This is a genomic window from Pseudomonas sp. BAY1663 (assembly GCF_000582595.1).
In the GTDB taxonomy this organism is placed as follows: Bacteria; Pseudomonadota; Gammaproteobacteria; order Pseudomonadales; family Pseudomonadaceae; genus Stutzerimonas; species Stutzerimonas stutzeri_AF.
The window spans coordinates 57,672-115,342 of sequence record NZ_AZSV01000004.1; the positions used below are offsets into that span (position 1 = coordinate 57,672).

The 57,671-nt window shown below is 65.2% G+C and carries 43 protein-coding genes and 11 pseudogenes (2 of these 54 cut by a window edge); 36 read left to right on the forward strand and 18 right to left on the reverse strand.

Annotation, left to right across the window (positions count from 1 at the left end; all coding sequences use genetic code 11):
- On the reverse strand, positions 1-660 hold the 5' portion of the coding sequence (locus tag BAY1663_RS02355) for a DMT family transporter (RefSeq protein WP_037037686.1). The gene continues 249 nt to the left of window position 1, outside the view; the window shows 660 of its 909 coding nt (coding positions 1-660); it begins with the start codon at positions 658-660; its stop codon lies beyond the left edge, outside the window.
- 239 nt (positions 661-899) lie between these two features.
- On the opposite strand from BAY1663_RS02355, the gene erdR reads away from it, so the two are divergent.
- On the forward strand, positions 900-1,550 hold the full coding sequence (erdR, locus tag BAY1663_RS02360; protein ID WP_037037687.1) for a response regulator transcription factor ErdR: 651 nt from the start codon (positions 900-902) through the stop codon (positions 1,548-1,550).
- A gap of 9 nt (positions 1,551-1,559) precedes the next feature.
- Here erdR and BAY1663_RS02365 read toward each other — a convergent pair whose 3' ends face one another.
- Complete coding sequence (locus BAY1663_RS02365) at positions 1,560-2,486, reverse strand: LysR family transcriptional regulator (protein ID WP_037037689.1); 927 nt, start codon at positions 2,484-2,486, stop codon at positions 1,560-1,562.
- A gap of 110 nt (positions 2,487-2,596) precedes the next feature.
- Here BAY1663_RS02365 and fpr point away from each other — a divergent pair, with 110 nt between their 5' ends.
- Entirely contained in the window at positions 2,597-3,373 is a 777-nt protein-coding gene (fpr, locus tag BAY1663_RS02370) for a ferredoxin-NADP reductase (RefSeq protein ID WP_037037691.1), read from the forward strand.
- 55 nt (positions 3,374-3,428) lie between these two features.
- Here fpr and BAY1663_RS02375 read toward each other — a convergent pair whose 3' ends face one another.
- Together BAY1663_RS02375 and BAY1663_RS02380 are read right to left on the reverse strand one after the other, a co-directional pair.
- A complete protein-coding gene (locus tag BAY1663_RS02375; RefSeq protein WP_037037693.1) occupies positions 3,429-3,914 on the reverse strand; it encodes a YchJ family protein in 486 nt (161 codons plus the stop codon).
- 2 nt (positions 3,915-3,916) lie between these two features.
- Positions 3,917-4,414 carry a DUF6231 family protein gene (locus BAY1663_RS02380; protein WP_037037694.1) on the reverse strand — a complete coding sequence of 166 codons (498 nt, stop codon included), beginning with the start codon at positions 4,412-4,414 and terminating at the stop codon, positions 3,917-3,919.
- A 404-nt stretch (positions 4,415-4,818) separates the two neighbouring features.
- Between BAY1663_RS02380 and BAY1663_RS24930 the strand changes: the two are divergent.
- A pseudogene (locus tag BAY1663_RS24930) lies at positions 4,819-5,178 on the forward strand (OmpA family protein); the annotation flags it as partial.
- 61 nt (positions 5,179-5,239) lie between these two features.
- On the opposite strand, the gene BAY1663_RS02390 reads toward BAY1663_RS24930, so the two are convergent.
- Positions 5,240-5,704, reverse strand: coding sequence for a CopD family protein (locus BAY1663_RS02390; RefSeq protein ID WP_037037698.1), 465 nt, complete (start codon positions 5,702-5,704; stop codon positions 5,240-5,242).
- An 86-nt stretch (positions 5,705-5,790) separates the two neighbouring features.
- On the opposite strand from BAY1663_RS02390, the gene dinG reads away from it, so the two are divergent.
- The 4 genes and pseudogenes from dinG (at position 5,791) to pdxH (ending at position 10,793) form a co-directional block, all read left to right on the forward strand.
- On the forward strand, positions 5,791-7,935 hold the full coding sequence (dinG, locus tag BAY1663_RS02395) for an ATP-dependent DNA helicase DinG (protein ID WP_037037700.1): 2,145 nt from the start codon (positions 5,791-5,793) through the stop codon (positions 7,933-7,935).
- Positions 7,936-8,039: 104 nt separating this feature from the next.
- A pseudogene (locus BAY1663_RS02400) lies at positions 8,040-9,187 on the forward strand (serine hydrolase domain-containing protein).
- Positions 9,188-9,324: 137 nt separating this feature from the next.
- A complete protein-coding gene (locus BAY1663_RS02405; protein WP_037037702.1) occupies positions 9,325-9,945 on the forward strand; it encodes an OmpA family protein in 621 nt (206 codons plus the stop codon).
- Positions 9,946-10,145: 200 nt separating this feature from the next.
- Complete coding sequence (pdxH, locus tag BAY1663_RS02410; RefSeq protein WP_037037703.1) at positions 10,146-10,793, forward strand: pyridoxamine 5'-phosphate oxidase; 648 nt, start codon at positions 10,146-10,148, stop codon at positions 10,791-10,793.
- A 115-nt stretch (positions 10,794-10,908) separates the two neighbouring features.
- On the opposite strand, the gene BAY1663_RS02415 is transcribed toward pdxH, so the two are convergent.
- A complete protein-coding gene (locus BAY1663_RS02415; protein ID WP_037037705.1) occupies positions 10,909-11,145 on the reverse strand; it encodes a hypothetical protein in 237 nt (78 codons plus the stop codon).
- Between the two features lie 174 nt (positions 11,146-11,319).
- Here BAY1663_RS02415 and BAY1663_RS02420 point away from each other — a divergent pair.
- The 7 genes and pseudogenes from BAY1663_RS02420 (at position 11,320) to BAY1663_RS02450 (ending at position 17,707) form a co-directional block, all read left to right on the forward strand.
- A pseudogene (locus BAY1663_RS02420) lies at positions 11,320-11,782 on the forward strand (glycine zipper domain-containing protein).
- 217 nt (positions 11,783-11,999) lie between these two features.
- Positions 12,000-14,791 (forward strand): annotated as a pseudogene (locus tag BAY1663_RS02425) (monovalent cation/H+ antiporter subunit A).
- On the forward strand, positions 14,791-15,120 hold the full coding sequence (locus tag BAY1663_RS02430) for a Na+/H+ antiporter subunit C (RefSeq protein WP_037037706.1): 330 nt from the start codon (positions 14,791-14,793) through the stop codon (positions 15,118-15,120). The pseudogene BAY1663_RS02425 and the gene BAY1663_RS02430 overlap by 1 nt, the downstream one beginning before the upstream one ends.
- Positions 15,117-16,616, forward strand: a complete 1,500-nt coding sequence (locus BAY1663_RS02435; protein ID WP_037037708.1) for a monovalent cation/H+ antiporter subunit D — start codon at positions 15,117-15,119, stop codon at positions 16,614-16,616. The genes BAY1663_RS02430 and BAY1663_RS02435 overlap by 4 nt, the downstream gene beginning before the upstream one ends.
- Entirely contained in the window at positions 16,613-17,113 is a 501-nt protein-coding gene (locus BAY1663_RS02440) for a Na+/H+ antiporter subunit E (protein WP_013982323.1), read from the forward strand. Before BAY1663_RS02435 ends, BAY1663_RS02440 begins: the two co-directional genes overlap by 4 nt.
- Positions 17,098-17,367, forward strand: a complete 270-nt coding sequence (locus tag BAY1663_RS02445; RefSeq protein ID WP_013982324.1) for a K+/H+ antiporter subunit F — start codon at positions 17,098-17,100, stop codon at positions 17,365-17,367. The genes BAY1663_RS02440 and BAY1663_RS02445 overlap by 16 nt, the downstream gene beginning before the upstream one ends.
- A 10-nt stretch (positions 17,368-17,377) precedes the next feature.
- Entirely contained in the window at positions 17,378-17,707 is a 330-nt protein-coding gene (locus tag BAY1663_RS02450) for a Na+/H+ antiporter subunit G (RefSeq protein ID WP_037037710.1), read from the forward strand.
- 57 nt (positions 17,708-17,764) lie between these two features.
- Here the strand turns inward: BAY1663_RS02450 and BAY1663_RS02455 are convergent, their stop codons facing one another.
- Positions 17,765-20,467, reverse strand: a complete 2,703-nt coding sequence (locus tag BAY1663_RS02455) for a [protein-PII] uridylyltransferase (RefSeq protein ID WP_037037712.1) — start codon at positions 20,465-20,467, stop codon at positions 17,765-17,767.
- 41 nt (positions 20,468-20,508) lie between these two features.
- Positions 20,509-21,290: pseudogene (gene map / locus BAY1663_RS02460) on the reverse strand (type I methionyl aminopeptidase).
- 395 nt (positions 21,291-21,685) lie between these two features.
- Between map and rpsB the strand changes: the two are divergent.
- The 17 genes and pseudogenes from rpsB (at position 21,686) to BAY1663_RS02545 (ending at position 41,134) form a co-directional block, all read left to right on the forward strand.
- Positions 21,686-22,426 (forward strand): 30S ribosomal protein S2, encoded by a 741-nt coding sequence (gene rpsB, locus BAY1663_RS02465; RefSeq protein ID WP_037037714.1) that lies wholly within the window; start codon positions 21,686-21,688, stop codon positions 22,424-22,426.
- Positions 22,427-22,552: 126 nt separating this feature from the next.
- Positions 22,553-23,416, forward strand: coding sequence for a translation elongation factor Ts (tsf, locus tag BAY1663_RS02470; RefSeq protein ID WP_037037716.1), 864 nt, complete (start codon positions 22,553-22,555; stop codon positions 23,414-23,416).
- A 200-nt stretch (positions 23,417-23,616) separates the two neighbouring features.
- Complete coding sequence (pyrH, locus tag BAY1663_RS02475; protein WP_037037717.1) at positions 23,617-24,360, forward strand: UMP kinase; 744 nt, start codon at positions 23,617-23,619, stop codon at positions 24,358-24,360.
- Complete coding sequence (gene frr / locus BAY1663_RS02480) at positions 24,357-24,914, forward strand: ribosome recycling factor (protein WP_037037719.1); 558 nt, start codon at positions 24,357-24,359, stop codon at positions 24,912-24,914. The genes pyrH and frr overlap by 4 nt, the downstream gene beginning before the upstream one ends.
- A 145-nt stretch (positions 24,915-25,059) precedes the next feature.
- On the forward strand, positions 25,060-25,821 hold the full coding sequence (gene uppS, locus BAY1663_RS02485; protein WP_037037721.1) for a polyprenyl diphosphate synthase: 762 nt from the start codon (positions 25,060-25,062) through the stop codon (positions 25,819-25,821).
- A complete protein-coding gene (locus BAY1663_RS02490; RefSeq protein WP_037037722.1) occupies positions 25,815-26,630 on the forward strand; it encodes a phosphatidate cytidylyltransferase in 816 nt (271 codons plus the stop codon). Before uppS ends, BAY1663_RS02490 begins: the two co-directional genes overlap by 7 nt.
- Positions 26,627-27,817, forward strand: coding sequence for a 1-deoxy-D-xylulose-5-phosphate reductoisomerase (gene ispC / locus BAY1663_RS02495; RefSeq protein WP_164838422.1), 1,191 nt, complete (start codon positions 26,627-26,629; stop codon positions 27,815-27,817). The genes BAY1663_RS02490 and ispC overlap by 4 nt, the downstream gene beginning before the upstream one ends.
- 63 nt (positions 27,818-27,880) lie before the next feature.
- Positions 27,881-29,232 (forward strand): annotated as a pseudogene (gene rseP, locus BAY1663_RS02500) (RIP metalloprotease RseP).
- 68 nt (positions 29,233-29,300) lie between these two features.
- A pseudogene (gene bamA / locus BAY1663_RS02505) lies at positions 29,301-31,650 on the forward strand (outer membrane protein assembly factor BamA).
- Between the two features lie 48 nt (positions 31,651-31,698).
- On the forward strand, positions 31,699-32,202 hold the full coding sequence (locus BAY1663_RS02510) for an OmpH family outer membrane protein (RefSeq protein WP_037037767.1): 504 nt from the start codon (positions 31,699-31,701) through the stop codon (positions 32,200-32,202).
- A gap of 1 nt (position 32,203) precedes the next feature.
- Complete coding sequence (lpxD, locus tag BAY1663_RS02515; protein ID WP_037037724.1) at positions 32,204-33,262, forward strand: UDP-3-O-(3-hydroxymyristoyl)glucosamine N-acyltransferase; 1,059 nt, start codon at positions 32,204-32,206, stop codon at positions 33,260-33,262.
- Between the two features lie 100 nt (positions 33,263-33,362).
- Positions 33,363-33,803, forward strand: a complete 441-nt coding sequence (fabZ, locus tag BAY1663_RS02520) for a 3-hydroxyacyl-ACP dehydratase FabZ (RefSeq protein ID WP_037037726.1) — start codon at positions 33,363-33,365, stop codon at positions 33,801-33,803.
- Positions 33,800-34,576, forward strand: a complete 777-nt coding sequence (gene lpxA / locus BAY1663_RS02525; RefSeq protein WP_037037728.1) for an acyl-ACP--UDP-N-acetylglucosamine O-acyltransferase — start codon at positions 33,800-33,802, stop codon at positions 34,574-34,576. The genes fabZ and lpxA overlap by 4 nt, the downstream gene beginning before the upstream one ends.
- 1 nt (position 34,577) lies before the next feature.
- Positions 34,578-35,711 carry a lipid-A-disaccharide synthase gene (gene lpxB / locus BAY1663_RS02530; RefSeq protein WP_037037730.1) on the forward strand — a complete coding sequence of 378 codons (1,134 nt, stop codon included), beginning with the start codon at positions 34,578-34,580 and terminating at the stop codon, positions 35,709-35,711.
- A pseudogene (gene rnhB, locus BAY1663_RS02535) lies at positions 35,711-36,366 on the forward strand (ribonuclease HII). The gene lpxB and the pseudogene rnhB overlap by 1 nt, the downstream one beginning before the upstream one ends.
- A 107-nt stretch (positions 36,367-36,473) precedes the next feature.
- Positions 36,474-40,001: a DNA polymerase III subunit alpha gene (gene dnaE / locus BAY1663_RS02540; RefSeq protein WP_037037732.1), complete on the forward strand. Its 3,528-nt coding sequence runs from the start codon at positions 36,474-36,476 to the stop codon at positions 39,999-40,001.
- A gap of 184 nt (positions 40,002-40,185) precedes the next feature.
- A pseudogene (locus tag BAY1663_RS02545) lies at positions 40,186-41,134 on the forward strand (acetyl-CoA carboxylase carboxyltransferase subunit alpha).
- Positions 41,135-41,263: 129 nt separating this feature from the next.
- Here BAY1663_RS02545 and BAY1663_RS02550 read toward each other — a convergent pair.
- The 9 genes and pseudogenes from BAY1663_RS02550 to BAY1663_RS25775 form a co-directional block, all read right to left on the reverse strand.
- On the reverse strand, positions 41,264-41,710 hold the full coding sequence (locus BAY1663_RS02550) for a GNAT family N-acetyltransferase (RefSeq protein ID WP_037037734.1): 447 nt from the start codon (positions 41,708-41,710) through the stop codon (positions 41,264-41,266).
- A gap of 17 nt (positions 41,711-41,727) precedes the next feature.
- Positions 41,728-42,513: an IclR family transcriptional regulator gene (locus BAY1663_RS02555; protein WP_037037736.1), complete on the reverse strand. Its 786-nt coding sequence runs from the start codon at positions 42,511-42,513 to the stop codon at positions 41,728-41,730.
- A gap of 213 nt (positions 42,514-42,726) precedes the next feature.
- Positions 42,727-43,407, reverse strand: coding sequence for a sarcosine oxidase subunit gamma (locus tag BAY1663_RS02560; protein WP_128576046.1), 681 nt, complete (start codon positions 43,405-43,407; stop codon positions 42,727-42,729).
- Positions 43,408-43,409: 2 nt separating this feature from the next.
- Positions 43,410-46,312: pseudogene (locus BAY1663_RS02565) on the reverse strand (FAD-dependent oxidoreductase).
- A complete protein-coding gene (locus BAY1663_RS02570) occupies positions 46,309-46,617 on the reverse strand; it encodes a sarcosine oxidase subunit delta (RefSeq protein WP_037037738.1) in 309 nt (102 codons plus the stop codon). Before BAY1663_RS02570 ends, BAY1663_RS02565 begins: the two are co-directional and overlap by 4 nt.
- Before the next feature lie 151 nt (positions 46,618-46,768).
- The gene (locus BAY1663_RS02575; RefSeq protein WP_037037740.1) at positions 46,769-48,010 is read right to left on the reverse strand and encodes an FAD-dependent oxidoreductase; all 1,242 of its coding nucleotides are present in this window, start codon (positions 48,008-48,010) and stop codon (positions 46,769-46,771) included.
- On the reverse strand, positions 47,992-48,915 hold the full coding sequence (folD, locus tag BAY1663_RS02580; RefSeq protein ID WP_037037741.1) for a bifunctional methylenetetrahydrofolate dehydrogenase/methenyltetrahydrofolate cyclohydrolase FolD: 924 nt from the start codon (positions 48,913-48,915) through the stop codon (positions 47,992-47,994). The genes BAY1663_RS02575 and folD overlap by 19 nt, the downstream gene beginning before the upstream one ends.
- A complete protein-coding gene (gene purU, locus BAY1663_RS02585) occupies positions 48,912-49,778 on the reverse strand; it encodes a formyltetrahydrofolate deformylase (protein WP_037037743.1) in 867 nt (288 codons plus the stop codon). Before purU ends, folD begins: the two co-directional genes overlap by 4 nt.
- Positions 49,779-49,957: 179 nt before the next feature.
- A pseudogene (locus tag BAY1663_RS25775) lies at positions 49,958-51,267 on the reverse strand (NAD(P)/FAD-dependent oxidoreductase).
- A 167-nt stretch (positions 51,268-51,434) separates the two neighbouring features.
- Here BAY1663_RS25775 and BAY1663_RS02595 point away from each other — a divergent pair.
- Entirely contained in the window at positions 51,435-52,217 is a 783-nt protein-coding gene (locus BAY1663_RS02595; RefSeq protein WP_051497055.1) for an IclR family transcriptional regulator, read from the forward strand.
- Between the two features lie 166 nt (positions 52,218-52,383).
- Here the strand turns inward: BAY1663_RS02595 and BAY1663_RS02600 are convergent, their stop codons facing one another.
- Positions 52,384-52,983 (reverse strand): helix-turn-helix domain-containing protein, encoded by a 600-nt coding sequence (locus BAY1663_RS02600; protein ID WP_037037745.1) that lies wholly within the window; start codon positions 52,981-52,983, stop codon positions 52,384-52,386.
- Positions 52,984-53,235: 252 nt separating this feature from the next.
- Between BAY1663_RS02600 and glnT the strand changes: the two genes are divergently transcribed.
- From glnT to BAY1663_RS02620, 4 genes are all read left to right on the forward strand, one after another.
- Complete coding sequence (gene glnT / locus BAY1663_RS02605; protein WP_037037746.1) at positions 53,236-54,570, forward strand: type III glutamate--ammonia ligase; 1,335 nt, start codon at positions 53,236-53,238, stop codon at positions 54,568-54,570.
- Between the two features lie 104 nt (positions 54,571-54,674).
- Complete coding sequence (locus tag BAY1663_RS02610) at positions 54,675-55,580, forward strand: glutamine amidotransferase family protein (RefSeq protein WP_037037747.1); 906 nt, start codon at positions 54,675-54,677, stop codon at positions 55,578-55,580.
- Between the two features lie 161 nt (positions 55,581-55,741).
- Positions 55,742-56,425 (forward strand): protein glxC, encoded by a 684-nt coding sequence (locus BAY1663_RS02615; protein WP_037037748.1) that lies wholly within the window; start codon positions 55,742-55,744, stop codon positions 56,423-56,425.
- A gap of 93 nt (positions 56,426-56,518) precedes the next feature.
- Positions 56,519-57,671, forward strand: the 5' portion of a protein-coding gene (locus BAY1663_RS02620) for an FMN-binding glutamate synthase family protein (protein WP_037037749.1). Its footprint extends 170 nt past the window's final position; 1,153 of the gene's 1,323 nt are visible here — the first part of the coding sequence; the start codon lies at positions 56,519-56,521; its stop codon lies beyond the right edge, outside the window.

A 57,671-nucleotide genomic window follows, 5' to 3' on the forward strand; every position in this document is an offset into this window, starting at 1 on the left:
GCCGTAGATCAGTGCCGGTCCGGCGAGCCAGATGCTGGCCGGATCGGTTTCCTCGAAGACCAGCGCGAGCAGCAGGCTCACCAGCGCACAGGTGGCGAACTGCAGGAAGGCCAGGCGGATCGCGTCGTGGCGGCTGACGAAGAAGCTCACCAGCAGCACGTGCAGGCCCCAGACGAAGGCGCCGGCCAACTGGATCCAATCCCCGGACGCCACCTGGAAGTCCTCGCCGATGCTCAGCAGGGCCATGCCGGCGACCGCGAGAAAGGCCCCGAGCCAGGTGCCCAGGCCGGTCCGGTGGCCGATGACGAGCCCCAGCAACGGCACCACGATCACGTACAGGCCGGTGATGAAGCCGGAATTGGTCACGCTGGTGAACAGCAGGCCGACCTGCTGCAGGTTGATACCCAGGGTCAGTGCCAGGCCCATGGACAGGCCGCCGAACAGCAATCCGCGCTGCAGGAAGGGTTCGTGACGCGCGGCGGTCCGGCCGCGGTAGATCACCAGCGGCAGCAGGGCCAGGGCGCCGAGGGCGAAGCGCAGGCCAGTGAAGAGAAAGGGGCCGATGTTGTCCATGCCGATGCGCTGGGCGACGAAGGCGGTGCCCCAGATCATGGCGGTAATCAGCATCAGGAAGTCGGCGCGGAGGGCTTGGCTACGCATCTTTCGGCTCGTCGGAGGAAAAGGCGCAGACTTTGCTACAAAGCATCGCGCTTGACCACTTATTCGTGGGTGGGCATGCTTGCGCCGCTTGATTTGTTGTGGCCGGCAGTCGATATTCCCATTTGCCGACCGAATGTCATATCGGGAATTCCCGACGGAATTTGTCGGGTTTTGCCGTCATCTTGTCGGCATCGGCTATTAGCCGATGAAAAGCGCCAATAAAAACTACAGGTCTGCCAATGGCTGCTTACGAAATAATCATTGCCGATGATCATCCGCTGTTTCGCAGCGCGTTGCAGCAGGCGCTCACCATGGGGCTGGGGGACAACGTCCGGCTGGTGGAGGCGGCCAGCATCGCCGAGTTGGAAAGCTTTCTCAATCAGGGTGCGGCCTGGGATCTGGTTCTGCTGGATCTGAACATGCCGGGCGCCTATGGCTTTTCAGGCCTGGTGCTGCTGCGCGGCCAGTATCCCCAGTTGCCGGTGGTGATGATTTCGGCGCAGGAGGATGCGGCGGTCGTCGCGCGTTCGCGCGAGTTCGGCGCCAGCGGCTTCATTCCGAAATCGAGTTCGCTGGAAACCATCCAGGAAGCGGTGCGGGCAGTGCTCGACGGCGACGTCTGGTGGCCGAGCAATATCCAGGACGTGGCCAATGTCAGCGACGAAGCCAAGGCGGCCAGTGCCGGGCTCGCCAGCCTGACACCGCAGCAGTTCCGGGTGCTGACGATGGTCTGCGACGGCCTGCTGAACAAGCAGATCGCCTACGAGCTGAACGTCTCCGAGGCGACCATCAAGGCGCATGTCACCGCCATCTTCCGCAAGCTCGGCGTGCGTACCCGGACCCAGGCGGCGTTGCTGCTGCAGCAGATGGGCTCCATCCCCACCAGTTGACGACGCACCTCAGGCGATCGGCGGCAGCATGATTTCATCGCTACGCCGCACGCCGGACGTCATGGCCTGGCACTGCTCGACGAATTCGCGCATGGCCGCCGTCTGGTATTTGTGCGAATGCCAGATGAAATAGAACTGCCGGCGCAGATCCAGCTCCGGCGTCACCACCGGTACCAGGCTGCCGCGGCGGAAGGCGTCACGCAGCGCCAGTCGCGAGATGCAGCCGATTCCCAGCCCCGACTCCACGGCACGTTTGATCGCTTCGGTGTGTTCCAGCTCCAGGCGCACGTTCAGCTTGCCTGGTCGATGACGCATGGCCTGCTCGAAGGTCATGCGGGTGCCTGAGCCCCGTTCACGCAGGATCCAGGCCTCGCCCGAAAGTTCGTCCAGGTCCAGGGCCTCGCGCCGGGCCAGCGGGTGCTGTGGCGCACAGAACACCACCAGCTCGTCCTCGATCCAGGGCTGGACCTCCAGGTCGGGATGCTGGCACTCGCCCTCGATTAGACCCAAATCAAGTTCATGTTGCGCAACCTGCTGCACGATATGCGCGGTGTTCTGCACATGCAGCGTTACCCGGCATTCCGGATGGCGTTGCATGAAGCTGCCGATCAGCAGGGTGGCGAGGTAGTTGCCGATGGTCAGTGTCGCGCCTACCGCCAGCGAACCGAAGCCGCTCTTGCCGTTGAGCAGATCCTCGATGGCTCGTGCCTGATCGAGCAGGGCAACCGCCTGTGGCAACAGCTGGCGGCCCAGGGCGTTCAGGCACAGACGTTTACCGGCGCGGTCGAACAACTGGCAGCCGGACTGGCGCTCCAGTTCGGCCAGTGACGTGCTGGTGGCCGACTGCGACAGCGAAAGGCTTTCGGCCGCGCGCGAGACGCTCTCCTGGCGGGCAACCGCGGCGAACACTTCGAGCTGGCGAAGAGTGAAATGCATATCTATATAACCGATAACCTATATCTTTATTATTCGATTAACGAATAAGGCTGGCGCCGATAAACTGCCAACTACATAACGCCGCCGCGACTCAATGAGGAATCCGCAGCATGAGTAACCTGAACGTTGAGCGTGTCCTCAGTGTGCACCATTGGAACGATACGCTGTTCAGCTTCAAGACTACCCGTAATCCCGGCTTGCGCTTCGAGAATGGCCAGTTCGTCATGATCGGCCTGGAAGTCGAAGGCCGTCCGCTGATGCGCGCCTACAGTATCGCCAGCCCGAACTATGAAGAACACCTCGAGTTCTTCAGCATCAAGGTGCCGGACGGTCCGCTCACCTCGCGCCTGCAGCACCTGCAGGAAGGCGACCAGCTCATGATCAGCCGCAAGCCGACCGGCACCCTGGTGCTCGACGACCTGCTGCCGGGCAAGCATCTCTACCTGCTCAGCACCGGCACCGGGCTGGCGCCGTTCATGAGCGTGATCCAGGATCCGGAGACCTACGAACGGTTCGAGAAGGTCGTGCTGGTGCACGGCGTTCGTTACGTCAACGAGGTCGCCTACCGCGAATTCATCACCGAGCATCTGCCGCAGAACGAGTTCTTCGGCGAGGCGGTGAAGGAAAAGCTGATCTACTACCCGACGGTGACCCGCGAACCCTTCGAGCACCAGGGACGCCTGACCGACCTGATGCGCAGCGGCAAGCTGTTCAGCGACATCGGCCTGCCGCCGATCAACCCGCAGGACGACCGCGCGATGATCTGCGGCAGCCCGAGCATGCTCGATGAAACCAGCCAGGTGCTGGACAGTTTCGGGCTGAAGGTGTCGCCGCGCATGGGCGATCCGGGGCATTACCTGATCGAGCGGGCCTTCGTCGAGAAGTAAGGGCGATGCCCGTGCCGTCCCTTGGGCTGCCGCGCTGCAAGCCAAGGGGCGGAGATCAGGTGTAGGCGGCGCAGCATTTCTTGAATTTCTCCCCGCTGCCGCAAGGGCAGGGGTCGTTGCGCCCGGCCTTCAGGGGAACCGTGGGGTCGATGAAGTACCAGTGCCCGTTGCGCTGGACGAAGGCCGAGCGCTCCTGGTGGGCGTGTTCGCCGTTCTGGTCGTGCCAGCGGGCGGTGAAGGTCACCAGCGCATGCTCGGGCTTGCCCCCCAGCACCGCGCTTTCTTCCACTTCCAGTCCCAGCCAGGTGCTGTCCAGGCTCCAGCGGCGCATCGCCTCGAGGTCCAGGGCAGCCTGCTGCGCCGGTAGCGTGGTGGCCTGCAGATAGTCGATCAGCCCCAGCACATAGGCGCTGTAGCGCGAGCGCATCAGTCGTTCGGCGCTGGGAGCCGCCGTCCCGGCGTGATAGCGACCGCAGCACTGGTCGAGGGAGTCGCCGCTGCCGCAAGGGCAGTTGGTTTCGTGCGCGTGCCGATCGCTCATGTTCACCACCAGTATTTGCCGAACATCTCGGGATTGGCCCAGAACCGGGCGTTCAGCCAGTCCGGAACCTGCTTGTATTGGAGCAGGTCGTAGGTGAATAGCGTCAAGGTCTGTCCGTCGCGCTGGAAGCGTTCGCCGATCTGCAGGGCCAGGGCATAAAAGTCGGTGGCCTGCCAGTCGCAGGCATCCAGGTCGACGAGCACGGCCATGCGGCTGGCGTTCAGATTGCGAATCCCGCCGAGCAGCTCCAGGCCTCTGCGCTTGGGCAGGTATTCGAGGCAATCGACGAGCAATGCCAGGTCGTAGCGCTGTTGGGCCAGCTCTTGCGGTAGTGGCGCCGTTTGTGCGCGATCGACATGGCTGCCCGGATGGCTTTGGGCGTAAGCGGCGAGTGCCGGTTGGTCGCTGTGTCCCACATGCAGGAGGCGTGATGGTGCGTGATGTTCGAGCAGGGCCGCCAAGGCTTGCTGGGGCGTGCGCGCTACAGGGTTTTCAGTCAATCGAGAATCCTCGTTTTAAGCGTACAGACTAGCGTGGTGCCGTTTGTCGGCCTAGTCTCAAAGTAACCGGAGCCGCCCGGAGTCTCGTGCGTGGCGATTCTGGCTGAATTCCACACTGGAGGTTTTAACCGATGAGTACTTTACGGACAGCAGTACCCGTTATTGTCATGACCACGTTCCTGGCGGGTTGTGCAGGCGTGCAGAAACAGGATTGGCCCACCTGTGCAGCCGTCGGTGGCGTGACCGGTGCCGCGCTGGGGGCCATTGAAAGCAGCACCTATGCCGGTTGGGGCGCTCTGATCGGCGGTGGTGTCGGTGCCGCCTATTGTTGGGCAAACGGCATGGAAGAGGAAACCGTCGCGGTTGTGGAGACGGTGCAGCCGATGCCTGAGCCCGAGCCGGAACCTGCTGCCGCGCCGGTGCGGGTCGAGCTGGACGTCAAGTTCGACTTCGATCGCGCCGTGGTCAAGCCCGACAGTTTCGCCGATATCCAGAACCTCGCCGACTTCATGAAAGAGTACGGGCAGACCTCGACCGTGCTGGAAGGTCATACCGACTCGATCGGTACCGATGCCTATAACCAGCGCCTGTCCGAGCGGCGTGCCAATGCGGTGCGTGAAGTGCTGGTCAACCAGTACGGCGTGGAAGGCGGCCGGGTGAATGCGGTCGGTTACGGCGAGTCCCGCCCCGTCGCCGATAACGCGACTCCGGAAGGTCGGGCGATCAACCGTCGGGTAGAAGCCGAAGTCGAAGCCCGTCCCTGATTCGGACTGGTGATTGGCTTCCAGCCGGGCCATGGGCCCGGCTTTTTATTGTCCGCTTGGCTCAGAGCGGGGGGCGGGCGCTGGCGAGTGCGACGACGGCCAGGCCCAGCGCCAGGTTGATCCCCACCAACCGGCGGATCCTGCCGAGTACCGCGCCGCCCGCGGGCCAATCCTCGGTGCTGATCGCCCGCTTGAGCGCCGGCAGCTGCAGCAGCTGGATGCGCAGGAACAACGCCAGCATCACCAGGTACAGGCCAGCCATGATGTGCACGTAGCGTGGCGCGCTTTCCAGGGTGCCGAAGCGCATGTGCCACATGCCGATGCCGCCGATGGGCAGTACCAGCACGGCCACCCAGACCCAGAGGAAGAAGCGGCGGAACACGTCGGCCCAGAGCTTCAGCCGCTCCGGGGCTTGCAGCATGGCGCCGGCCGCCGGGCGCAGCACCATCCAGGCGAAGAACATGCCGCCCACCCAGATCGTCGCGGCGAGTACGTGGAGTGCGTAGAGCAGGGCGAAAGGCGTCATGGGCAAATCTCCGGTGGCGGTTGGGCGATCGCGCGCTATCATAGCCGCCCCATCGAGACACTGAAAATATATACAGCTCCGCGCCCATGCTCAGTACCGAACTCAAGTCCCAGATCCAGGGCGCCTATTCCCGCTTTCTCGAGGCCAAGGGGCTCAAGCCCCGCTATGGCCAGCGCCTGATGATCGCCGAGGTGGCCAAGGTGCTCGGTGCGATCAAGGTCGACGACGAGGGCCGCCGCGACGGCGAGCCGGCGGTGGTCGCGGTCGAGGCCGGCACCGGCACCGGCAAGACGGTTGCCTACAGCCTGGCGGCCATCCCCACCGCCAGGGCCGCCGGCAAGCGGCTGGTCATCGCCACGGCCACCGTGGCGCTGCAGGAACAGATCGTGCACAAGGACCTGCCGGACCTGATGCGCAACAGCGGGCTCAGCTTCAGCTTCGCCCTGGCCAAGGGCCGTGGTCGCTACCTGTGCCTGTCCAAGCTGGACATGCTGCTGCAGGAAGGCCAGGCGCAAAGCGCCACCGCCCAGCTGTTCGAGGAGGAGGGCTTTCGCCTCGAGGTCGACGAGCGCAGCCAGAAGCTGTTCAGCGGCATGATCGAGAAGCTGGCCGGCAACCGCTGGGATGGTGACCGCGACAGCTGGCCGGAAGAGCTTGGCGATGCCGACTGGGCGCAGCTGACCACCGACCACAGCCAGTGCACCGGCCGGCACTGCCCCAACTTCCAGCAGTGCGCCTTCTACAAGGCGCGCGAGGGCATGACCAAGGTCGATGTGATCGTCACCAACCACGACATGGTCCTGGCCGACCTGGCGCTCGGCGGCGGCGCGGTGCTGCCCGATCCGCGCGAGACGATCTACGTCTTCGACGAAGGGCACCACCTGCCGGACAAGGCCATCGGCCACTTCGCCCACTTCACCCGCCTACGCTCGACGGCCGACTGGTTGGGCCAGGTGGAAAAGAACCTGACCAAGCTGCTCGCCCAGCACCCTTTGCCCGGCGAACTCGGCCGGCTGATCGAGGGCATTCCGGAACTCGCCCGCGAACTGCGCAGCCAGCAGCAGTTCATGTTCAGCGCCTGCGAGCAACTGGCCGACTTCAAGGCCGGCGAGGACATGGAAGGTCGCGAGCGACCACGCCACCGCTTCGTCGGTGGCGTGGTGCCGGAGCACCTGATCGAGCTCGGCAGCGAGTTGAAGAAGGGCTTTTCCAGGTTGACCGACCTGTTCAGCCGTATCGCCGAGCTGCTCAAGGAGGCGATGGATGGCGAAACGGGTGCCGGCATCGCCAGCCACCAGGCCGAGGAGTGGTATCCGCTGTTCGGCAGCCTGCTGACGCGCGCGCAGGGCAACTGGGAGCTGTGGACCGCCTTCACCGTCGAGGACCCCGAGGACAGCCCGCCGATGGCGCGTTGGCTGACCCTGGCCGACAGCGGCGCGCTGTTCGATATCGAGGTCAACGCCAGCCCGATCCTCGCCGCCGAGACGCTGCGGCGCAACCTCTGGAACGTGGCCTACGGCGCACTGGTGACCTCGGCGACGCTCACCGCGCTGAACAGTTTCGATCGCTACCGCATGCGCGCCGGGCTACCGAAGGCGGCGGTCACCGCCGTGGTGCCGAGCCCTTTCCATCATGCCGATGCCGGCGTGCTGCGGGTCCCGGACCTGCAGGCCGACCCGCGCGATGCCGCGGCGCACACCGCGGCCATCGTGCGCGAACTGCCGCAACTGGTGGAGGGCTCGCGCGGCACTCTGGTGCTGTTCTCCTCGCGCAGACAGATGCAGGACGTGTTCGACGGCCTCGAGCGCGACTGGCGCCGGCGGGTGCTGATCCAGGGCAACCTGTCCAAGCAGGAGACGCTGAACAAGCACAAGGCGCGGGTCGACGATGGCGAGCCCAGCGTGCTGTTCGGCCTGGCCAGCTTCGCCGAGGGCGTCGACCTGCCGGGAGCCTATTGCGAGCATGTGGTCATCGCCAAGATTCCCTTCGCCGTGCCGGACGATCCGGTGGAGGCGGCGCTGGCGGAGTGGATCGAAGCGCGCGGCGGCAATCCGTTCATGGAGATCGCCGTGCCGGACGCCTCGCTACGGCTGGTCCAGGCCTGCGGCCGATTGCTGCGCACCGAGGCGGACCGCGGCACCATCACGCTGCTCGACCGGCGGGTGGTGACCCAGCGCTACGGCAAGGCGATCCTCAACGCGCTGCCGCCGTTCCGCCGCGAGATCGGTTAGCCGGGCGGCCATCACCGGTTCCGATGGGGACCCATCAATGGGCTGTGCGCGAGCGCTCGCGCTTGCCAGAATGAGCCCGCAGTGAATTCGATACGAGGTGTGGCGTGCAGATTCAGGGATATTTCGATCTTCACTTCGAGGCGGTCAGGGATGCGTTCGGCGCGCTGTTCGAGCGTGCCGGGCAACGCGGCGCCGCCCTCTGCGTGCAGATCGGCGGCGAGACGGTGGTCGACCTCTGGGCCGGCGTCGCCGACAATTCGGGCGAGCAGGCCTGGCACAGCGATACCTTGGTGAACCTGTTTTCCTGCACCAAGGCGTTCACTGCCGTGGCGGCCTTGCAGCTGGTCGCGCAGGGCAAGCTGGAACTCGACGAGCCAGTCGCGCGGATCTGGCCGGAGTTCGCCGTGAACGGCAAGCAGGCGATCACCCTGCGCCAGTTGCTCTGCCATCGGGCCGGACTGCCGGCGATACGCCAGCTGCTGCCGGCCGAGGCGCTGTACGACTGGGCGAGCATGACCGCGGCGCTGGTGGCCGAGCAACCCTGGTGGACGCCGGGCGAAGGCCAGGGCTATGCCGCCATGACCTATGGCTGGCTGGTCGGCGAGTTGCTGCGGCGTGTCGATGGTTGCGGGCCCGGCGAGTCGATCGTGGCGCGCACCGCCACGCCGCTCGGCCTGGACCTTCACGTGGGGCTGGCCGACAGCGAGTTCCACCGCGTCGCCCATCTGACCCGTGGCCGCAACGACTTCGGCGATGCCGCGGCGCAGCGCCTGCTGCAGGCCATGGTCGGCGAGCCGGCTTCGCTCAGCGCCCGGGCGTTCAACAACCCGCCATCGATCATGAACAGCGGCAACAAGCCCGAATGGCGGCGCATGGCGCAACCGGCCGCCAATGGTCACGGTAATGCCCGTGCGCTGGCCGGCTTCTACATGGGGCTACTGCAAGGGCGCCTGCTCGACGATGCGCTGCTGGCCGAGATGACACGCGAGCACAGTGTCGGCGAGGATCGTACGCTGCTGGCGCAGACGCGTTTCGGCCTGGGCTGCTGGCTCGACCAGCCCCAGGTCACCAATGCCACCTTCGCCATGGGGCCTCAGGCGTTCGGCCATCCCGGCGCCGGAGGCAGCATCGGTTTTGCCGATCCCGAGCGGGAACTGGCGTTCGGCTTCGTGACCAACACGCTGGCCCTTACGTGCTGATGGACCCGCGCGCGCAGTCGCTGGCGCGCTGCGTCGCCGAATGCCTGGGTTGAACCACTCGTCAGTTCTGAATCCAGAGGCTTTCCAGAAGAAGGACTTGCGTCCACAATTTCAGCCCATACTTCACTAGCCGCCCGCTTGGATGGGGCGTGCCTCTCCCTGAACGCTTCTGGTCGACGGAACCTTGCACATGAACCTGCTGAAGAGCGCCTCCCTGATTCTTTGCATGATCGTTACCGGCTGTAGCTCCAATAGTGAAAAACCTGCCGAGGTCGCGGCAGTCGCACCGAAGATCGATGCGGCCTGGCTCGACGATTACGAGACGCGCCTTCGCGAGGCCCTCAAGGACAGTCGTTTCGAACTGGAGCGTCGTGACAGCGTGCTGGTGGTCACTGCACCGGTGGACTCCTCCTTCAACCCGGATCGCCCGGGCATGTTGCTGCCGGTCACCCTTGCACCGATAACCCGCGTGGCGAAGCTGGTCGAGCAGGATGACAAGACGGCGGTGATCGTGCTCGGCCATGCCGACAGCACCGGTTCCGACGAAATCAATCGCACCATCAGCCGCGAGCGTGCCGGCGCGGTCGCGGCCATCTTCCGCCTGAGCGGCCTCAAGCATGATCGGCTGCGCATTCGGGGCCTGGGCTCCGACATGCCGCGTGCGGCCAACGACAGTAAGGAAGGCCGTGCGCTGAATCGCCGGGTCGAGATGGTGCTGGCGCCGCAGACCACGCTGCTGGCCTTGCTCGCCGAGTACAACCAGCCGGCCCCGGCGGCGACCCAGGTGGCGACGGCCGAGGCGGTCAAATAAGGCGCCACGCAGATGGCGTGAATCCGAACAGGCCCGCATGCGGGCCTGTTTTCGTTGGGCGGGCTTGCTTGAATCAAGCGGATCGCAGGTGAAAACGGATAAGCTTGTCCTCCGCAGGTCGACCCGGTTCATTGCCCTCTGCCAGCTGTGAATCCCCCGCTACGCCGAGGCCTGCCTACTCGATAACTAGGAGCCACGCGATGATCCAGACCCTGGCCGATATGCGCCGCGACTATACCCGTGACGGACTCAGCGAGGCCACTGCGCCGGCCGAGCCCTTCGGTCTGTTCCGTCAGTGGTTCACCGAGGCGATGCAAACCGAGCAGGCCCCGGTGGAGCCCAACGCGATGACCCTGGCGACGGTCGATGCCGAGGGGCGACCGCATTGCCGGGTCCTGCTGCTCAAGGCGTTGGACGAGCGCGGCTTCACCTTCTTCACCAACTACGACAGTGCCAAGGGGCAGGAGCTGCAGGCGACGCCGTATGCGGCGATGACCTTCTTCTGGCCGACCCTCGAGCGCCAGGTGCGTATCGAAGGGCGCGTGGAGAAGGTGACTCAAGAGGAGTCGGATGCCTATTACCATGTGCGGCCGCTGGGCAGCCGGCTGGGAGCCTGGGCGTCGCCGCAGAGCCAGGTGATCCGCGATCGGGCAGAGTTGGAACGGCTGCTGGCCGAGACCGAACAACGCTTCCTCGACAAGGCGCCGCACTGTCCGCCGCACTGGGGCGGTTATCGTCTCTTGCCGGAGCGCATCGAGTTCTGGCAGGGACGCCCGAGCCGTCTGCACGACCGGCTCGATTACCGTCTGGTTGCCAACGGCTGGCAGCGTGAGCGCCTGGCGCCCTGAGCCTGCTGTTTCCGGAAAGGCGCGGATCGGATGGCGAGGGCTGGTATCGGGCGGAGGCTGTAGCAGTGTCGAAGATTAACCCGGATCAGTACCAGCCTTCCGGGGATGCGTTGTCTCAGGCTTCCGGGTAGCGTTGCGCCTGCTGCTCGAGCCATGCCTGCAGTTCCCGCCGCCTGACCTTCTGCAGCTTGGCCTCGGCGAGCCGTTGCAGCATCCAGGCGCGCCTGTCCGGATCGCTGCCGGCGATCGACAATGCCAGGTCGCGGTCGGCCCAGCGACGAAAGCGGATGATCAACCAGGCATGAAAAGCCAAGCCGGCCACGGTTGTGATGGCTATGATGAAGTAATCCATGGGCAGTCTCGTTGGAAGGAACCCGGCGAGCCAGGTTCGACTCGCATAAGGCATAAGTATGCTCGACGGGGGCGAATGCTGAGTCAGGATGGTGAAGTTGCCAAGCGCTTTTTCATCGTGGCCGCCCATTGCAGTCCATCGGAGTGAAACAGCTGTTTCTCAGGAGAATTTCCAATGCGCAAGTCCATTTGTGTCGCTTCCTTCACTGCTCTGGCGCTGGCCATGGGGGGATGCGCGTCCAGCCTGACCGGGGATACCTATTCCCGGGACGAGGCACGTGCCGTTCAGACTGTGCGCTATGGCACCATCGAGTCCCTGCCGCCCGGTCCAGATCGAGGGCACCAAGACGCCCATCGGCGCTGGCGCCGGCGCGGTCGTCGGCGGGGTTGCCGGCAGTGGTGTCGGCGGTGGGCGGGGCAGCGCGGTGGCCGCGGTCATCGGTGCGGTGGCCGGCGGCATGCTGGGTGCGGCGGCCGAGGAGGGGATCACGCGAACCCAGGGTGTGGAAATCACCGTGCGTGAAGATGATGGCAACGTTCGCGCCTACGTTCAGGAGGTCGAGCCCAACCAGGTATTCCGCGTCGGCCAGCGGGTGCGCATCATGACCGTCAGTGGTACCAGCCGCGTTGCGCCATGACGCCATGAGCTGACACCGGGCCCCATCCCGCAAGGCGCTGCCATCCGCTCCGAAAGGAGCGGGGGTAGCGCCTTTCGTTTTTCGAAATACATGAATTCATGACGCCAGCATCATCCGTATGGATAATCGGGCGCACATTTGTGTGCTGCTTCAGGCAGTTGCTTTGCCTGCCAAGGATAAGAATGCCTCCGAATCGGTGGCTTAAGGGGTCTCGTTCATGGCGCTTGCGCTGATTATCGCTTTGCCATTTCTGGGCATCTTCCTGCCCCTGCTGCTGGAGCGCTTCGGGCGCTCGGCCTGTGCATTCGGCGCGGCCATGGCGCCATTGGCGGCGCTGGTTCTTTTGCTGTCCAAGCGGGCCGAGGTATTCGCCGGCCAGACCGAAATCGCCCATTCCGACTGGTTGCCGGAGTTGGGTCTGAACCTCAGCCTGCGGCTCGATGGCCTGGGTTTCCTCTTCGCCCTGCTGATCCTCGGGATCGGCCTGCTGGTGATTCTCTACGCCCGCTACTACCTGTCGAAGAAGGACCCGATGGGGCGCTTCTATGGCTTCTTCCTGCTGTTCATGGGCGCCATGCTCGGCGTGGTGCTGTCCGAGAACCTGCTGCTGATGCTGATGTTCTGGGAGCTGACGAGCCTGTCGTCGTTCCTGCTGATCGGCTACTGGAACCACCGTGCCGATGCCCGGCAGGGCGCACGCATGGCACTGGCGGTCACCGGCGGCGGTGGCTTGGCGCTGCTGGCCGGGATTCTCTTGATCGGTCATATCGTCGGCAGCTTCGAGTTGAGCGCGGTGCTGGCCGCGGGCGATCTGATCCGGGGCAACGCGTTGTACCCGCTGACCCTGATTCTGGTGCTGCTCGGCGTCTTCACCAAGTCGGCGCAGTTTCCGTTTCATTTCTGGCTGCCGCAGGCGATGGCGGCTCCGACGCCGGTCTCGGCATTCCTGCATTCGGCGACGATGGTCAAGGCCGGGGTATTCCTGCTCGCGCGGCTCTATCCGGCGCTGGCGGAATCGGAGTGGTGGTTCTACCTGGTCAGCATGACCGGCCTGGCCACGTTGCTGCTGGGCGCGGTGATGGCGCTGTTCCAGCACGATCTCAAGGGTTTGTTGGCGTACTCGACCATCAGCCACCTGGGGCTGATCACCCTGCTGCTCGGCCTGGACTCGCGCCTCGGGGCCGTGGCGGCGATCTTCCACATCATCAACCACGCGACCTTCAAGGCCTCGTTGTTCATGGCGGCTGGGATCATCGACCATGAAACCGGCACCCGTGACATGCGCCGCATCAATGGCATGTGGAAGTACATGCCGCACACCGCGGCGCTTGCCATGGTGGCTTCGCTGGCGATGGCCGGGGTGCCCTTGCTCAATGGCTTCCTGAGCAAGGAGATGTTCTTCGCCGAAACGCTCGAACAGCATCTGCTCGGCAGCTTCTACTGGGCCATCCCGGCGGTGGCGACCTTGGCCAGCGCCTTCTCGGTGGCCTATTCGCTGCGCTTCGTGCACGACGTGTTCTTCAATGGCGAGCCCATCGACCTGCCGAAATACCCACCGCACGAGCCGGCGCGCTACATGAAGATTCCGGTGGAGATTCTCGTGCTGCTCTGCCTGCTGGTGGGCATGTTGCCTGCCTTCACGGTGGGGCCGCTGCTGGCCGCCGCCGTGTCGGGCACCTTGAACGGCAACGTGCCCGAGTACAGCCTGAAGATCTGGCACGGCATCAACCTGCCGCTGGCCATGAGCTTCGTCGCGCTGATCGGCGGCATTGTCATCTACTCGCTGCGCAAGTGGGCATTCCGTTGGTATGACGGGCTGCCTTCGGTCGACTCCCTGGAGGTCTTCGAACGGTTCATCGGTGGGCTGACGCTGGCCGCCCGTTACATCAATTGCCTGCTGGACAACGGTTCGCTGCAGCGCTACATCGCGCTCATGCTGATCAGCAGCCTGGTGCTGGTGGTGTTCGCACTGACGCCGCTGGCGTCGCTGCACGGCACGGTGGCCCTGACACCGCTGGACGCTATCACGGTGCTGGGCATGGCTATCCTTGTTCTCACCTCGTTGCTCACCGTGCTGTTCCACCGCCGCCGGCTGGTGGCGCTGATGGTGCTGAGTGTCGCCGGGCTCATGGTGCACTGCTCTTCGCCCGCTACTCGGCGCCGGATCTGGCCTTGACCCAGCTGTCCGTGGAAGTGGTGACGATCATCCTGCTGATCCTGGCGCTGTTCTTCATGCCGGATCGCACCCCGGCCGAGTCCAGCAGCTTGCGCAGTTTCAGGGATCTGCTGCTGGCCGGCGGTTGCGGCACCATGGTCGCCTTGCTGGCGTACACGGTGCTGACCCGCCCGTACGACAGCATCGCCGCCTATTTCCTGGAGAACAGCGTGTCCGGCGGTGGCGGGGCCAACGTGGTCAACGTGATTCTGGTCGACTTCCGTGGCTTCGATACGCTGGGCGAGATCAGTGTCCTGGCCATCGCCGGCGTGGCGATCTACGGCCTGTTGCACGGGTTGCACCTGCCGCACCCGGTTCGCGACTACGCCGGGCGGCTCTGGTCCACCGATAAGCATCCCATGGTGCTGGATACGCTGGCCCGGACGCTGCTGCCAATGGCATTGCTGATCTCGGTGTTCATCTTTCTGCGTGGGCACAATCTACCGGGAGGTGGCTTCATCGCCGGCCTGATCACCGCCGTGGCGCTGATTCTCCAGTACGTTTCGCACGGGGTGGCCTGGGCCCAGGAGCGCCAACCGCTCAGCTATCACACCCTGAGCGGGGCTGGTTTGCTGATTGCCGGGCTGACCGGCCTGGGCAGCTGGCTCTTCGGTTATCCGTTCCTGACGTCGGCGTTCGATCATTTCCATCTGCCGCTGATCGGCGAGTTCGAGCTGGCGACGGCGATGCTTTTCGACCTGGGGGTATATCTGGTGGTGGTGGGCGCGACCCTGTTGATTCTTTCCAATATCGGTCACGTCAGTCAGGACGAGTCCAGCAAGGAGGTGGTGTGATGGAGGCGCTATTCGCGATCACCCTGGGGGTCATGACGGCGAGTGGGGTCTATCTGTTGCTGCGCGCACGGATCTTTCCGGTGGTCATGGGGCTGACGCTGATCTCCTATGCGGTCAACCTGTTCATTTTCTCCATGGGCCGGCTCGCGACCGGGGTGCCGGCGGTGATCGGCAAGAGCGGCAGTTACGGTGACCCGCTGCCGCAGGCGCTGGTGCTGACCGCCATCGTCATTGGCTTCGCCATGACCGCCTTCGTGGTGGTGCTGGCGCTGCGCAGCATCGGCGAGCTACGCACCGACCATGTGGATGGGCAGGAGCCGAGCAAATGAAGCATGCCTTGATCCTGCCGATCCTCCTGCCGTTGTTCACGGGCGCGGCGTTGCTGCTGTTCCACCGCCTGGGCAAGCCGGCCAAGCGCCTGCTTTCGCTGGCGGCCACCTGGGCGCTGGTGCCGGTTGCCCTCTGGCTGCTGCTGCTCGCGGGTGACGGCCAGTTACGCACCTATGCGCTGGGCAACTGGCAACCGCCATTCGGCATCATCCTGATGCTCGATCGCCTGAGCGCGCTGATGCTGCTGGTCACCACCGTGCTGGCCGGTTTCGCCGCGCTCTACGCCTGCCGCGGCGATGACGAGCGCGGGCCGAACTTCCATGCGCTGTACCAGTTCCAGTTGCTGGGCATCAATGGTGCGTTCCTCACCGGCGATCTGTTCAATCTCTTCGTGTTCTTCGAGATTCTGCTGATCTCCTCCTATGCGCTGCTGCTGCACGGCCATGGCCCGCGGCGGGTGCGTTCGGGCATGCATTACGTGGTGTTGAACCTGCTGGGCTCTTCGCTGTTCCTGATCGGGGTGAGCATGCTCTACGGCCTGCTCGGCACGCTCAACATGGCCGATCTGGCGCTGCGCGTAAGTCAGGTCGGTCCAAGCGAGGCGCCGCTGGTGGCGGCCGCGGGGTATCTGTTGCTGGTGGTCTTCTCCCTCAAGGGGGCAGTCATACCGTTGTATTTCTGGCTGCCGCGGGCCTATGCCTCGGCCACTGCGCCGGTTGCCGCGCTGTTCGCGATCATGACCAAGATCGGGTTGTATGCCATCGTGCGGGTATTCACGCTGATCTTCGGCGGCGAGGCCGGCGAGCTGAGCAACCTGGTCATGGTCTGGCTCTGGCCGCTGGCGCTGCTCACCCTGGGGGCGGCAGTGATCGGGGCGCTGGCCGCACGCAATCTGCAGGTGCTGCTGGCTTACCTGGTGGTGGCCTCGGTCGGCACGTTGCTGGCGGGGGTCGCCATCGGCAGCGAACAGAGTCTGGCCGCGGCCCTGTATTACCTGATCCACAGCACCCTCATCGCGGGGGCGCTGTTCCTGCTGGCCGATCTCATCGCCCGCCAGCGCGGCGAGTACGGCACCGACCTGGTCACCGCGCCGGCCCTGCGCCAGCCGCTGCTGCTGGGGGCGATGTTCTTCGTCGGCGCGATCTCGGTGGCCGGTCTGCCGCCTTTCTCGGGCTTCCTCGGCAAGCTGATGCTGCTGCGCGCCGTCGCCCCGGGGCCGGAAGCGGTGGCGCTCTGGGCCGTGGTGTTGGTCGGCGGGCTGGGCATGCTGATCGCCCTGAGCCGCTCCGGCAGCCTGGTGTTCTGGCGTCCCAGCGAAGCGGCCAGCGGCCTGGCTGCCGATCCGGTCCGGGTACTGGCCACCCTCGGGCTGCTGCTCGGCAGCCTGGTGCTGGTGGTCGCGGCGCAGCCGCTGCAGGCCTATGTGCAGGCCACCGCCGCGCAACTGCTCGATCTGGCGCCCTATCTGGACATCATCCGCGGAGGTGAGGCATGAAGGCCCGCTGGTTACCCAATCCAGCCTTGACGCTGCTGCTCACGCTGATCTGGCTGCTGCTGAACAATACGCTGAGCTTCGCCCATCTGCTGCTGGGGCTGTTCCTCGGCTGGGCCATCCCGCTGCTGGTGCGGGGCTTCCTGATCGAGGTGCCGCGGGTACGCAAGCCGTTCAAGCTGTGTCTGTTCATGCTCAAGGTGTTCTACGACATCGTGGTCGCCAATGTGCACGTGGCCAAGCTGGTGCTCGGGCCGAAAAGCCGCCTGAAGCCGGCGTTCATCGTGGTTCCGATGGCGATCGAGAACGAGTTCGTCCTCGCCACGCTGACCAGCATCGTTTCGCTGACCCCCGGGACCGTGTCCGCCGGGCTCAGCGCGGACCACAAGCTGCTGATCCTGCATGCGCTGGATGCGCCGGATGCCGACGAGGTCGCGGCCGATGTGAAACGCAACTACGAAGCGCCGCTACTGGAGATTTTCGAATGCTCGCGTACGTGATCCCTTTCTGCCTGGCGCTGCTGGGCCTGGCCGCGGTGCTCAACGTCGTGCGCCTGGTCAAGGGCCCGGACATGCCCGACCGGGTGCTGGCGCTGGATACGCTGTACATCAATGCCCTGGCGCTGATCGTGCTGTTCGGCATCTGGCTCGCATCCGATCTGTTCTTCGAGGCGGCGCTGCTGATCGCGGTGATGGGCTTCGTCAGTACCGTGGCGGTGGGCAAGCACCTGCTGCACGGCGATATCATCGATTGAGGAAAACGCCATGCCCTTCTGGATCGAACTGCTGGTCTGCGTGTTCCTGGTCATCGGCAGCGTCTTCGCGCTGATCGGTGCGATCGGGCTGTATCGCCTGCCGGACTTCTACACCCGCCTGCATGGGCCGACCAAGGCCACCACGCTGGGCGTCGGCGGGATCGTCATCGCCTCGATGATCTTCTTCAGCAGCCGGGACGCGGGCCTGAGCCTGCATGAACTGCTGATCACCCTGTTCCTGTTCATTACCGCCCCGGTCAGCGCGCACATGCTGTCCAAGGCGGCGATGCAGCAGAAACTGCCCACCGTCGAACAGACCCGCGGCAAGCCCTGGGACTGACGGCCGGCGCTCCGCTTCGACGAGCGACTCCTTTGCGAAAAGCGCTGCCGGCGGGTATCAGATCGCGAAACTGCTCGGCGAGGGCTGCTGCTCGTTCTCCTGCTGCAACTCCTTGATCAGCGCCTGCTGTAGGCGCTCGCAGAGCTGCGGGTCGGATAGCGGCTGGTTGTCGGCGTTGGTGACGAAGAACACGTCCTCCACGCGCTCGCCCAGGGTGGCGATCTTGGCGTTCTGCACCGACAGGTCGAAGGCCAGGAACAGCTGGCCCACCCGCGCCAGCAGGCCGGGGCGGTCCGGCGCGACGATCTCGATGATGGTCTGCGGCCGCTGCGTGTCGTTGTGGATGGTGACCTGCGGTGGGAAGGCGAAATGCTTGAGCTGGCGCGGCACGCGGCGCTGGATGATGGCCGGGTATTCGTCCGGGTTGCGCAGGGTGTCGATCAGGCCCTGGCGAATCTCCTCGATGCGCTCGGGATTGTTGCCGATCGGACTGCCGTCGGCCTCCAGCACGATATAGGTATCGAGGGTGAACTGGCTGCTCGAGGTCAGGATGCGCGCGTCATGGATGTTCAGGTTCAACTGGCCCATGGCGGCCACGGTCACGGCGAAGAAGTCGTGCTGGTCGGGCGCGTAGATGAAGATCTGGGTGCCGCCCTCGAACTCGCGCTGAGTGGTCTCCTTGATCAGCACCAGCGGCCCGCCATCGTCCGGATGCTCGATGATCGCCTCGGTATGCCAGGCGACGTCCGTCGCGGTATGGCGCAGGAAATAGTCGTCGCCCAACTGCGTCCAGAGCTGTTCGGCGTCGTCCGGGTCGGTGCCGTTGCGCACCAGGTGGTCGAGCGCCGCCCGCTGGGTCTGGCGAATCTGTTCCTCACGCTCCAGCGGGTTCTCCAGGCCGCGCTTCAAGGCGCGCTTGGTCTCGGTGTAGAGCTGGCGCAGCAGGCTGGCGCGCCAGGAGTTCCACAGCGTCGGATTGGTGGCGTTGATGTCGGCCACGGTCAGCACGTAGAGGTAGTCCAGGTGCGTCTCGTCGCCCACCCGCTGGGCGAAGTCGTTGATGACCTGCGGGTCGGAGAGGTCCTTGCGCTGCGCGGTGGTCGACATCACCAGATGGTTCTCGACCAGCCAGACCACCAGGCGGGTATCCCAGGCCGGCAGCTTGTGGCGGTTGCAGAACTGTTCGGCATCCACCGCGCCCAGTTCCGAATGGTCGCCGCCGCGGCCCTTGGCGATGTCGTGATACAGCCCGGCGATATAGATCAGTTCCGGCTTGGGCAGCCGCTCGACCAGCTTGGCGGCCAGCGGGTATTTCTCGGCGACGCCCGGTTTGGTCAGCTTGCGCAGGTACTTGATGACGTTCAGCGTGTGCGCGTCGACCGTGTAGATGTGGAACAGGTCGTGCTGCATCTGCCCGACGATGTGGCCGAACTCCGGCAGGTAGCGCCCGAGAATGCCGTAGCGGTTCATCCGGCGCAGGTTGCGGTGGATGCCTTCCTTGCACTTGAACAGCTCGATGAACAGGCTGGTGTTGCGCAGGTCCTGGCGGAAGGCATCGTCGATCAGGTAGCGATGGTCGCGCAGCAGGCGGATGGTGTCGGAGCGCACGCCCTGGATGTCGGGGTGCTGGGCGAGCAGCACGAAGGTTTCCAGGATGGCGAACGGCGTGCGCTTGAAGATCGTCGGGCTGCTCGCTTCGAGGTAGCCGTCGCGTACCTGGAAGCGGCTGTTGAGCGGCTGCGCCGGGCTCGAGTCGCCTTCCCAGAGAATCACTTCGGCGAAATGCTGGCCGACCAGGTCGCCGAGTTCGGCGATGCTCATGACCACCCGGTAGTACTTCTGCATGAAGCGCTCGATGGCCAGCTTGGCGTCGCTGTCCTCGTAGCCGAGCAGGGCCGCGAGGGCGCGCTGGTGATCGAACAGCAGGCGGTCCTCGGCACGCCCGGCGAGCATGTGCAGACCGTAGCGGACCTTCCAGAGGAATTCCTGGGCGGCCGTCAGCAGGCTGTGCTCGCCCTCGGTGAGAAAGCCCTGGTCGACCATGGCCTGCAGGTTCAGCGTGCCGAACTCGCGGCGGGCGATCCAGAGGATGGTCTGGATGTCGCGCAGCCCGCCGGGCGAGCCCTTCACGTTGGGCTCGAGATTGTATTCGGTGTTGTTGTACTTGGAGTGGCGCGCGCGCTGCTCGTTGCGCTTGGCCAGGAAGAACTCCTTGCTCGGCCACATCTGTTGCACGCTGGTGACCTTCAACATGGCCTGGCGCAGGTGTTCCGGACCGGCGATGGTGCGGCTTTCCATCAGGTTGGTGATGACGGTCAGGTCGGCGCGGGCCTGCTCGGCGCATTCGGCGACCGAGCGCACGGCCTGGCCGACTTCCAGGCCGATGTCCCAGAGCAGGGTGAGGAAGCCCTCGATGGAATCGCGGAAAACCTCCTGGTCGTTGTCGTCGAGCAGGATCAGCAGGTCGATGTCGGAATAGGGGTGCAGCTCGCCGCGGCCGTAGCCGCCGACCGCCACCAGGGCGATGTCGGCACCCTTGTCCCAATCGAAGCGGCTCCAGGCCGAGTACAGGATCTGGTCGACGAACCAGGCCCGGTCCTCGATCAGGCGGCGGATGTCGCGGCCGCTCCTGAAGCGCTCGTCCAACACCTGCCGGGCCTGGCGGATGGCCTTCTTGTACGCGGCAATGGGGCTTGCCTTGAGCGCCAGTTCCGCCTGGAACTGGCTGGGATCGAACAGTTCCGGATCAACCTGGGGCATGCGAAATCCTCCCGTGGTACCGCGATCGAGTGGGGCCTGGCTCAGGCGGAGGTGCGTGCGATGGTGTCGTCGCTGCGCAGGGTGAGGATCTCGTAGCCGTCGGCGGTGACCAGGATGGTGTGCTCCCATTGCGCCGACAGCTTGCGGTCCTTGGTGATGGCGGTCCAGCCGTCGCCGAGCAGGCGGGTCTCGGCGCGGCCCTGGTTGATCATCGGCTCGATGGTGAAGGTCATGCCTTCCTTGAGCTCCAGGCCGGTGCCGGCGCGGCCGTAGTGCAGGACCTGCGGCTCCTCGTGGAAGACCTTGCCGATGCCGTGGCCGCAGTATTCGCGCACCACCGAGAAACCGTTCTTTTCGGCGTGCTTCTGGATCACCTCGCCGATATCCCCCAGGCGGCGCCCGGACGCACCAGTTCGATACCTTTATATAGGCACTCCTGGGTGATCTGGCAGAGCCGCTGCGCCCATTCGGGCGTCTTGCCGACCAGGAACATCTTGCTGGTGTCGCCGTGGTAGCCGTCCTTGATGACGGTGATGTCGATGTTGAGGATGTCGCCATCCTTCAGCGGCTTGTCGTTGGGAATGCCGTGGCAGACCACGTGATTGATCGAAGTGCAGATCGACTTGGGGAAGCCCTTGTAGTTGAGGGGCGCCGGAATCGCCTGTTGCACGTTGACGATGTGGTCATGGCAAAGGCGGTCCAGTTCTTCGGTGGTGACGCCAGGCTTGACGTGTTCGCCGATCATCTCGAGCACTTCGGCGGCGAGCCGCCCGGCGATGCGCATTTTCTCGATGTCTTCGGGCGTCTTGATGGTGACAGTCATTGCAAGCTCTCGGGCACGAAAGGGAAGGGCGGTATGTTAGCAGCTTGAAGCTGGAAGCCTGAAGCTGGAAGCGGCCGGCGGACATGGGCAGGAGCCATGCCCGCGACGCTCTTGCGTGGCCAGTGTTCGCGAGCATGGCTCGCTCCTGCAGGAGCCGCCCCGTCGCCCCGATAGGCTTGACGGCCTTTGCGCCGTTCCGAACCCTTTCCAGCTTCCAGCTTCCAGCTTCCAGCTTGTAGCTTGTGGCTGCTTTCTGTGCTATAAAACGCGCCGCTCGACGGGACTACCCGTTGCGCTTGAACCCCACACACGTGTCGACACGGTATCCTGGGTGCTCGAAAGAGTTGGATATCGGGACGCGTGGAGGCCTAACCCGACTTATTCGAGGACTTATCATGTCTCAAGTCACCATGCGCGATATGCTGAAGGCCGGTGTGCACTTCGGCCACCAGACCCGTTACTGGAATCCGAAAATGGACAAGTACATTTTCGGCGCGCGCAACAAGATCCACATCATCAACCTGGAAAAGACCCTGCCGATGTTCAACGACGCCCTGCGCTTCGTTGAGAAACTGGCTGCAGGCAAGAACAAGATCCTGTTCGTCGGCACCAAGCGTTCCGCTGGCAAGATCGTTCGCGAAGAAGCTGCGCGTTGCGGTTCGCCGTACGTCGATCATCGCTGGTTGGGCGGCATGCTGACCAACTACAAGACCATCCGTGCTTCCATCAAGCGTCTGCGCGAGCTGGAAACCCAGTCCCAGGACGGCACTTTCGAGAAGCTGACCAAGAAAGAAGCGCTGATGCGCAGCCGCGACCTCGAGAAGCTCGAGCGCAGCCTGGGCGGTATCAAGGACATGGGCGGCCTGCCGGACGCCATGTTCGTCGTCGACGTCGATCACGAGCGCATCGCCATCTCCGAAGCCAACAAGCTGGGCATCCCGGTCATCGGCATCGTCGATACCAACAGCAGCCCGGAAGGCGTCGACTACATCATCCCGGGTAACGACGACGCCATCCGCGCCGTTCAGCTGTACCTGGGTTCGATGGCCGATGCCGTCCTGCGTGGTCGCCAGAACGGCGCCAGCGGTGCCGACGAGTTCGTCGAGGAAGTGGCTTCCGAAGCGGCTCAGGGCTGAGTGCGACGCACTGCAGCGTGACACCCGATAAACGAAAAGGGGGCTAGGCCCCCTTTTTGTCTCTTGCGAATTGATCACCCGAGTCCGTGGGTGAATGGTTAGAAACCAATCGAGAGGATTCCCTACATGGCAGAAATCACTGCAGCCTTGGTCAAAGAACTGCGCGAGCGTACCGGCCAGGGCATGATGGAGTGCAAGAAAGCACTGGTTGCCGCGAACGGCGACATCGAGAAGGCCATCGACGACATGCGTGCCTCCGGTGCCATCAAGGCCGCCAAGAAGTCCGGTAACATCGCCGCCGAAGGCTCGATCGCCGTTCGCGTCGAAGGTGGCCGTGGCCTGATCATCGAAGTCAATTCGCAGACCGACTTCCTGGCTCTGCAGGATGACTTCAAGGCCTTCGTCAAGGAAAGCCTGGACGAAGCCTTCGAGCAGAAGCTGACCGAAGTGGCCCCGCTGATCGCTTCCCGCGAATCCGCCCGCGAAGCCCTGGTCGCCAAGTGTGGCGAGAACGTCAACATCCGTCGCCTGACCGCCGTCGAAGGCGAGGTGGTGGGTGCCTACCTGCACGGCCATCGCATCGGCGTGCTGGTTACCCTGAAGGGTGGCGATGCCGAGCTGGCGAAGGATATCGCCATGCATGTGGCGGCCAGCAACCCGGCCGTGCTGAACCCCTCCGACGTGTCCGAAGAGCTGATCGCCAAGGAGAAGGAAATCTTCATGCAGCTCAACGCCGACAAGATCGCCGGCAAGCCGGAGAACATCGTCGAGAACATGGTCAAGGGCCGTATCAACAAGTTCCTGGCCGAGGCCAGCCTGGTCGAGCAGGCGTTCGTCAAGAACCCGGAAGTCAAGGTCGGCGAGCTGGCGAAGAAGGCCGGTGCCGAAATCGTTTCCTTCGTTCGCTACGAAGTGGGCGAGGGTATCGAGAAGGCCGAAGTCGATTTCGCTGCCGAAGTAGCTGCCCAGGTGGCCGCCACCAAGAAGTAAGGTCGCTCTGTCGTCCTGATGAAGAGGCTGCCCGCTTACGCGCGCGGCCTCTTTGTCGAATGGGGCGGCGGAATTGTTTTTTCTGTCACGTTATAGTCTTCGCCTGGCACCAACTCAGCGTTGCGTTGTCAAAGCGCAGATATTTTTTTGTCTGATCAATCCAGTTCTAGTCATAGCACGCCGCAGGAGATTACACGCCAATGGCTCAGCAGATGAGTGCACGCAATCCTCGCTATAAACGCATTCTGCTCAAATTAAGCGGCGAGGCCCTGATGGGCTCCGAAGACTTCGGCATCGATCCCAAGGTGCTCGATCGCATGGCGTTGGAGGTCGGGCAACTGGTGGGTATCGGTGTCGAGGTCGGTCTGGTGATCGGCGGTGGCAACCTGTTCCGTGGCGCGGCGCTTTCCGCAGCGGGCATGGATCGGGTGACCGGCGACCACATGGGGATGCTGGCGACCGTGATGAACGCCCTGGCGATGCGTGATGCGCTGGAGCGCTCGAACATCCCCGCGCTGGTGATGTCGGCCATTTCCATGGTCGGCGTGACCGATCACTACGACCGCCGCAAGGCCATGCGTCATCTCAAGTCCGGCGAAGTGGTGATCTTCTCCGCCGGTACCGGCAATCCGTTCTTCACCACCGATTCGGCGGCCTGCCTGCGTGCCATCGAGATCCAGGCCGATGTGGTGCTCAAGGCGACCAAGGTCGACGGCGTCTACACTGCCGATCCGTTCAAGGACCCCAATGCCGAGAAGTTCGCGCAGCTGACCTATGACGAAGTGCTCGATCGCAAGCTCGGCGTGATGGACCTGACCGCCATCTGCCTGTGCCGCGATCACACCATGCCGCTGCGCGTTTTCAACATGAACAAACCCGGCGCCCTGCTGAACATCGTGCTCGGCGGCGCCGAAGGAACACTGATCGAGGAAGCGAACCAATGATCAACGAGATCAAGCAAGACGCGCAGGAGCGCATGAAGAAGAGCCTGGAGTCGCTGGACTACGCCTTCGCCAAGATCCGTACCGGCCGGGCGCACCCGAGCATCCTCGACAGCGTGATGGTGTCCTACTACGGCGCCGACACGCCGCTGCGCCAGGTGGCCAACGTGGTGGCGGAAGATTCGCGCACCCTGGCGCTGACCGTCTTCGACAAGAGCATGATCCAGGCGGTCGAGAAGGCCATCATGACCTCCGATCTGGGGCTGAACCCGGCAACCGCCGGCACCACCATCCGTGTGCCGATGCCGGCGCTCACCGAAGAGACGCGCAAGGGCTATACCAAGCAGGCCCGTGCCGAGGCCGAGAACGCCCGCGTCGCGGTGCGCAACATTCGTCGCGATGCGTTGGCGCAGCTGAAGGACCTGGTCAAGGAGAAGGAAATCAGCGAGGACGAGGAACGTCGCGGCCAGGATGACGTCCAGAAGCTAACCGACAAGTTCGTTGCCGAGATCGACAAGGCTCTCGAGGCCAAAGAAGCCGACCTGATGGCCGTATAAGGCCTGCATCGGATGCCTCCGTGGCGTGTTCGTCGAGTTCGCTTCATTGCCGGCTCGCGGCGCAACGGAGGCGGGATGCCCTGAAGCTGCCGCTTGCAGCTTTGTCTTTTGTTTGCAGCGTGTTCTAGCGCAAGTAGAGTTGTTCATGGAAAAGGTCAGGCAGATTGCCGGACGGAACCTACCCCGTCACGTAGCGATCATCATGGATGGCAACAATCGCTGGGCGAAAAGGCGTCTACTCCCCGGTGTGGCCGGGCACAAGGCCGGCGTCGACGCGGTGCGCGCGGTGATCGAGGTCTGCGCCGACTCCGGTGTCGAGGTGCTGACGCTGTTCGCGTTTTCCAGTGAGAACTGGCAGCGGCCCGCCGATGAGGTGGGCGCCCTGATGGAGCTGTTCCTCTCGGCGTTGCGCCGCGAGGCGCGCAAGCTCGACGAGAACGGCATTCGCCTGCGCATCATCGGCGATCGCTCGCGTTTTCATCCCGAACTGCAGGCGGCCATGCGCGAGGTCGAGGAAATGACCGCCGGCAACCACCGCTTCGTGCTACAGGTCGCCGCCAACTACGGCGGGCAGTGGGACATCCTCCAGGCGACCCAGCGTTTGGCCGCCGAAGCGCAGGCGGGGCGGCTCAATCCCGCCGAGATCACGCCTGCCTTGTTCCAGAGCTGCCTGGCGACCGGCGATATGCCGCTGCCGGATCTGTGCATCCGTACGGGCGGCGAGCGACGCATCAGTAATTTCCTGCTCTGGCAGCTCGCCTACGCCGAGCTGTATTTTTCCGATCTGTACTGGCCGGATTTCAAGCATGTCGCCATGCGCAAGGCTCTGGCCGATTTCGCTACGCGGCAGCGGCGCTTCGGCAAGACCGGCGAACAGGTCGAAAGCGAGGTCAAGGCCGAATGCTGAAACAGCGAATCATCACTGCGGCAATCCTCCTGCCCATCGCGATCGTAGGATTCTTCCTGCTCCACGGGCTTGCCTTCGCCTTGTTCATCGGTCTGGTCGTGGCCCTGGGGGCGTGGGAATGGGCGCGCCTGGCCGGGTTCGCCAGCCAGGCGATGCGGGTCGGCTACGCGCTGCTGGTCGTCGTGCTGCTTGGCGTGCTCTATCGGTTTCCGGTACTGGCGCCCTGGTTGCTGGCACTGGCGGTGCTCTGGTGGCTGGCCGCCACCTATCTGGTGCTCACCTACCCGCAAAGCAGCCGCTTCTGGGGCGGCTCCGCCGGCAGCCTGCTGATTGGGCTGCTGATCCTGCTGCCGGCCTGGCAGGCACTGGTCCTGCTCAAGCAGTGGGCGCTGGGCAACTGGCTGATCCTGGCGGTGATGGTTCTGGTATGGGTCGCCGACATCGGCGCCTATTTCTCCGGCAAGACCTTCGGCAGACGCAAGCTGGCGCCCCAGGTCAGCCCCGGCAAGAGCTGGGAGGGGGTGATCGGCGGCCTGCTGACCAGCCTGCTGGTCACGCTAGCGGTGGGCATCTACCGTGGCTGGTCCGCGCGCGAGCTGATTCTTGCGCTGCTGGGTGCGGCGCTGGTGGTGCTGGTGTCGGTCATCGGCGACCTGACCGAGAGCATGTTCAAGCGCAGCGCCGGCATCAAGGACAGTAGCCAGTTGCTGCCCGGCCATGGCGGGGTCATGGATCGCATCGATAGTCTCACCGCGGCGATTCCGCTGTTCGTCGTGCTGCTGTGGCTGGCCGGATGGGGCGTACTGTGACTCGACCCTTGCAGATAACCGTATTGGGCGCCACCGGGTCGATCGGGCTCAGCACGCTGGATGTCATCGCCCGTCATCCGCAGCGCTATGGCGTTTTCGCCTTGACCGGCTTCAGCCGCATTGCCGAACTGCGTGCCCTCTGCCTGGCGCATCGGCCGCGCTATGCGGTGGTGGGTGACGACGAGCAGGCGCGGGCGCTGCAGGCGCAGTTGCGCGGCGATGGCCTGGATACGCGGGTGCTCAGCGGCGAGGGCGGCCTGAGCGAAGTGGCCGGGCATCCGGATGTCGACGTGGTGATGGCTGCCATCGTCGGCGCGGCGGGGCTGCGGCCCACGCTCGCCGCGGTGCAGGCCGGCAAGCGTGTGCTGCTGGCGAACAAGGAAGCCCTGGTGATGTCGGGCGGGCTGTTCATGCAGGCGCTGCGTGACAGCGCCGCGGTGCTGCTGCCCATCGATAGCGAGCACAACGCCATCTTCCAGTGCCTGCCGGCGGATTATTCCCGGGGCCTGCCGGTTGTCGGCGTGCGGCGGATACTGCTGACCGCCTCCGGCGGGCCGTTCCGTGAGGTCGCGTCTGCCGAGCTCGAGCACGTGACTCCGGAGCAGGCCTGCGCACATCCCAACTGGTCGATGGGGCGAAAGATCTCCGTGGATTCGGCGAGCATGATGAACAAGGGGCTCGAGCTGATCGAGGCCTGCTGGCTGTTCGATGCGCGCCCCGACCAGGTCGAGGTGGTGGTCCATCCGCAGAGCGTGATCCATTCCATGGTGGATTACGTGGACGGCTCGGTGCTCGCGCAGCTGGGCAATCCGGACATGCGCACGCCCATCGCCCATGCGCTGGCCTGGCCCGAGCGGATCGATTCCGGCGTTTCGGCGCTGGATCTGTTGCGCATCGGCCGGCTGGACTTCCAGGCGCCGGACGATCGGCGCTTTCCCTGCCTGCGCCTCGCTCGGGCGGCGGCGCAGGCGGGCGGCACGTCGCCGGCGATGCTCAATGCGGCGAACGAGGTGGCGGTGGAGGCGTTTCTCAATCGACGCATCCGCTTCACCGAGATCGCGAGTATCATCGACGACGTATTGAATCGTGAGGCGTCGGTTGCGACCCGTTGTCTCGAAGATGTGTTGATGGCGGACAGCCGGGCCCGGGAGCTTGCCGGGCAGTGGCTGGGTCGCCACGGGCGATAGGGCTGCTGGGAATTCGTCGCGGTTCGCAACGGAACGGCAGCAGGCTCTAGGCCGGAGGATCGAATGGGCGCGCTTTATATGATCGTCGGCACCCTGGTTGCACTCGGGGTGCTGGTCACTTTTCACGAGTTCGGCCACTTCTGGGTGGCGCGGCGCTGCGGCGTGAAGGTGCTGCGCTTCTCGGTCGGCTTCGGCAGCCCGCTGGTGCGCTGGCATGATCGCCACGGCACCGAGTTCGTGATCGCGGCGATCCCCCTGGGGGGCTACGTGAAGATGCTCGACGAGCGTGAGGGCGAGGTGCCCCCTGCGTTGCTCGGCAGTGCGTTCAATCGCAAGAGCGTACGCCAGCGCTTCGCCATCGTCTCGGCCGGGCCATTGGCCAATTTCCTGCTCGCTCTGGTGTTCTTCTGGCTGCTGGCGATGCTCGGCAGCGAGCAGGTGCGCCCGGTCGTCGGTGCGGTGGAATCCGGCAGCCTCGCCGCGCAGGCCGGGCTGGTCGCCGAGCAGGAGATCGTCGCGGTCAACGGCAAGCCGGTCAACGGCTGGGCGGAAGTCAACCTGCAACTGGTCCGGCGCCTGGGTGAAAGTGGCAGCCTCGACCTGGCGGTGCGCGAGCTCGATGGTTCCGCTGAGCGGCACCTGCAGATTCCGTTGCGGAACTGGTTGAAGGGTGTCGAGGAGCCCGATCCGATCACCTCGCTGGGCATTCGTCCGTGGCGGCCGCAGATCGCGCCAGTCATCGCGCAGCTCGATCCGGAGGGGCCCGCGCAGGCGGCCGGGATTCGCCTCGGCGATCGCCTGCTCGACCTGAACGGGCAACCGCTGGAGGATTGGCAGCAGGTCATCGATGTGGTGAAACGGCTGCCGGGGCAGCCGGCCGCGCTGGCGATCGAGCGTGACGGCCAGCGCCTGGAGCTGTCCCTGACCCTCGCTTCACGCGGAGAGGGCGAGGCCCGCCGTGGTTATCTGGGGGGCGGGGGTCGCAGCGGGCGAATGGCCGGCGCAGATGCTGCGCAAGGTCAGTTTCGGGCCGCTCGAAGCGGTCCAGGAAGGGGCCAGGCGCACTTGGAGCATGAGCCTTCTGACCCTGGATTCCCTGAAGAAAATGCTCTTCGGGGAGCTCTCGGTAAAAAACTTGAGCGGCCCGATAACCATTGCTAAAGTGGCGGGCGCTTCTGCCCAGTCCGGTGTCGGGGACTTCCTGAATTTCCTCGCCTACCTGAGCATAAGCTTGGGGGTTCTCAATTTACTGCCTATCCCGGTGCTTGATGGGGGGCACCTGCTCTTCTATCTGGTCGAGTGGGTCCGCGGGCGCTCTGTCGGAGAGGGTTCAAGGGTGGGGAGTGCAGATCGGCATCAGCCTGGTAGTAGGGGTGATGCTGCTTGCGCTGGTCAATGATCTTGGCCGCCTGTAACACTGAATCCGTAGTGTCGCCGCTCCAGGCGCCGGCTCATTTATCAGGTTTGAACAAGAAAGGACTTCATGAAACGTCTGCTGCTACCTGCGGTTATTTCCGCATTGATGATTGCCGAAGTTCACGCTGAGTCCTTCACTATTTCCGACATTCGGGTCAACGGGTTGCAGCGGGTCTCCGCCGGCAGCGTATTCGGCGCATTGCCGCTGAACGTCGGCGAGTCGGCCGATGACAACCGTCTGGTAGATGCCACGCGCGCGCTGTTCAAAACCGGTTTCTTCCAAGACATCCAGCTTGGCCGCGACGGCAACGTGCTGGTCATCAGTGTGGTCGAGCGTCCTTCGATTTCGGCGATCGAAATCGAGGGCAACAAGGCGATCAAGACCGAGGACCTGCTGTCCGGTCTGCAGCAGTCCGGCCTGGCCGAAGGCGAAATCTTCCAGCGCGCCACGCTCGAAGGCGTGCGTAACGAACTGCAGCGCCAGTACGTGGCCCAGGGGCGCTACTCCGCCACCATCGAAACCGAGGTGGTTCCGCAGCCGCGCAACCGGGTGGCGTTGAAGATCAAGATCAACGAGGCTCGGTCGCCGCCATCAAGCACATCAACGTGGTGGGCAATACGGTGTTCCCGGACGAGGATCTGGTCGACCTGTTCGAGCTCAAGACCACCAACTGGCTTTCCTTCTTCCGCAACGACGACAAGTACGCGCGCGAGAAGCTCTCCGGTGACCTCGAGCGTCTGCGCTCCTATTACCTGGACCGCGGCTACATCAACATGGATATCACCTCGACCCAGGTATCCATCACGCCGGACAAGAAAGACGTCTATGTGACCGTCAATATCGACGAAGGCGAGCGCTACACCGTTCGCGACGTCAAGCTCAGCGGTGACCTCAAGGTCCCGCAGGAAGAGATCGAGGCGCTGCTGCTGGCCAAGCAAGGCAGGTCTTCTCGCGCAAGGTGATGACCACCACCTCCGAACTGATCACCCGCCGCCTGGGTAACGAGGGCTACACCTTCGCCAACGTCAACGGTGTGCCCGAGGCCCATGACGAGGACAATACGGTGTCCATCACCTTCGTGGTGGACCCGGGCAAGCGCGCCTACGTCAACCGCATCAACTTCCGCGGCAACACCAAGACCGAAGACGAAGTGCTGCGCCGCGAGATGCGCCAGATGGAAGGCGGCTGGGCCTCGACCTATCTGATCGACCAGTCCAAGGTCCGCCTCGAGCGCCTCGGCTTCTTCAAGGAAGTCAACGTCGAGACGCCGCAGGTGCCGGGCACCGACGACCAGATCGACGTCAACTACAGCGTCGAGGAGCAGCCCTCCGGTTCGATCATGGCGAGTATCGGTTTCGCCCAGAACGCCGGTCTCATCCTCGGTGGTTCGATCAGCCAGAACAACTTCCTCGGTACCGGTAACCGGGTATCGCTCGGCCTGACCCGCAGTGAATACCAGTCGCGCTACAACTTCGGCTTCGTCGACCCCTACTGGACCGAAGACGGCGTCAGCCTCGGCTACAACGCCTTCTACCGCACCACCGACTACGACGAACTGGACTACGACGTGTCCAGCTATTCGGTGGACAGCCTGGGCGCGGGCGTGAACATCGGCTATCCGATCAGCGAGACCTCGCGTCTGTCGTTCGGCCTGTCGATCCAGCAGGACGACCTGGATACCGGTCGCTACACCGTCGACGAGATCTTCGATTTCATGGAAGAGGAGGGCGACAGCTTCCTCAACTTCAAGGCCTCGGTGGGCTGGTCGGAATCGACCCTGAACCGCGGCGTGCTGGCCACCCGTGGCCACTCGCAGAGCCTGGTCCTCGAAACCACCATCCCGGGCAGCGACCTGTCGTTCTACAAACTCGACTACAACGGCCAGCTGTTCGTGCCGATGAGCAAGGACTACACCCTGCGCATGCATACCCGCCTGGGCTACGGCGACGCCTACGGCTCGACCTCGCGCCTGCCGTTCTACGAGCATTACTACGCCGGTGGTTTCAACTCGGTGCGTGGCTTCGAGGACAGCAGCCTCGGCCCGCGCAGTACGCCGAGTGACGGAACGCGGCCGGGAACCATCGCCGATCCGGATCAGGATCCGCTGCCGTTCGGTGGCAACGTGCTGATCCAGGGTGGCCTGGAAGTGCTGTTCCCGATGCCGTTCGTCAAGGACCAGCGCTCGTTGCGCACCTCCTTGTTCTGGGATGTTGGTAATGTATTCGACACCAACTGCCCGTCCGGCTCGGAGAACTGCAGCGATATCGACTTCGGCGACATGGCCAGTTCGGTCGGTGTCGGCCTGACCTGGATTACCGCCATGGGCCCGCTGAGCTTCAGCCTGGCGATGCCGGTGGTCAAGCCGGACGATGCCGATACCCAGGTCTTCCAGTTCTCGCTGGGACAAACGTTCTAACGCTGCAGCGTCATGCTGCAGTGCTTTCTTTCAGGAGTGGTGTATACCGTGCGTAAGTTGACTCAACTGTTCCTCGTCGTTGCCGCACTGGTGGCGACCCCCGCGTTCGCCGAGATGAAGATCGCGGTCATGAACTACCAGATGGCACTGCTCGAATCCGATGCCGCCAAGCGCTATGCGGTGGATGCCGAGAAGAAGTTCGGCCCCCAGCTGACCAAGCTCAAGACGCTGGAAAGCGATGCCAAGCGCATCCAGGACCGCCTGGTCAAGGATGGCGACAAGATGCAACAGGCCGAACGCGAGCGCCTCGAACTCGAATTCAAGCAGAAGGCGCGTGACTTCCAGTTCCAGTCCAAGGAGCTGAACGAGGCCAAGGCCGTCGCCGACCGGGACATGCTCAAGCAGCTCAAGCCCAAGCTGGACCAGGCGGTGGAAGAGGTCATCAAGAAAGGCAACTATGATCTGGTGCTCGAGCGCGGTGCCGTGGTCGATGTCAAGCCGCAGTACGACATCACCCGCCAAGTCATCGAGCGCATGAACCAGCTGCGCTGATATGTCCGGCGCAGTCCTTACGCTTGGCCAACTGGCCGAAGAGCTGGGTGGTAGCCTGCGCGGCGATGCCGCCCAGCCCATCGACGGGCTCGCGACCTTGCAGGAAGCCGGCCCTACCCAACTGAGCTTCCTTGCCAATAGCCAGTATCGCAAGTACCTCGCGACCAGCCGGGCGGCTGCGGTGCTGTTGTCGCCTGCCGATGCACAGGGCCATGAGGGCGCGGCGATCGTCGTGGACGATCCTTACCTCGCCTACGCCCATGCCTCGCACCTGTTCGAGACCCGTCCCGCGGCATCCAGCGGGATTCATCCCACCGCGGTGGTAGCGGCCGACGCGGAGGTTCATCCTTCGGCCAGTATCGGCGCCTACGCGGTCATCGAGTCGGGCGCGAGCATCGGCGCGGACGTAGTGGTCGGCGCACAGTCGTTCATCGGTGCGCGCAGCCGGATCGGCGAGGGTGGGCGGCTGGCGCCGCGGGTCACGCTCTATCACGATGTGGTGATCGGCAAGCGCGTGGTCATCCAGTCGGGTGCGGTGATCGGCGGTGAGGGTTTCGGCTTCGCCAAGGAAAAGGGCGCGTGGCAGAAAATCGCCCAGATCGGCGGCGTCCGGATCGGTGACGATGTCGAGATCGGCTCCAATACCACGATCGACCGCGGCGCATTGTCCGATACCCTGATCGGCAACGGCGTCAAGCTGGACAACCAGATCATGATCGCGCACAACGTGCAGGTCGGCGATAACACCGCGATGGCGGGTTGTGTGGGGATTTCGGGCAGCACCAAGATCGGACGCAACTGCATGATCGCGGGCGGGGTCGGCATGGTGGGTCACATCGAGGTCTGCGACAACGTATTCGTCACCGGGATGACCATGGTCACGCGTTCCATCAGTGAGCCAGGCAGCTATTCCTCGGGGACCGCGATGCAGAATGCCGCCGATTGGAGAAAAAGCGCCGCGCGCATTCGCCAGCTGGATGACATGGCTCGGCGGCTGCAGCAGCTGGAAAAAAGCCTGGCTGCCGTGACCCAGGCCCAGAATCCGGCTTCTGATGCCTGAACTCACCGTCTGATCCGGTTTTTTCGGGGTAACGCCTGGCGATGTTGGCGCAAGCTCTGGCGCAGGCAGCCCTATACTTTTTTACAGGCTCTTTCCTGACATGATGGATATCAACGAGATTCGCGAATACCTGCCTCACCGCTACCCGTTCCTGCTGGTCGACCGGGTGGTCGAGCTGGATACCGAGGCCAAGCGCATTCGCGCCTACAAGAACGTAACCATCAATGAGCCGTTCTTCAACGGACACTTCCCGCAGCACCCGATCATGCCGGGCGTGCTGATCATCGAGGCGATGGCCCAGGCGGCCGGCTTGCTCGGATTCAAGATGATGGGCGTCCGGCCTTCCGATGGCACCCTGTATTACTTCGTCGGCTCCGACAAGCTGCGCTTCCGCCAGCCGGTGCGCCCTGGTGACCAGTTGGTGCTCGAGGCGACCTTCCTCAGTGTCAAGCGCGGCATCTGGAAGTTCGATTGTCGGGCCAGCGTCGATGGCAAGCCGGTCTGCTCGGGCGAGATCATCTGCGCGGAACAGGAAATATGAGTTTGATCGACCCTCGCGCCATCATCGATCCTGCGGCCCGGCTGGCGGATGACGTCCAGGTCGGGCCCTGGTCGATCATCGGGCCGGATGTCGAAATTGGCGAGGGAACGGTGATCGCTTCCCACGTGATCATCAAGGGGCCGACCCGCATCGGCCGGCACAACCGCATCTATCAGTTCTCCTCGGTCGGCGAGGACACGCCCGACCTGAAGTACAAGGGGGAACCGACGCGGCTGGTGATCGGCGATCACAACGTGATCCGCGAGGGCGTCACCATCCACCGCGGAACGATCCAGGATCGTTCCGAAACCACCATCGGCAATCACAACCTGATCATGGCCTATGCGCACATCGGCCACGACAGCGTGATCGCCGACCATTGCATCCTGGTCAACAACACCGCACTGGCCGGGCACGTGCACGTGGGCGACTGGGCGATCCTGTCCGGCTACACGCTGGTGCACCAGTTCTGCCATATCGGCGCCCACAGCTTCTCGGGCATGGGCACCGCCATCGGCAAGGACGTGCCGGCATTCGTGACGGTCTTCGGCAACCCGGCGGAAGCGCGCAGCATGAATTTCGAAGGCATGCGTCGACGGGGTTTCAGCAACGAAGCCGTGCATGCCTTGCGCAGTGCCTATAAAACCGTCTACCGCAAGGGTTTGACAGTGGAAGCAGCGCTCGCCGAACTGGCCGAGAGCGCGCAGGCATTCCCCGAGGTCGCGTTGTTCCGCGATTCCATCCAGGCCTCCACCCGTGGCATCACCCGCTGAGATGAACCGGCCGCTCAGGGTCGCGCTGGTTGCCGGCGAGTCCTCCGGCGACATCCTCGGCGCCGGGCTCATGCAGGCACTCAAGGCCCAGCATGGAAACGTCGAGTTCATTGGCGTCGGCGGCTCGCGCATGCAGGCCGAGGGGCTGGTGTCCTATTTTCCGCTCGAGCGCCTGGCGGTGATGGGGCTGGTCGAGGTGCTCGGCCGGCTGCCCGAGTTGCTGGCCCGGCGCAGAAGACTGGTGGAAACGCTGGTCGAGGTCCGCCCGGACGTCTTCATCGGCATCGATGCACCGGATTTCAACCTGGGCCTGGAGCTCAAGCTGAGGCGCGCCGGCATCAAGACCGTGCACTATGTCAGCCCTTCGGTCTGGGCCTGGCGGCAGAAACGGGTACTGAAGATCCGCGAAGCCTGCGACCTGATGCTCACACTGTTTCCCTTCGAGGCGAAGTTCTACGATGCCCATCAGGTGCCGGTGCGCTTCGTCGGGCATCCGCTGGCCGATGCCATTCCGCTGTGCGCCGATCGTGCGGCAGCCCGCGGGGAGCTCGGCCTGCCGCAGGAGGGGCTGGTCGTGGCGCTGATGCCCGGCAGCCGTGGCGGGGAAGTGGCGCGTCTGGGTGAGCTGTTCCTCAGTGCCGCCGAGCGACTACGGGCCATGCGCCCCGGTATCCGCTTCGTGATGCCCTGCGCCAGTCCCGAGCGGCGGCTGCAGCTGGAGCAGATGCTGGCGACGCGGGACCTGCCGCTGACCCTGCTCGACGGCCGTTCCCATGAGGCGCTGGCCGCCTGCGACGCGGTGCTGATCGCTTCCGGCACGGCAACGCTGGAGGCGCTGCTGTTCAAGCGGCCGATGGTGGTGGCCTACAGCGTGGCGCCGCTGACCTACCGCATTCTCCGGCGCCTGGTGAAGAGCCCCTACGTGGCGCTGCCCAACCTGCTGGCGCAGCGCCTGTTGGTCCCCGAGCTGCTGCAGGATGCGGCGACGCCGGAGGCGCTGGCCCAGGCGTTGTCACCGTTGCTGGATGGTGGCGAGGTCCAGACCGAGGGCTTCGACAGCATCCATCGCACCTTGCGTTGCGATGCCTCGAGTCAGGCGGCCGATGCCGTGCTGCGCCTGGTGGGAGTCCGCTGATGCAGTTCGGGCTCGATTTCAACCTGGTCGAGGAGCTCGTGGCGGGCGTCGACGAGGTCGGCCGTGGGCCGCTCTGCGGGCCGGTGGTCACCGCGGCGGTGATCCTCGATCCGGCACGGCCGATCATCGGCCTGAACGATTCGAAGAAGCTCAGCGAGGCGCGCCGCGAAGCGCTGTTCGACGAGATCTGCGAGAAGGCGCTGGCCTGGTACGTGGCGCGTGCGAGGTGGAAGAGATCGATCGGCTGAACATCCTGCATGCGACCATGCTGGCGATGCAGCGCGCGGTGGAGGGGTTGAGCGTCACCCCGCGGCTGGCACTGATCGACGGCAACCGCTGTCCCCGCCTGAACGTCCCCAGCGCGCCGGTGATCCAGGGCGACGGCCAGGTTCCGGCCATCGCCGCGGCCTCGATCCTGGCGAAGGTCAGCCGCGACCGCGAGATGCAGGCGCTGGATCTCTGCTATCCCGGCTATGGCCTGGCCGGGCACAAGGGCTACCCGACGCCCAGCCATCTCGAGGCGCTGCGCCAGCTGGGGCCGACGCCGATCCACCGACGTTCCTTTGCGCCGGTACGGGAGCTGCTCGAACGGGCCGCCGTGGAGGCGAGCCTGCCGGGCAACGTCCTGCTCGTTGATCCATCTCCTCTAGCCTGAGGCTCTGAGCGGCCGCGCCGGGTTCCGTACGCCGGCTTCTCCCCCAGGCCGTCGCCGCTTTCCGGTACAATCCCGCGCTTGTCGTTTTTCCAGCCCAGGGGCCGTCCATGCCTGTTTCATTCGTCCATCTCCGTCTGCACACCGAGTACTCGCTGGTCGATGGGCTGGTGCGGGTCAAGCCGCTGATCAAGGCGGTGGCGGCGGGCGGAATGCCGGCGGTGGCGGTGACCGACATGAGCAACATGTGCTCGCTGGTGAAGTTCTACAAGGCGGCGCAGGGGGCCGGGATCAAGCCGATCTGCGGCGCCGATATCTGGCTGGCCGGCTGCGACGAGGACGGCCCGCTCAGCCGCCTGACCCTGCTGGCGATGAATGCCACGGGCTACCGCAACCTCACCGAACTGGTTTCCCGCGGTTGGACCGAAGGTCAGCGCAATGACCTGGTGATCATCGAACGCGACTGGGTGAAGCAGGCCGCCGAAGCTGATCGCCCTGTCCGGCGCCAAGGAAGGGAGATCGGCCAGGCGCTGCTCAACGGCGACGAAGCCCTGGCCGACGCCCGTCTGGCCGAATGGCGGGAGGTATTTCCGGAGCGCTTCTATCTCGAGGTGCAACGCACCAGCCGGGTCCACGACGAGGAGCATCTGCACGCCGCGGTCGCCCTCGCCGCGCGCAGCGGCACGCCACTGGTGGCGACCAACGACGTGCGCTTCCTCAAGCAGGAGGATTTCGAGGCCCATGAGACGCGCGTGTGCATCGGCGAGGGGCGCACCCTGGATGATCCGCGCCGGCCGCGCAGCTACTCCGACCAGCAGTACCTGAAGACGCCCGAGGAGATGGCCGAGCTGTTCGCCGACCTGCCCGAGGCGCTGGAAAACACCGTCGAGATCGCCAGGCGCTGCAACATCGAGGTGCAGCTGGGCACCTACTTCCTGCCGAACTTCCCCGTGCCCGAAGGCATGACCATCGATGACTACCTGCGCCAGGTGTCGTACGAAGGCCTGGAGGAGCGCCTGGAAGTGTTGCTGCCCAAGGACACGCCCGACTACGAGGCGAAGAAGCAGGTCTACATCGACCGCCTCGAGTTCGAGCTGGGCACCATTATCCAGATGGGCTTTCCCGGTTACTTCCTGATCGTGATGGATTTCATCAAGTGGGCCAAGAACAACGGCGTGCCGGTCGGCCCCGGCCGGGGTTCGGGTGCCGGTTCGCTGGTGGCCTACGTGCTGAAGATCACCGACCTCGATCCGCTGGCCTACGACCTGCTGTTCGAACGCTTCCTCAACCCCGAGCGGATTTCCATGCCCGACTTCGACGTCGACTTCTGCATGGACGGCCGCGACCGGGTGATCGACTACGTGGCCGAGGCCTACGGGCGCAACGCGGTGAGCCAGATCATCACCTTCGGCTCGATGGCGGCCAAGGCGGTGGTGCGCGACGTGGCGCGGGTGCAGGGCAAGTCCTACGGCCTGGCCGACCGGCTGTCGAAGATGATCCCCTTTGAAGTCGGCATGACCCTGGACAAGGCCTACGAGATGGAGGAGCCGCTGCGCGACTTCCTCGCCGTCGACGAGGACGCCAAGGAAATCTGGGACATGGCGCTCAAGCTCGAAGGCATCACCCGCGGCACCGGCAAGCATGCCGGCGGCGTGGTGATCGCGCCGACCAAGCTGACCGACTTCGCGCCGATCGCCTGCGACGAGGAAGGCGGGGGCCTGGTGACCCAGTTCGACAAGGACGACGTCGAGCAGGCCGGCCTGGTGAAGTTCGACTTCCTCGGCCTGCGCACCCTGACCATCATCAAGTGGGCGCTGGAGACCATCCATCGCGTCCAGAAGCGCGACGGTGCCTCGGATGAGGAACTGGTCAACATCGACTTCATCCCGCTGGACGACAAACCGACCTACCAGCTGCTGCAGAAGGCCGAGACCACGGCGGTGTTCCAGCTCGAATCGCGCGGCATGAAGGAGCTGATCAAGAAGCTCAAGCCGGACTGCCTGGAAGACCTCATCGCACTGGTGGCGCTGTTCCGTCCCGGCCCGCTGCAGTCGGGCATGGTGGACGACTTCATCAACCGCAAGCACGGCCGGGCCGAGGTCTCCTACCCGCACCCGGACTACCAGTACGCGGGCCTCGAGCCGGTGCTCAAGCCCACCTACGGCATCATCCTGTACCAGGAACAGGTGATGCAGATCGCCCAGGTCATGGCCGGCTACACCCTCGGCGGCGCGGACATGCTGCGTCGTGCCATGGGCAAGAAGAAGCCCGAGGAGATGGCCAAGCAACGCGGTGGCTTCATCGAAGGCTGCACGAATAACGGTATCGAGCCCGACCTGGCGGGCAACATCTTCGACCTGGTGGAGAAATTCGCCGGCTACGGCTTCAACAAGTCGCACTCGGCGGCCTACGGCCTGGTCTCCTACCAGACCGCCTGGCTCAAGGCGCACTACCCGGCGCCGTTCATGGCCGCGGTGCTCTCGGCGGATATGCACAACACCGACAAGGTGGTGATCCTCATCGAGGAGTGCCGCAGCATGAAGCTGCGCATCGATCCGCCGGACGTCAACGTCTCCGAGTTCAAGTTCACCGTCAACGACGACGGCCGCATCGTCTACGGCCTGGGCGCGGTCAAGGGCGTCGGCGAAGGGCCGGTCGAAGCCATCGCCGAATGCCGTGCCGAGGGTGGGCCGTTCAAGGACTTGTTCGACTTCTGCGCGCGGATCGACCTCAAGCGCATCAACAAGCGCACCCTCGAGGCGCTGATCCGCTCCGGCGCGCTGGACCGCCTGGGCCCGTACTTCCATGAGGAAGCCAAGGCCTACCAGGCCAACATCGACCGCAACCGCGCGGTGCTGCTGGCGGCCATGGAGGAGGCGGTACAGGCCGCCGAACAGACCGCGCGCAGCGAGGAAAGCGGCCATATGGATCTGTTCGGCGGACTCTTCGCCGAGCCCGAGGCGGATGTCTACGCCAACCACCGCAAGGCCCGCGAGCTGTCGATCAAGGAGCGCCTCAAGGGCGAGAAGGACACCCTCGGCCTGTACCTGACCGGCCACCCGATCGACGAATACGAGGGCGAGGTGCGGCGCTTCGCCCGCCAGCGCATCATCGACCTGCGCCCGGCCCGCGGCGAGCAGACCGTGGCCGGGCTGATCGTCAACCTGCGGGTGATGAAGAACAAGAAGGGCGACAAGATGGGCTTCATCACCCTCGACGACCGCTCCGGGCGCATCGAGGCCTCGCTGTTCGCCGAGGCCTTCGCCAGTGCCCAGGCGCTGCTGCAGACCGATGCCCTGGTGGTGGTCGAGGGCGAGGTCAGCAACGATGACTTCTCCGGCGGCCTGCGCCTGCGCGCCAAGCGCGTGATGAGCCTGGAAGAGGCGCGTACCGGGCTGGCCGAAAGCCTGCGGGTGAAGGTCGTCAGCGAAGCGCTCAAGGGCGATCGCATGCGCTGGCTGGCCGATGTCTGCGGCCGCCACCGCGGCGCCTGCCCGATCACCCTGGAATACACCGGCGCCGATGCGCGGGCCTTGCTGCAGTTCGGCGAGAGCTGGCGAATCGACCCGGCCGACAACTTGATTCAGGCATTGCGTGACCAGTTCGGGCGCGACAACGTCTTCCTGCAATACCGCTAGAGGGTCTGGCTTGGAAAATCCGCTGGATGAGCGCTTTCCGAGCCCGCCCCGAACGGCCCGGTGTTGACCGGGTCATGGTTCAGAACAATTTTTGTTCGACCTGAATGCGCCGCTCCCGTAAGGTAAGGCGCAAAAAACGGAACAGCCTCCCGGCCGCCTGGCCGTCGACGCATGACGGATGCCTATGAACCCGAATTTCCTGGATTTCGAACAGCCGATCGCCGACCTGCAAGCCAAGATCGAAGAATTGCGCCTGGTCGGTAACGACAACTCGCTGAACATCGGCGATGAGATTGCCCGCCTGCAGGACAAGAGCGAATCGCTCACCGAAAGCATCTTCGGCAATCTGACCAGCTGGCAGATCGCCCGCCTGGCCCGCCACCCGCAGCGGCCCTATACCCTCGACTACATCAACCACCTGTTCACCGAGTTCGAAGAGCTGCACGGTGATCGCCACTTCTCCGATGATGCCGCCATCGTCGGCGGTACCGCTCGCCTGGACGGCCAGCCGGTGATGATCATCGGCCACCAGAAGGGCCGCGAGGTGCGCGAGAAGGTACGCCGCAACTTCGGCATGCCGCGCCCCGAGGGCTACCGCAAGGCCTGCCGTCTGATGGAGATGGCCGAGCGCTTCAAGATGCCGATCCTGACCTTCATCGACACCCCCGGCGCCTACCCGGGCATCGATGCCGAGGAGCGCAACCAGAGCGAGGCCATCGCCTGGAACCTGCGCGTGATGGCGCGGCTGAAGACGCGATTATCGCCACCGTGATCGGCGAGGGCGGTTCCGGCGGCGCGCTGGCCATCGGTGTCTGCGACCAGCTGAACATGCTGCAGTATTCCACCTACGCGGTGATCTCGCCGGAAGCTGCGCCTCGATCCTCTGGCGCACCGCCGAGAAGGCGCCGGAAGCGGCCGAGGCCATGGGCGTCACCGCCGAGCGCCTGAAGGACCTGGGCATCGTCGACAAAGTGATCCCCGAGCCGCTGGGCGGCGCCCATCGCAACCCGGCCGTCATGGCCGCGGCCATGCGCGAACAGCTCAACAGCCAGCTGCACATGCTCAAGTCGCTGGATACCGATGCGCTGCTGGCGCGTCGCTACGAGCGCCTGATGAGCTACGGCATCGCCTGATCGCTCGCCGGGGAGTGGTAAGCGGGGCGAAACCCGCTGGCTGCCGTTCCCCGTCTGGCCGTGCCGGGCTTGCCCCGGCCCGCGCCCTTCCTCCTTTCTATTCCCGCCTCGAAAACCGTCGGCTGTCGGTCACGGCAGCGCCAGACGCAGCGCGATCATCGGCGACTGGCCGAAGCCGTGGCGCGCATAGAAGCGTTGCGCCGCCCGGTTGTCCTGGTCGGTGAGCAGGGTGATGCGCCGGCAACTCTGCTCGCGGGCGAAATCGATGGCGTACCGCAGCAGCGCGGAGCCGATACCGTCGCCACGGTGCGCCGCATCGACCACCATGTCCTCCAGCAACGCGACCCTGGACCCCAACGCCGTAGAGACGCTGTAGAGCAGGCTGACCATGGCGACGATGCGCTCGTCCTGACAGGCGACCAGTATCTGCCCTTTTTGCGCATCGCCGACGATCGCGTGCAGGCCGCGCTGCTGGGCAGCCGGGTCCGGGGCGAACTCGGCTTCCTGCGCGAACAACTGGCCGAGCAGGCCGCAGAGCGCGGGGATGTCGTCTTCGCTCGCGCAGCGGATGCTCACTGTTTTTCGATGGTGCGTCATGCTGCCCCCAACTCCCGGGAAATCGCCTGTGCGGTGTGCTGCAACTCATGCAGAAAGCGTTCCCGGGCCTGCGGATTGTCCATGACCGCCTCGGGGCCGGAGAGGTTGATGGCCGCGACCACGTCGCCGAGGTGGTCGTGGATGCCACAGGCGATGGCGGTGGAGTAGTCGGAGCGGTGCAGCACCCAGCCGCGCGAGCGGTCCTCCTCGATGGTCTGCTGCAGCTCCGGCAGGGTCTTCGGCGCCGGCGGCGGGTAGTCGTCGAGGCGCACGTGCAGGTAGAGGCTGTCCAGCGCCATCGGCGACAGGCCGGTCAGCAGGATACGCCCCATGGCGGTGCAGTGGCAGGGGATGCGCGTGCCGATGGGGATGTTCACCGACAGCCGCTGGGCGGCGAAGGCGCGGTAGATGTAGAGACTATCGGTCTGCTCGCGGATGCTCAGGTGGCAGGACAGCGAGGTGCGGTCGCGCAGGGCATTGAGGTGGGGCTGGGCGATGTCCACCAGGTCGCGGCTGGCCAGGTAGGCGAAGCCGTCGGAGACCACCTGCGGCCCCAGTTCGTAGGTGTTCTTGGCGACCTTCCTGAGGTAGCCCATCTCGTTCAGGGTATGCACGATGCGGTAGATCGCCGACACGCTGACGCCAAGGCGTTCGGCGATCTCCTGGCTGCCGAGGGTGCGCTGGCGGGCGCCGAACATCTGCAGGATGCTCAGGCCGCGTTGCAGGGCGGGGACTCGGTAGTCGGTGTCGCGTTCGGATTCGGCGTCTTCGCTGCTGGCCATGTAGTTTCTCCTGTTTCGGGAGTGCTCGAAGGTTGAAGGCGGGCCTGCGGCCCGCATCGCCGCGAGGGCGCGCCTCCCACAGGGTACGGTGTGCACCGCCCGCTTTTGTGGGAGGCCCGCCCCGGGGCGATGCTTTTCAGGCTTCAGACCTTCGGCATTCATATCCCTGTGGATTGCCCGAACCCGTAGGCGATGCTTTCCGTTCCTGGCGGCTCAGAGCAGGGCGTCGATACCCGCCGGCCGGCCGTCGAATTCGGCCATGGCGTCGAGCAGCGCATCCCAGAAATAGCTGGCCGACGCCCGGTCGCAGAGCAACTGCAGGCACGGCAACTCGCCCTGGGGCGCGTTGATGACGATGACGTTGATCCGCGCCGCCGAGGTCTGCGCCACCGAGCCGGGCGGGAAGGACTCGGCACGCAGGTCGACGCCGCAGAGCTTGGCCATCACCGCGCTGACCTGCTCGCCGGTCAACAGCAGCCAGGCGTGGCTGTCCTGGCGCGGCAGCAGATAGTTGGCGCTGTCGCCGAGCTGCCAGCCGGCCTCTTCCTGCTGGATGCGGCTGCCCGCGTCGCGCAGGCTGCCGAGCAGCAGGTATTCGCTCTGCGACAGGCGCGCGACCAGGCTGCCGTCTTCCTGCGGCTGTGCCTGGTTCGGCCGGTCCGGCAGGCGGTAGCCCCTGGCCTGCAGGTATCCGGCCGCGGCGTTGCCGCGAAAGCCGACCCGCGCCAGGTTGCTCAGGTCGATCAGCGCGCAGCGTTGCAGCTGCGCGCCTTCGTCGCCGTCGCCATAGCCGGCGACCACGGCGGCATGGCCCAGCTGGCCGAGCCGCGCGCCGGCGTGCCGGGGGTACAGCGGGCTGCGCTCGCTGAAGTCTTGTGCTTGCAGAGTGGCCATGTTCACAGCTCCTGGCGTTGGTTGTGCGGATCGAAGAACGGCAGTTCGACCACCGTGGCCTGTACCACTTCGCCGCCCTCGACCCGGATCGGGATATGGCTTCCCGGGGTGCATTGCCCGCTGGCCGCATAGGCCAGGCCGATGATCCGGTCCAGTGTGCGCGAGTATTCGCAGGAAGTGACGCTGCCGCTGATGGCCTCGCCGTCGAGCACCAGGTGGCCTTCCAGCGGCTTGCTCGTCTCCTTCGGCAGGCTGAAGCCGACCAGTTTGCGCGCGAGCGGCTGGGCCTCGAGGATCTGCACCGAGCGCTTGCCGACGAAGAACGGCTTGCGGCGGGCGATGGCCCAGCCCATGTCGATCTCGGCCGGATGGGTCATGCCGTCGGTGTCCTGGCCGATGATCACGTGGCCTTTCTCCAGGCGCAGCAGGCGCTGACTCTCGACGCCGAAGGGGCGGATGTCGAAGGCGCGGCCGGCCTGCATCAGCGCATCCCAGAGGGCTTCGCCGTAGCGCGCCGGGACGTGGATCTCGTAGCCCAGCTCGCCGACGAAGCCGACCCGCAGCAGCCGCGCCGGGATGCCGGCCACCGTGCCCTGGCGCACGCCGAGGTAGGGGAAGCCCTCGGCCGACAGGTCGACGTCGCTGCACAGTGTCTGCAGTACCTGGCGCGAGTCCGGTCCGGCCAGGTTGACCGCGGCCAGCGCGGCGGTGACGTTGGTGACGTCGACGTCCAGGCGCCACTGCGCGTTCCACTTGAGCATCTGCTGGTAGAGGCGGTCGACCCCGCTGGTGGTGGCGGTGACGTAGAAGTGGTTCGGCGCGAAGCGCGCGCAGACGCCGTCGTCGATCACCACGCCGTGTTCGTTGGTCATCAGCGCATAGCGCGAACGGCCTTCCGGCTGCTTGGCGAAGGCGAAGGTGTAGAGGCGTTCGAGCAGCTCGGCGGCGTCCGGGCCGCGCACGTCGAGGCCGCGAGGGTGGAGACGTCGATGAGGCCGACCTTCTGCCGCACGTGCAGCGCCTCTTCCTGCATGCAGCGCTCGCGGTCCTCGGCCTTGCCGTAGTAGGCCGGGCGCTGCCAGATGCCGGCGGGCATCATCTTCGCGCCGGCTTCCAGGTGCCGCTGGTGCATGGGTGTCTGCCGGTAGGGGTCGAAGCCGCGCCCGGCGACATGGGCGAGCTTTTCCGCGACGAATGGCGGTCGCGCGGTGGTCACTCCGGTCTCGCTGACGCTGCGGCCGGTGGCCCTGGCCACCAGGCGCGCGGTGGGCAGCGCCGAATGGCGGCCCTGGGACGGGCCCATGCCGACGGTGGAGAAGCGCTTGACCAGTTGCACGTCGCGATAACCGTGGCGGGTGGCGTTGACGATGTCGCGCACCTGCAGGTCCTCGTCGAAGTCGACGAAATCCTTGCCGTCCGGATGGGGGAAGATCGGCCAGTCGAAATTAACCCTCGGCTCGGCGGCGTAGATCGCCTCCGCGCTGCCGCCCAGGCCCAGGCGCTCGGTGGCGCCGCCAGCGGCCCGCGCGCCGTCGAGAAGCACGTTGTCCAGGGCGTGCAGGCCGTTCACCGAGCCGGCGACGTCCAGCCGCTGCGGCAGGCCGCTGAGGCTGAAGGCGGCCTGGGCGTCGTCGTAGGCCAGTTTTCCGCCGGCCTGGCACAGCAACTGGTAGGCCGGCATGTAACCGGCGGACATGCACAGCAGGTCGCAGTCGATGCGCTGGCTGTCGCCGGCGACCTGACCCTCGCCGACGATCCGGCGCACGTCGACGCCGCTGACGTGGCGCATGCCCTTGGCGTGCAGTGCCTCGTAGACGGTATGCCCCGGCAGGTGGGGGATGCCGCGGGTCTGCAGGGCGGTGATCAGCAGGCCGTCGGCGGGCGCGGCGCGCATGTCGATGACCGCGGCGACGCTCACCCCGGCCTCGTGCAGATCGAGCGCGGCGAGGTAGCCGTCGTCGTTGCCGGTCAGCACCACCGCGCGGTTGCCCGGTTTCACCGCGTAGAGCTTCATCAGCCGCTGGGCGGCACTGGTGAGCATGACGCCGGGCAGGTCGTTGTTGCGGAACACCACCGGCTGGTCGAAGGCGCCGGCGGCCACGATGCACTCCCTGGCGCGCACCTTGTACAGCCGCGTGCCCTGGATCACCGGCAGGAAGTTGTCGGTGAACCAGGCGTTGCAGGTCGCCTCCGTGAGGATACGAATGTTCGGGTGCCGTTCCACGGCCTCCACCAGCCGCTCGCGCAGCGCCCCGGCGCGTACGCCTTCGAGGTCGAAGCGCGCCCAGGCCAGCGCGCCACCGAGGTAGGGCTGCTGCTCGACGAGCAACACTTTGGCACCGGCGTTGGCGGCATGCAGCGCGGCGCTGAGCCCGGCCGGCCCGGCGCCGACCACCGCGACGTCGACGAAGAGGAAGGCCTTGTCGTGGTACTCCGGCTGGAACTTCAGGTTCAGCACGCCGAGGCCGGCCTTCTTGCGGATGACCGGCTCCCAGACCTTCCAGATGCCCTGGGGCTTGTAGAAGGAGCGGTAGTAGAAGCCGACCGGCATGAAGCGCGAGAAATGCCCGAGCAGGGCATCGCGATCATTGTCCAGGGAGCCGGCGAAGTTCTGCCCGCCGACCTCGAGACCCTCGGCGAGCGCCTGCATGTCGGCCAGCGCATTGGGCTCGTCGGGCAACTGCACCAGGGTATTGGCATCCTGCCCGGCCAGGCTGAGGGGCCCGCGCGGACGGTGGTACTTGAACGAGCGCGACATCAGCCAGCGGCCGTTGGCGAGCAGCGCACTGGCGATGCTGTCGCCCTGCAGGCCCTGGTAGTTCTTGCCGTCGAAGCTGAAGGCCAGCGGCCGCTCGCGGTCGATCAGCAGGCCCATGGGCGCGGGCAGGCGGTTGAAGGCGGTCATGCGATCACCTCCTGGCGCGCCGCCGGCTGGGCGAAGTCGACGCGGCGGTCGAAGAGCTCCTTCGGGTCGAAGGTGCGGATGATCTCGTCGCTGACGGTATGGCGCTCGGCGAGGAACCAGTAGCTGGAGGCGTTGTGCAGCCACCACTCGGTGACCACGCCGGCACGGTTGTCGCTGTTGAAGACGTAATCGGCCCACTCGTCATCGCTGCAGGCCTGCGGGTCGGGCATCTGCTTGAGCTCGCCGCCGTAGGTGAATTCGCTGATGTTGCGCGGGCCGTTGAGGGGGCAGGGCATGATCTTCATGATTGACTCCTTGGCAAGCAAGGCTGGGTGATCGGTAAGCGTAGGAGCCAGCTTGCTGGCGAATGCGGCGATGCGGGCAAGGCCGGGAGGCGGCTGACGCCGTGATCGCGAGCAAGCTCGCGCCTACATGAAAGAATCCGGTGCGTCGTCATCAGTGGCTGGCCGCCGTGGCGCCCATCTCGTTGACCTGCTGGAAGCGCGAGAAGCGTTCCAGGGCGAAGGGGCGGATGAGCTCCGGGACCTTGCCGCCGCTGGCGACCAGCTCGGCCATGGTCTTGCCGCAGATCGGTGTGGCCTTGAAGCCCCAGGTGCCCCAACCGGCGTCCAGGTAGTAGTTCTCCAGCGGCGACAGACCCATGATCGGGCTGTAGTCGGGGGTCATGTCGGTGATGCCGGCCCACTGGCGCATCAATCGGGCGTTGGCGAGGAAGGGGAACATCTCGATGGCATGGGCCAACAGGCCCTCCTTGAGTTCCAGGGTGGAGCGGGTGTTGTACAGCGGGTAGGGATCGGAACCTCCGCCGATCACTACTTCGCCGCGGCCGGTCTGCTGCACGTAGCAGTGCAGCGCCGAGGAACTCACCAGCGGGTCGAGGAACGGCTTGAACGGCTGGGTCACCATCGCCTGCAGCGGATAGCTGTGGATCGGTGCACGAATGCCCAGCTTGTTCATCAGCAGCGAACTGTAGCCGGCGATCGCCTGCACCACGCAGCCACAGCGCACGGTGCCGCGGTTGGTCTTCACCGCGGCGACACGGCCGTTCTCGACCACGAAATCCTGCGCTTCGGTGAGCGGGTGGATCTCCACCCCACGCTTGGCCGCCTGCTTGGCGTAGCCCCAGGCCACCGCATCATGCCGGGCCGTCGCGCCGTCGATATGCCAGAGCCCGGCGAGCACCGGCAGGTGGCCGGGGTCGAGGTTGAGCGTCGGCACCAGTTCGCGGATCTGCTGGCGGTCGATCATCTCGGTGCGGCCGCCGAAGTGCCTGTTCACTTCGGCGCGCTGGCGGAAGGCGCGCACCGTGGCGTCGGTGTGGGCCAGGGTCAGCTGGCCGCGCTCGGAGTACATGATGTTGAAGTCGAACTCGTTGGAGAGCGCCTTGAACAGCTTCACCGACTCGGTATAGAAGCGCACGCCTTCGCTGGTGAGGTAGTTCGAGCGGATCACCGCGGTGTTGCGCGCGGTATTGCCGCCGCCCAGGTAGGCCTTCTCCAGCACCGCGACGTTGGTCACGCCGTGGTACCTGGCCAGGTAGTAGGCGGTGGCCAGGCCGTGGCCGCCACCGCCGATGATCACCACGTCATAGCTGTCCTTGAGTTCCTTCGGTGCCGGCAGGTCGACCTCCGCCGGATACTCCGAGGACAGACCGTACTTCAGCAGGCTGAACGGCATGCTGCCTCCTCCGCGGCCGTGGCGGCCGACGCGTGCGCACGCTGCTGGCGGGCAGCGGTCAGGGTGTTCTGCATCAGCATGGCGATGGTCATCGGACCGACGCCGCCCGGCACCGGGGTGATCGCCGAGGCCACGGGCAGGGAGCTGGCGTAGTCGACGTCGCCGACCAGCCGGGTGCGGCCATCTTCTTCGATGCGGTTGATGCCGACGTCGATCACCACCGCGCCGGGCTTCAGCCAGCTGGCGTCGATCATCCGTGGCCGGCCGACCGCGGCGACCACGATGTCGGCCTGGCGGCACAGGCGCTGCGGGTCCTGGCTACGCGAATGCAGCACGCTCACCGTGCAGTCGGCCTGCAGCAGCAGCGCCGCCATCGGCTTGCCGACGATGTTCGAGCGGCCGATCACCACCGCGTGCTTGCCGCGCAGGTCGCCGAGGGTGTCGTGCAGCAGGCGCATGCAGCCGGCCGGGGTGCAGGGGGTGAGCACATCGCGGCCCTGGCTGAGGCCGCCGACGTTTTCGCTGTGAAAGCCGTCGACGTCCTTGGCCGGATCGACGGCCTGCAAGACGCGGGTTTCGTCGATGTGCGCCGGCAGCGGCAGTTGCACGAGGATGCCGTGCACCTCGGCATCGGCATTCAGTTCGACGATCAGCGCCAGCACCTGCTCGGCGCTGGCATCGGCCGGCAGCCGGTGCTCCAGCGAGCGGATGCCCACCTCGCCGGCGCGCAGCACCTTGTTGCGCACGTAGACGTGGCTGGCCGGGTCGTCGCCGACCAGCACCACCGCCAGCGCCGGCTGGATGCCTTCGGCGGCGAGCAGGGCGACGTCGGCCGCCACTTCGGCGAGGACCTTCGCCGAGACGGCCTTGCCGTCGATGAGTTTGTCGCAGGTCGGGCTGTTCACCGGAAGATCACCGTCTTGTCGTGGTTGAGGAAGACGCGGTGCTGCAGGTGGTACTTGACCGCCTTGGAGAGCGCCACGGTTTCGGTGTCGCGACCGATGTTCACCAGATCGTCGGGCTTGTAGGCATGGTCGACGCGCTGCACCTGCTGCTCGATGATCGGGCCTTCGTCGAGGTCGGAGGTGACGTAGTGGGCGGTGGCGCCGATCAGCTTCACGCCACGCTCGAAGGCCTGGTGGTACGGCTTGGCGCCCTTGAAGCCGGGCAGGAACGAATGGTGGATGTTGATCGCGCGGCCCGAGAGTTGCTTGCACAGGTCGTCGGAGAGGATCTGCATGTAGCGCGCCAGCACCACCAGTTCGGTGCCGGTCTCGTCGACGATCTTCATCAGCTCGGCTTCCTGGCGGGCCTTGGTTTCCTTAGTCACCGGCAGGTAGATGAAGCGGATGCCCTCGCGCTCGGCCATCGGCCGCAGGTCCAGGTGGTTGGAGACGATGGCGGTGATCTGCATGTCCATCTCGCCCTTGTGGTAGCGGTACAGCAGGTCGTTCAGGCAATGGTCGAACTTGCTCACCATCAGCAGCACCCGCATCGGGCGGGCCGTGCTGTGCAGCTCCCAGGTCATGTCGAAGTCGTTGGCGACGGCGACGAAGCCCTGTTCGATGCTGGCGATGTCGCCTTCCAGGCCGGCATTGAAGCGAAACACCGCGCGCATGAAGAACCGACCGCTGAACTCATCGTCGAACTGCGCCATTTCACTGATGTAGCAACCGTTGGCGGAGAGGAAGGACGCCACCGCGGCGACGATGCCCGAGGTGGCCGGGCAGCTGATCTTGATGATGAAGTGGTCCTGTGCGTGTTGCATGTCTAGTCCTCAAGGGGTGGAGGGCAGAAGGCGCAAAGGCGAAATTTGATGAGTGAATGCTTTTTTCGTAGGCGAATATTTTTAACTGCCATGAATATATTATTCGCTGCGGTGTTTTTATAAGCGAACGGATCGCATCGGTCTATAGCTTTGTGAAAAAAAATATCTCTACAGGAAACTCAGGGGTGGGCGGCCTGGAAGCGCTCGAAGCGGAAGGGCCGCGGGTCGACCGCCGGGACCTGGCCGCTGAGCAGGTCGGCCATCAGCACGCCGGCGCCCGGCGCGATGCCGAAGCCATGGCCCGAATAGCCGGTGGAAAGGAACAGCCCGGGCAGCTCGGCGACCGGGCCGATCACCGGCAGGGCGTCGGGCGTGGCATCCATGGCGCCCGCCCAGGCCTGGCTGACCTGTAGCCCCTCGAAGAACGGAAAGTGCCGGCATAGCGCCCGGCGCGCTTCGGCGAGGATCGCCAGGTCGGGCTGCGGATCGAGTACCCGTAGCGCTTCGAACGGGCTGGGCTGGTCCGGCGACCAGTGCGCGGGCAACCGCCATTCGTCGATGAACTGCCGGCCCAGGCGTACCCGCAGCTCCCGGTACTGCCTGCCCAGGGCCGGGAGGAAATCCGTCAGGTAGCGGAAGCTGTCCGGGGTGATCGGTGCGATGTTGGCGCTGCGCTGGGCGATGGTGTAACCGCCGTCGCGGCGTTTGCGGAAGGCGAAGTCATGGGCACCCACGGCCAGTTCCGGCCCACCCGGCATCGGCGCGGTGCGCAACACGGAGGCGATCACCTTGAGCTGCGGCAGGCGGATGCCGAGGTTGCGGCAGAACAGCGACGACCAGGCGCCGCCGGCGAGCACCACGCTGGCGCAGCGTAGTTCGCCGTGCTCGGTCACCACGCCGCTCACGCGGCCCGCTTCGCGGAGCAGCCCGCGCACCGCGCAGCGCTCGTGGAAGCGTGCGCCCAGGCGCTGCGCGGTACGGGCGATCGCCGCCGTGGCCATGTGCGGTTCGGCTCGTCCGTCTTCGGGGCGTGCAACGCGCCGAGCCAGTCGTGGCGTCCCGCCTGCGGCAGCGCCTGGCGCAGCTGGGCCGGATCGAGCTCGCGGGCCACGACCCCGTGCGCACCGGCCGCGCGCAGCCACTGTGCCTGTTCCGCCTGCTGCCGGGCGTTCTCGCAGACATAGAGGATGCCGCTGCGCTGGAAGCCGGTGTCCTCGCCGAGGGTCGTCCGCCAGTCGTCCCAGATCTTCAGGCTGGCCATGGCCAGCGGGATTTCCGCCAGGTCGCGGCCCAGGGTGCGGCACCAGCCCCAGTTGCGCGAGGACTGTTCCGCCGCCAGCCGGCCCTTTTCCAGCACCGCCACGGAAATCCCGCGGGCGGACAGGAAATAGGCGGTGCAGACGCCGATGATGCCACCGCCGATGACGGCGACGTCGACGTGCTGGGGAAGGTGGGTGTCGCCGGTGATGGTCTGGATCTGTGGATACATGGCGCGGGCCTCGGTTCAGGAAATGAGCCGAGCGTGCCCTGGCCGCCGCGGTGTGCAATTTGCATCGCCTGCGCTACCGCCATTTTTATCAACATGTGGGAAAAGCGGATGGGCGAATCGGATGGCACGGTGCTGGCCGGGCGGAGTCGAAGCGGCGGGGTTGCGAGGTGACCGGCACCCAGACGCTGGAACGCGGCCTGGGATTGTTGCGCGAGATCGCCGCGGCGGGCGAAGCCGGCGCCGATCTGCAGCGCCTGTGCGCCAGCAGCGGTTGCTCGAAGACGACGACCTACCGCCTGTTGCAGGCGCTGCGCCGGCAGGGCTTCGTCGGCAACGGCAGACAGCGCGGCCGCTTCGTGCTGGGCTACGAACTGTTCGCGCTCGCGGCGCAGGCGGGCAATGCCCATGGCCTGCGGGATCTGGCCCGGCCGGCGCTGTGGCGGCTGGCCAGGCGTTTCGGCGACAGCTTTTTCCTGCTGGTGCCGGACGGCCATCACGTCCTGTGCCTGGAGATGCAGGATGGCGAGCAGCCCGTGCGCTGCTACAGCCACGCCGTGGGCGGGCGCATCCCCATGGGCGTGGGGCAGGGCTCGCAGGTGCTGCTGGCGCAGCTGGGCCGGACCGAGCGCAACGCCATTCTCGAACACAATGCCGCGCTGTTGCGCATCGACTACGGGCTGGACCCGCAGGTCATAGCCGGCACGCTGGACAGCGTACGCCGCCTGGGTTTCGCCTGCGGCGTGCCGGATCGACGCCTGCCGGGCTATACCGGGCTGGCGGTGCCCATCGTCGATGCCGGCGGGCAGGTGCTCGGCGCCCTCAGCTGCGCCTTGTCACGGCCGCGGATGACCCCGCAGAGGCGCCTGGCGCTGGCCGCGGCGATGGCCGAAGAGGTCAGTCGGATGCTGGCAAAAGCCCAGGGCTTGTTGCGCCTGGAGGCTCTGCCGTGAACGTCCTTAGCAGGCTGTTGAAAAACTACCTGCGTTGCCATCGCGGCGTTAAAAACAGGCTCGTGCGCGAGTCCGATCAAAATGCTCATTTACCGCTCGTAAACTGCGCTTTTTCGCCTGTTTTTGCCTTGCGCTGGCTGCCTCGCCTACGTTTTTCAACAGCCTGTTAGTCCTTGTCGTAGTTCATGATCGAGAGCAGGCGGATCGGTACCTCGACCAGCTTCTCCGGGCCATGCGGGACTTCGCCGTCGAAGGTCAGGCTGTCGCCGGCGTGCATCGGGTAGAGCAGGTTGCCGTGGCGATAGACCAGTTCGCCTTCGAGCAGATGGATGAACTCGGTGCCCGGATGGGAGAAGGTGGGGAACTCCTCGCTGGCATCGTCCATGGTGATCATGTAGGCCTCGAAGCTCTTCTTCGGCCCGCGGGTATGGTTCAGCAGATGGTAGGTATGGCCCTTCTCGGTGCCGCGGCGCACCACCTCCATGCCTTCGCCCTGCTTGACCAGCAGGGCGCCGCTGCCTTGCTGGTCGTACTGGCTGAACAGCTTGGACATCGGCATGCCGAGCACGTCGCACAGGCGGCTGAGCGAATCCAGGCTGGTGGAGACCTGGGCATTCTCGATCTTGCTCAGCATGCCCTGGCTGATGCCGGCGATGCGGGCCACGTCGGCGATCTTCAGCCCCTGGGCCTGGCGTTGGCGCTTGAGCTGGATGCCGAGGTACTGCTCGAGTTTGAGGCGGGGCGGCGTATCGGTCGATTTGGTCATTGAGGCTGCGCGATTTTAGTTCCTGGAATATAAATTTCGCACCAAGAATGATCAGCTTCGCTTGTCGAAACAGGATGCCGGGCGGTACGAATTTCGCCCTATGAAAACATTTTTCCTCCTTATATAGAAGAAACGGGCCCCGCGACGTGTTTCGGTGCTCCATGGGCCGGGTTGGCAAGCGCTTTGCATTTCCCAAAGAGAAAATTAATTTCCCTTGCGGAATATGCGCGGTTCTACCGAGGAGCGAATCCAATGTTGCCCAGCGAAACACAGCGAATCATCGACCAGCACGGCATCAAGTACGTGCTGGCTCAGTTTGTCGATATCCATGGCTCGGCCAAGACCAAATCCGTACCGGTGTGCGGTCTGGAGTCCGTCGCGGAAGTGGGCGCCGGTTTCGCCGGCTTCGCCATCTGCGGCATGGGCATGGAGCCCCACGGGCCGGACTTCATGGCGCGCGGCGACCTTGCCACCCTGACGCCGGTGCCCTGGCAACCGGGCTACGGACGCGTGCTGTGCATCGGTCATGTCGACGGCAAGCCCTGGCCCTACGACAGCCGCTACGTGCTGCAGCAGCAGATCCGCCGCCTGAGCGAACGCGGCTGGACCCTGAACACCGGGCTGGAACCCGAGTTCAGCCTGTTCCGCCGCGACGGCGAAGGCCGGCTGCAACTGGTCGACGCCAGCGACAACCTGGACAAGCCCTGCTACGACTACAAGGGCCTGTCGCGTTCGCGTGAATTCCTCGAGCGGCTGACCGAAGCTCTGCAGAAGGTCGACTTCGAGATCTACCAGATCGACCACGAGGACGCCAACGGCCAGTTCGAGATCAACTACACCTACAGCGACGCCATGACTTCGGCGGATCGTTTCACCTTCTTCCGCATGGCCGCCGGCGAGATCGCCAACGAGCTGGGCATGATCTGCTCGTTCATGCCCAAGCCGGACCCCAAGCGCGCCGGCAACGGCATGCACTTCCACCTGTCGATCGGCGACGCCAACAACGGCAACCTGTTCCACGACGCCAGCGATCCCAGCGGCATGGGCCTGTCGAAGCTGGCCTATCACTTCGCTGCCGGCCTGCTGGCGCATGCCCCGGCGCTGTGCGCCTTCGCCGCGCCGACGGTGAATTCCTACAAGCGACTGGTGGTGGGGCGCTCGCTGTCCGGTGCGACCTGGGCGCCGGCGTTCGTCGCCTACGGCGCCAACAACCGCTCGGCGATGGTGCGCATTCCCTACGGGCGCATCGAATTCCGCCTGCCGGACGCCGGCTGCAACCCCTATCTGGTCACCGCCGCGATCATTGCCGCGGGGCTCGACGGCATCGACCGCCAGCTCGAGGCGGGCGCGCCGTGCAACGAGAACCTCTACGACCTGGGCCTGGAAAAGATCGCCGCGCGCGGCATCCAGACCCTGCCGCAGTCGCTCAAGGAAGCCTGCGACGCACTGGAGGCCGACCCGCTGTTCCGCGAGGTGCTCGGCGCCGAGATCGTCGACGAGTTCCTCAAGCTCAAGCGCATGGAGTGGGTGGAATACAGCCGCCATGTCTCCGACTGGGAAATCCAGCGCTACACCGAATTCTTTTGAGATAGCTGGAAGCTTGAAGCCAGAAGCTGGAAGCAAGAGCGGCCGCGTGCCGGCTTTCAGCTTCAAGCTCCCGGCTTCCAGCCCGAACGCAGTGAGGAGTTTTTATGTGTGGAATCGTGGGTCTTTACCTGAAAAATCCTGCGCTGGAATCCCAGCTCGGCAGGCTGTTCGAGCCGATGCTGCTGGCCATGACCGACCGCGGGCCGGACAGCGCCGGTTTCGCCATCTATGGCGATGAAGTCAAGGACGGCTGGGTCAAGCTGACCCTGCAGAGCGGCGCTGTCGACTACGACTGGAAGGCCCTGATGGGCGAACTGGAAGGCTGCCTCGGCTGCTCCCTGGACTGGTTCAGGAATGCCAGCGCCGCCGTGCTGAAAATCGATGCCGACGAGGCCACGGTGCGCGCCGCGCTGAAGACGCTGGCGCCGGAGGTGCGCGTGATGAGCGCGGGGCGCAGCATCGAGATTCTCAAGGGAATGGGCCTGCCGGCGGAGATCGCCGAGCGCTTCTCGCTGGCCGGCATGCAGGGCAGCCACATCATCGGCCATACCCGCATGGCGACCGAAAGCGCGGTCACCATGGAGGGCAGCCACCCGTTCTCCACCGGCGACGACCTGTGCCTGGTGCACAACGGCTCGCTGTCCAATCACTTCCGCCTGCGCCAGGAGCTCGAGCGCCACGGCATCGGCTTCGAGACCGAGAACGACACCGAGGTCGCCGCCGGCTACCTGACCTGGCGCCTGCAGCAGGGCGACAGCCTGCAGCAGGCGCTCGATCACGCCCTGGAAGACCTCGACGGCTTCTTCACCTTCGCCATCGGCACCCGCGACGGCTTCGCGGTGATCCGCGATCCGATCGCCTGCAAGCCGGCGATCCTCGCCGAGACCGACGACTACGTGGCCATGGCCTCGGAGTACCAGGCGCTGGCCAGCCTGCCGGGGATCGACAAGGCCAAGGTCTGGGAGCCGGAGCCGGCCACCCTGTATGTCTGGGAAAAGAAGGCGCACTGAGATCGCCCACAGCCTGCTGCGCGCGCCGATAGCGGCGTCAGGTCCTCACGAAAGACTCGGCGTACTCGAGTACTGCCTCGTCTTTCGCTCCGGTCCTACCTTGCTCTCGACGCGCTCGCGACGACTGTAGACGACCTTCGAACTTTGGAGTTTGAAAAAGCATGAAAACCATCAATCTCAGCGAATCCACCGTGCGTGATCTCAACCAGACGCTGCACGACCAGGCGAGGACCCTCGACGAGCGCGAGTGGGTCGTCACCCATCCGGACGGCAAGCACAACCTGGCAGTTGGCGTGAACGAGGCGCTGTCCATCGATATCCAGGGACACGCCGGCTACTACTGCGCCGGCATGAACCAGAAGGCCATCGTCACCGTGCACGGCAACGTCGGCGTCGGCGTGGCCGAGAACATGATGTCCGGCTCGGTCCGCGTGAAGGGCAGCGCCTCGCAATCGGCCGGCGCCACCGCCCATGGCGGCCTGCTGGTGATCGAGGGCGACGCCGGCGCACGCTGCGGCATCTCGATGAAGGGCGTCGACATCGTGGTCGGCGGCAGCATCGGCCACATGAGCTGCTTCATGGCCCAGGCCGGCCGCCTGGTGGTCTGCGGCGACGCCGGCGATGCGCTGGGCGATTCGCTCTACGAGACGCGCATCTACGTCAAGGGCACGGTCAAGTCGCTGGGCTCGGACTGCATCGAGAAGGAGATGCGCGCCGAACACCTCGAGGAACTGGCCGAACTGCTGAACCGCGCCGGCTTCGACGAGGACCCGGCCAGCTTCAAGCGCTACGGCTCGGCCCGCCAGCTCTACAACTTCAAGGTCGACAACGCCTCGGCGTACTGACCACCCCTGACTCTTGTAGGAGCGGGCCATGCCCGCGAAAAAGCGTTCGCGGGCATGGCCCGCTCCTACAAAAAGCCTTCGAGGAGTTTTCCCATGAGCAACGAACATCCACCGGTACTGCGCGAGTCCGCCACCTTCGACCGCCTGACCATCCAGGAAATCCAGCGCGCCGCCGAGACCGGCATCTACGACATTCGCGGCGGCGGCACCAAGCGCAAGGTGCCGCACTTCGACGACCTGCTGCTGCTCGGCGCCAGCATGTCGCGCTACCCGCTGGAAGGCTACCGCGAGAAGTGCGGCACCGACGTGGTGCTCGGCACCCGCTTCGCCAGGAAGCCGATCCACCTGAAGATTCCGGTGACCATCGCCGGCATGAGCTTCGGCGCGCTGTCCGCCCAGGCCAAGGAGGCCCTCGGCCGCGGCGCCAGCATCGCCGGCACCAGCACCACCACCGGCGACGGCGGCATGACCCCGGAAGAGCGTGGCCAGTCGCAGCACCTGGTCTACCAGTATCTGCCGTCGCGCTACGGCATGAATCCGGATGACCTGCGCAAGGCCGACGCCATCGAGATCGTCCTCGGCCAGGGCGCCAAGCCGGGCGGCGGCGGCATGCTGCTGGGCATGAAGGTCACCGAACGCGTGGCAGGCATGCGCACCCTGCCGGTCGGCGTCGACCAGCGTAGTGCCTGCCGCCATCCGGACTGGACCGGTCCCGACGACCTGGCGATCAAGATCGCCGAGATCCGCGAGATCACCGACTGGGAAAAACCGATCTACGTGAAGATCGGCGCCAGCCGGCCGTACTACGACGTCAAGCTGGCGGTGAAGGCCGGTGCCGACGTGATCGTGCTCGACGGCATGCAGGGCGGCACCGCGGCGACCCAGGAAGTGTTCATCGAGCACGTCGGCATCCCGATCCTCTCGGCTATCCCCCAGGCGGTGCAGGCCCTGCAGGAAATGGACATGCATCGCAAGGTGCAGCTGATCGTCTCCGGCGGCATCCGCACCGGCGCCGACGTGGCCAAGGCCATGGCCATGGGTGCCGATGCGGTGGCCATCGGCACCGCCGCGCTGATCGCTCTGGGCGACAACCACCCGCATCTGGACGACGAGCTGAAGAAGATCGGCTCGGCCGCCGGTTTCTACGATGACTGGCAGAACGGCCGCGACCCGGCCGGCATCACCACTCAGGACCCGGAACTGGCCAAGCGCCTCGATCCGGTGGAGGGCGGCCGCCGCCTGGCCA

Coding starts and splice junctions, on each gene's coding strand:
- BAY1663_RS02490 (WP_037037722.1), top strand. CDS start 25,815: ATGCTGAAACAGCGAATCATCACTGCGGCAATCCTCCTGCCCATCGCG.
- BAY1663_RS02575 (WP_037037740.1), bottom strand. CDS start 48,010: ATGCCGTTCAGCCTGCTGAAGTACGGTCTGTCCTCGGAGTATCCGGCG.
- pyrH (WP_037037717.1), top strand. CDS start 23,617: ATGGCTCAGCAGATGAGTGCACGCAATCCTCGCTATAAACGCATTCTG.
- dinG (WP_037037700.1), top strand. CDS start 5,791: ATGCTCAGTACCGAACTCAAGTCCCAGATCCAGGGCGCCTATTCCCGC.
- lpxD (WP_037037724.1), top strand. CDS start 32,204: ATGTCCGGCGCAGTCCTTACGCTTGGCCAACTGGCCGAAGAGCTGGGT.
- frr (WP_037037719.1), top strand. CDS start 24,357: ATGATCAACGAGATCAAGCAAGACGCGCAGGAGCGCATGAAGAAGAGC.
- BAY1663_RS02450 (WP_037037710.1), top strand. CDS start 17,378: ATGCCCTTCTGGATCGAACTGCTGGTCTGCGTGTTCCTGGTCATCGGC.
- lpxB (WP_037037730.1), top strand. CDS start 34,578: ATGAACCGGCCGCTCAGGGTCGCGCTGGTTGCCGGCGAGTCCTCCGGC.
- BAY1663_RS02570 (WP_037037738.1), bottom strand. CDS start 46,617: ATGAAGATCATGCCCTGCCCCCTCAACGGCCCGCGCAACATCAGCGAA.
- BAY1663_RS02365 (WP_037037689.1), bottom strand. CDS start 2,486: ATGCATTTCACTCTTCGCCAGCTCGAAGTGTTCGCCGCGGTTGCCCGC.
- lpxA (WP_037037728.1), top strand. CDS start 33,800: ATGAGTTTGATCGACCCTCGCGCCATCATCGATCCTGCGGCCCGGCTG.
- purU (WP_037037743.1), bottom strand. CDS start 49,778: ATGCAACACGCACAGGACCACTTCATCATCAAGATCAGCTGCCCGGCC.
- BAY1663_RS02405 (WP_037037702.1), top strand. CDS start 9,325: ATGAACCTGCTGAAGAGCGCCTCCCTGATTCTTTGCATGATCGTTACC.
- BAY1663_RS02610 (WP_037037747.1), top strand. CDS start 54,675: ATGTGTGGAATCGTGGGTCTTTACCTGAAAAATCCTGCGCTGGAATCC.
- pdxH (WP_037037703.1), top strand. CDS start 10,146: ATGATCCAGACCCTGGCCGATATGCGCCGCGACTATACCCGTGACGGA.
- dnaE (WP_037037732.1), top strand. CDS start 36,474: ATGCCTGTTTCATTCGTCCATCTCCGTCTGCACACCGAGTACTCGCTG.
- BAY1663_RS02375 (WP_037037693.1), bottom strand. CDS start 3,914: ATGAGCGATCGGCACGCGCACGAAACCAACTGCCCTTGCGGCAGCGGC.
- fabZ (WP_037037726.1), top strand. CDS start 33,363: ATGATGGATATCAACGAGATTCGCGAATACCTGCCTCACCGCTACCCG.
- BAY1663_RS02615 (WP_037037748.1), top strand. CDS start 55,742: ATGAAAACCATCAATCTCAGCGAATCCACCGTGCGTGATCTCAACCAG.
- BAY1663_RS02555 (WP_037037736.1), bottom strand. CDS start 42,513: ATGGCCAGCAGCGAAGACGCCGAATCCGAACGCGACACCGACTACCGA.
- BAY1663_RS02600 (WP_037037745.1), bottom strand. CDS start 52,983: ATGACCAAATCGACCGATACGCCGCCCCGCCTCAAACTCGAGCAGTAC.
- BAY1663_RS02415 (WP_037037705.1), bottom strand. CDS start 11,145: ATGGATTACTTCATCATAGCCATCACAACCGTGGCCGGCTTGGCTTTT.
- rpsB (WP_037037714.1), top strand. CDS start 21,686: ATGTCTCAAGTCACCATGCGCGATATGCTGAAGGCCGGTGTGCACTTC.
- BAY1663_RS02435 (WP_037037708.1), top strand. CDS start 15,117: ATGAAGCATGCCTTGATCCTGCCGATCCTCCTGCCGTTGTTCACGGGC.
- BAY1663_RS02440 (WP_013982323.1), top strand. CDS start 16,613: ATGAAGGCCCGCTGGTTACCCAATCCAGCCTTGACGCTGCTGCTCACG.
- glnT (WP_037037746.1), top strand. CDS start 53,236: ATGTTGCCCAGCGAAACACAGCGAATCATCGACCAGCACGGCATCAAG.
- BAY1663_RS02455 (WP_037037712.1), bottom strand. CDS start 20,467: ATGCCCCAGGTTGATCCGGAACTGTTCGATCCCAGCCAGTTCCAGGCG.
- BAY1663_RS02560 (WP_128576046.1), bottom strand. CDS start 43,407: ATGGCCACTCTGCAAGCACAAGACTTCAGCGAGCGCAGCCCGCTGTAC.
- BAY1663_RS02445 (WP_013982324.1), top strand. CDS start 17,098: ATGCTCGCGTACGTGATCCCTTTCTGCCTGGCGCTGCTGGGCCTGGCC.
- uppS (WP_037037721.1), top strand. CDS start 25,060: ATGGAAAAGGTCAGGCAGATTGCCGGACGGAACCTACCCCGTCACGTA.
- BAY1663_RS02390 (WP_037037698.1), bottom strand. CDS start 5,704: ATGACGCCTTTCGCCCTGCTCTACGCACTCCACGTACTCGCCGCGACG.
- BAY1663_RS02430 (WP_037037706.1), top strand. CDS start 14,791: ATGGAGGCGCTATTCGCGATCACCCTGGGGGTCATGACGGCGAGTGGG.
- tsf (WP_037037716.1), top strand. CDS start 22,553: ATGGCAGAAATCACTGCAGCCTTGGTCAAAGAACTGCGCGAGCGTACC.
- fpr (WP_037037691.1), top strand. CDS start 2,597: ATGAGTAACCTGAACGTTGAGCGTGTCCTCAGTGTGCACCATTGGAAC.
- erdR (WP_037037687.1), top strand. CDS start 900: ATGGCTGCTTACGAAATAATCATTGCCGATGATCATCCGCTGTTTCGC.